Below are 57,671 nucleotides of genomic sequence, written 5' to 3' on the forward strand. Positions count from 1 at the left end.
GTAATAAGACTCTTTTTGATAAAAACAAATTTGTTATTTTCTGAACTTCTTCTTAAACCATTGCAGGAATGATTCGTAAGCACTGATCTCTTCCTGATGCTGAGGCTCAGCGAAGGTAAGCTGGTCGCCGTAGGAATCACCATGCTGGTCGGGGAAGATAATCATCAGGTTGGTACCTGAGAAGTATTTCGTTATTTCCTCCGGCAGACGCTCCAGTGCTGTCTTGTAAGATACGGTTCCCTTACGGGCGGTTACTACCACGAACAGGTGGTCTGGAGATATCTGCGAAGCCAGCTGCGGCAACTCGTTCCAGTGAATCATCTGGGTATAATCGGCACGCACTTCCGGATGCCGGTTCTTGATATATTCATTGATGAGCGCCAGACTCTCTTCTCTGCCATGAAACTGGATGCGGCAGTCGAGATTGCCGGCAAGTCGGGCAAGGCGTTCCAGCCAGCGGTAGAAACCCGGCTCAAACTCTGCTCTCGAAGGTACGGCTACCTGTATTCTTCTCAATGTATTCAACGGCTGTCTGATGCGTGCCATGATGATCTGTCGGCTCAATCCGTTGAAGAGACTCTGGTGGAATTCTCCCCAGAACTTCGGCGAAACCTCAGGATGCATGTGCATTCCGATGATAATCTCAGAACATTGGAACTCGTTGAAGGCATGCTTGATGCCGTTAGCGATGTTGGCTGCAATACGAACCTGGGTCTGCGTCATCACATCGGTGGCTGCAGCCAGCTGACTGCAATGTTCCAGAATCCGTCTTCCCTGTTCCTGGTTGTATCGCATGTCCTTGTCTTCATATACCACATTCAGGCAGATGAGTCCCCTGTTCAGTTTCTGGTTTCTCACCAGAAACGCCAGACTCATCAGGTTGTCGGCATATTCTGGATATTTCACCGGAACCAGAATCTTCTCATCGCTCACCTTCTTGTCGTCTTCCGCATCAGGCAGTTCCTTGTCTCTCAGGATAATCTTCTGCGAAGACCGGTCGGTAAGGATGGATGAGATGATGCAGGTAATCAGAATCATCATAACCACACCGTTGAGCATATCATCGTTGACGAGGTAAGTGCCCGGTGCTACGAGCAGATGCATACCCACCATCACCATGGCGATACTTCCGGCAGCATGAGCCGAAGTGAGTCCGAACATCATGTGACCCGAAGAAAGCGGCAATCGGAAACCCAGACAGGCGATATAGGCTGCGATGGCTTTGCCCAGGGTTCCGAAGAAGGCGATGCAGAACACGACCCATAGAATATGACTGCCCTGAAACAGCAGATTGATATTGATCAGCATGCCCACACCTATCAGGAAATAAGGAATGAAGAGGGCATTGCCGATAAACTCGAGGCGGTTCATCAGTGGCGAAACATGCGGAATATATCTGTTTAATATCAGACCGGCGAAGAAAGCACCGAAAACGCCCTCGATGCCCACTATCTGCGAAAGTGCCGCACTCATAAAGAGCATCGAAAGTACGAAGATAAACTGCATCACCGCATCGCTGTATCTTCGCAAAAACCATCTTGTAAGTCGGGGAATCAGCATGATCATCACGCCACAATAGGCGGCAAACTTGAGGGTGAAGAATACCCAGAACAGTACGCCGTCATGCTTGCTGAACGATGCTACCAGTCCGGCAAGCATAATCAGGGCTATGAGCAGCGAAATCATGCTCGACCCCACACTCAGCGTAACGCTCGGTTTCTGTTGCAGTCCGTATCTCGAAACGATAGGATAGGCAATCAGCGTATTGGATGCCATGATGCAGCTCAGCAGGAAGGAAGCCTTGGCAGAGTAGTGGAGCAGCCAGATACTCATACCATAGGTGAGGAAGAACGGAATAAAACAGGTGAGCAGGCCATAGATAAGCAGTCGCGACTTGTTCTTTTTCATGCCTTCCATATCCATCTCCAGTGCGGCGAGGAACATGATGTAATAGAGTCCCACCTTTCCGAAGAGCTCAAACGAAGAGTCGCGCTCCAGGATATTCAGTCCGTATTTGCCTATGAGCACACCTGCCAGCACCATTCCGATGATGTGCGGGATACGGAGTTTACCCATGATGATAGGGGCAAAGAGGATGATGAGGAGCACTACGAAGAATATCAACGTAGGGTCTGTGATAGGGAAGTATTGAGCGATATGGAACATAGGCTTTCTTCTTTTTTGTTATAATTAAAGAGGGATTTCTGCATCAGCATTCATCCCTCCCTTTCTGTTTTTGACTGCAAAAGTACGAATAAATCTTGAAAGCACAAAGTTTTTCTGCCCTTATCCTACTATCATGGTGATATTTTTGCATGCTCACTATTGTTTCAATCTTTTCATATCCCTATCCACCATGGCACAGACACAGGAATCTGACCATACGTTTTCTGCCGTTTCAATCATGTCGATGATGGTATAGATTGGCAGGATGATGCCCATGATGCCGATAGGAGCATTGATGCCGGACATCAGAGATAGGGTAAGAAAATAACATCCCATCGGTACTCCTGCATTACCCACTGCTGAGATAACTGAAATGAAGAGCCAGAGAATCATCGTAGTCCAAGGTAAAGGCATTCCTCCATTCTGCATCAGGAATAAGGATGTTACGAGGATAAACGCAGCGCAACCATTCATGTTGATGGTAGTACAGATAGGCAATACGAAGCGGGAAACCTGATTGGAAACTCCCAGTCTGTCTTCTGCTGTCTGCATCGTCACCGGCAACGTAGCAGCAGAACTCTTTGTAAACAGAGCCATTAATACTGCCGGCATCATCTTGCCCAGTGTACGCACAGGGTTCAAGCCTCTTGCCAAGAGGAAGAGCGGAAGGATGATAAAGAATTGAATGACATTACCTCCCAGGATAACAGCTACGTACTTTCCTAGAGAAGCCATCACGATACCCGCAGAGAACTGGGCTGAGAGTTGTGCTGCAAAGGCAACGATACCCAGAGGCAGAGCCCAGATTAATCCATGAATCAGCATGAAAAGCAGATCCTGTAATCCAAACAATCCCTTCATCACGACTTCTTTCTTATCGCTTGATGGCATTTTGGTTAAAGCAATACCTGCTGCTGCCGCCAAAATCAGGATAGAGAGTACATTTCCTTCGGCAAACGGCTTGATGATGTTGTTGGGTATTACTCCAAGAATATGGTCATAATAGCTGGTTTCTCCCAGCTTTTGGGGAACATCTGCCATACCGCTCTGCACCAAGGCTGTAGGTAAATTGCCTGGAGAAACGATGTTGTAGAGCACCAGTCCCACTGCTGCAGCTGCTATCGTCGTGAGCAGGGTGTAGGTGATGGCGTGGCGGAATATCTTACCGGTATCTGCCTGGTTGCCCAAGGATGCCAGGGTAGTGATAACTGCCAAGGCTATGGTTGGTACTGCCAGAAGCTGGAATAAGCGGGTATAGACCGTGGCTATGAAGTTCATCAGACCATCCAGCCAGCTGATGCCGAATATCCCCAAGACGGCGCCTACTATCAAAGCGCCAATCCATAGTACCAGCTGCCGGGTTTGCTTATTCTTCACTCCTTTTTGCTTACTGCAGCCAGCATTGCTATTCGGCTGTCTATTTCCAATATTATTCATTGTTTCTACCATGATTTTAAACTATTATTTTCAAAAGGCAAAGGTATTATTTTTTTTCCTTGTCAGCAATCCCACAAATATGGTATTTTGCAATCTCGTTATTTTTTTCGGGCTATTCCTTTGCTTGTATCATTATTTTTTGTAACTTTGCCGAAAGATTTTAAAATGGCAGCAATATGAAATATCCTATAGGAATACAAGACTTCGAAAAAATCATAGAGGGTGGATATGTATATCTTGATAAAACTAGCCTCGTTTATGATTTGGTGCAAAATGGCAATATATACTTTCTGAGTCGTCCACGACGATTTGGAAAGTCATTGCTCGTATCTACCTTGAAATGCTATTTCGAGGGAAAGAAGGAACTGTTCAAGGGGCTTGCCATCGACAAGCTGGAGAAGGAGTGGAAGCAATATCCTGTGTTTCATCTCGATTTCAATGGTAATAATTTCACTAATCCTGGAGAACTTGAGGTCATATTAGAAAACTTTGTTGCATCGCAAGAGATGATATATGGTAAAAGTCCTTTCAGGGATTCCTTAGGAGGTCGTTTTGAATATGTATTGAAAGCTGCTCATGAGAGAACAGGACTTCGTGCCGTGGTTTTAATTGATGAGTATGATAAGCCAATATTGGATGTGCTTGATACACAAATCAAAACATCAATAAAGGGTGAAGAACGGTTGTTGGAAGATTGGAATCGTGAGGTCTTGAAAGGTTTCTATAGTGTCTTCAAGGCTGCTGATGCTAATCTACAGTTTGTCTTGCTCACGGGTGTCACCAAGTTCTCGCAGGTAAGCGTGTTCAGTGGTTTCAATCAGCCTAACGACATCAGTATGGATGAGCATTACGAGGCACTTTGTGGAATTACGGAAGAGGAATTGTATTCTACCTTTGATGAACAAATCAAGGCGATGGCCGTGAGATACAAGACGACGGAGGAAGGAATGAAATACAAACTGAAAAGGAAGTTTGATGGTTATCACTTCAGTCCTAATATGCTTGATATCTATAATCCTTTCAGTATCTTGAATGCTTTGAGCAAGAAGATTCTGGCAGATTATTGGTTCCGCACCGGTTCGCCAACCTATCTTGTTCGCCTATTGTCTCATTTTGATGAGAACATCAATGAGATGGTGAACAGGTTTTATCCTACGAGTAGTTTTATCGACTACAAGGCAGATGTGGAAGCACCGTTGCCGATGATTTATCAGAGCGGTTATCTTACCATTAAGGACTGGAATATGGATACCGATTCCTATCTCCTGGATTTCCCGAATGATGAAGTGAGGAGCGGTTTCCTGACGCTGGTAGCTTCCAGTTATCTGAAGCCATCGAAGTCAACGGATGCCTGGGTTATTCAGGTAATAGATGTGATGTCGAAGGGAGATTGCCATCAGTTGGAGAATCTGATGACTTCCTTCTTTGCCAGCATTCCTTATAACCAGCGTCGTAAGGACGATGAGCGCGAGAAGGAGCGTTATTTCCAATATACCTTTTATCTCGTATTGAGAATGATCAGCTGTTTCACGGTGTTCATAGAAAAGCAGCAAAGCGAAGGTAGGGTAGATTGTGTGGTTGAGACCCAGAACTATATCTACATCTTCGAATTCAAGCGTGATGGTTCGGCTGAAGAAGCCCTGAAGCAGATAGAGAATATGGGATACGCCAGGGAATATGCAGCAGATGGCAGAAAGATTTATCAGATAGGCTGCAACTTCTCATCGAAGACGGGAACCATTGATGGGTGGAAAATGAAGTGGGTAATCTGTAAGAATATCCTGAAGATGTAGTGATGTGGCGTTGTTAAGAATGAAACTTTTTTACATTAGCTTGCCTGAAATTCTCATATTTTCAGATGCTTCTGGGTTCTTTGAAAATATCGTAAATATGAAGAAGAATAGAAACTTGTTGATAATCAGATGTTTGTGATTTCTTGACAAGATGATGCCGTTGAGGAAAATCTGTAGTTGTACGACTATAACCCCTATAGTTGTACAACCATAACTCTACAGTTGTACAACCATAGCATGTATAGTCGTACAACTGTAACTTTATAGTCATACAACTATAGGTCTTGTTCTTAATATAGAGCAGAAAACAGAGAATTCCGGCCTCTCAATCCTCTTGTTTTTATCGCTAGATTCCAAACTTGTAGGTATATGAATTTTGGTTATAAATATTGACGGGAGGTATTTTTGCAATTGTAATTTGAACTAAAAAAAGGAGGAATAAGGCCTTATGGAAAATGGGGAAGATGTTCCCGAATGGCTGAAGAATGGGGATTATGAGTTTGAGTATAATATTATAAGATAAGATCAATTGTGTGTCTGATTTAGCAAAGAGGGTGTGTCATAAGTAAATGATTCACCCTTTTTTGTTTGTTGGAATGTTGCTGATATGTTGTTGGAAAACATAATATAAGTTGTTAGAAAAGATAGTATATGTTTTTGAGTTAGTTAGTATCTCCGGTCGCACAACAGCTGTTGTGCGCTTGCATAGCAGCTGATATGCGCTTGCACAACAGGTGATGTGCATGCGTAGGCCAACTGTTATGCGCCAACTATAATTTAGACTTATGACGCCTCCTCTTTGTCATTTGGTACATACAGAATGGCATTTCATACAAGGTAGGTTTTGATATTTGTAGGATAGGTAAGTTAGAGGTTTATGGGCATTGGAACCGTCATGAAATAGGAATGTGGAAGTGCTATCTTTTCGGTAGTGGTACCATCCGATGCCTTTTTCTTATCCTTTTCAGAAAAATCAAGTTCTTCCGATAAAAAAGTGGCTAAAAGTTTGGCAGTATCAAGAATATTGCTTACTTTTGCGGTCAGAGTTGGAGTAGACGGAAAAGAACGGCTACAATGAAGACTCAAATGGATGAGCGTATTGAATGTAAGTCTTGAAATAGAAATGTGGAAATTTCAAAATTCAACTATGACGAACTGCAATACGGCTCACGCTATGGGATTATTATATCCTTTTCTCTATAGGGGGAAGGTGCCGATATACCTTTTGGCGTGGGCTATTGTATGTTGCTAGTTGAAAGGTCTTTCCACAACCTCTATTTCGGCGACAGAACAATAGTCCCACGCCATTTCATTTAAATTTAGTAACTAATGCAACTTCTGGGAACAAGTTGAGGATAGAGGTATGCTTATGGTGTTGGAAAAAGCTATTATGCCAAGATACAATCCAAACCATTTGGATGATCGTTATTGAATAATCTGATATTGTTGAATTAGTAAAATATTTGTTTATGGTACATTTTACGTTTAAGAACGGACTAGCAGGCAAAAGCCTATCAGTCCACAACTCTTTTAAGAGCTTTATTATTATGGTGGTTATGCTCGTTCTGACCACTAGTAGTGCATTTGCTGAAGAAATAGATGGTCTAAATTACAAATTAGATTCAGAGACAAAGACAGCAATACTCATACCTAAAACGAATGGAAAATATGCTGGAGATATTGTTGTTCCTGGAAAAATAAAAGGCACAGATGGAGCGGAATATTCTGTTGTAACTTTAGGAGCAGAATGTTTTAGTGCCTGTTATAACTTGAGTTCCATCACAATTCCTTCAACTGTAACGGTAATTGGTGTTCGTTGCTTCAAGGAATGTGGTAGCTTAACTTCTATAGTCATTCCTTCATCTGTATCGTCTTTGGGAGAAGGTTGTTTTAAGAATTGCAGTAGCTTGACATCTATCAATATTCCTTCATCTGTTACATCATTGGGGTATGAATGTTTCTATGGTTGCAGTAGTTTAGTTTCAATAATTATTCCCTCATCAGTAACTTCTTTGGATTGGAGTTGTTTTTGGGATTGCAAAAGCTTAACTTCAATAACCATTCCGCCATCTGTAACATCGTTGAGTAAAGCTTGTTTCTATGGGTGCAGTAGTTTAACTTCAATAACCATTCCTGCATCCGTAACATCTATTGGTTCTTTATGTTTTGCGTATTGCAGTAGTTTGACTTCCATTACTATTCCCGCATCAGTAAAATGGATAGGAGAATATCGTACCTTCACAAACTGTGTAAAACTTAATACAATTTTTTTTAAAGGTGTACCACCAACATGTGATTACTCTAGCATGGGGTTGTCAAACTATATAGAAATAAAAGTCCCAGCGGAATATCTTCAGGATTCTAAGAAAACTTTCGGCTCTGATTTTATTAATCCTCAAATCCGCAACCTATAGGGTTTAGTGGGATTTTGCTTGCAAAGCGACAAAATTCATTTTATTGTACATATTTCTTGCACAACAGAAATGTCGCAGACACAAAATCCCCTTACCCCATAAAGCGACTTGAGGTAATACGCTGGTTTAACCAGAAAAGCATGGTCTTTAACCAAAGTCTGTCTTGAACAGGTTGGCATAAGCATTGTTGTCTGAGTAAATGTTCAATACATGCCTACGTGATGTCTTAATCCATTTCGCAGGAACAGAGATGAACTTGAAAACAAAGGTCTTGATTCTGCTGGTGGCACGCAATCCAAATTCATGGGTTTTCAATCTCTGCATAATAGCTTTGTAGAAGTTTCTGATGAGAGCTGTCATAAGCAGGAATACAGTATTCTGTGCCATGAACGATTTTGGCAATCGATTCCAGCCAAAGCCATTGTTCATGTCATCGAAGATGCGTTCCTTGCCACCACGAAGATTGTAGAATTCCACGATGTCTCTTGCACTCGACTTGTAATCGTTAGTCAGTATACATCTGTAGGTATATTCGCCTTCCCAAATGTCAAGGTCTCCATCTATTCGCCTTTGTCTCTGTATGACAAGACGATACGGTTTTCCTTTCCATTTCTCAACAAGGATAGAATTCAACTCAAACTCAATACCGTTGATTTCAACAGTTTTCCATCCAGTTAAGGCAAACATGGAATCGTAGAAAGAAGAGCATCTGTTGGCACGAATATAAAAATACCTGCAATGAGCCTCTACCATATCTACGATTTCCTCCGAACATGAGCCGCAATCCATGCGGGCACGAGAAATATATATTTCCGAAGCCTCCAATCGCTTGAAGATTCTTTCCAAAGTTTCTTTTTGGTTGAAGCGCACGTTTGTGTTGCCGTCTCTATTTTCAATACCAACAATCATGTCGTTAATGACAGCTACACCTGGACTATAGCCCAAGAACTTCTTGTAGGTTGGTTTTGCATCATACTTCTCTGTTTCAATGAACTGATGGTCAAAGTCAAAATCATACTCTTGACCGGATTTCAATTGACCAGTAGCAAGCAGGGCATTGACCAGTAAGCAGTTCATCTTGTCTGCAGTATTGAAATCATAGGATTTGCCAGAAGCAGACTTATAGGTGATGCTCTTAAAGGTCAGTTCTTCGATAGCACGTAATATGGTGTCTGCGCTGCAAGTGCGAAGAGTTGGATGAAGAGATAAATGTTTCATCAGGTGAGTTGTAACATCCTCAATACATGAGCCACCACAAAGATATACGCACATCAGAGAGCGTAGAATCTCGCTATATTGATAACCAAACATAGTGCATCTCAATCCCAAGGTGGAATCTATGGTTTGAGCTAAAAGAGCATCAAATTGCTCCATAATCGAAAAAATTCCCCCAAAAGGAGTGAGTTTCTCAGATTTTATTTGTACTTTTGCCATGTCATTCAGAATTTTGTTTGTTTTTATTTTGCAACACTAAGATAAGTGAAATTTCTGACATGGCAAAATCCTGAGCAACTTTTTGTTGCTCAGGTGCTTATAAAAAATATTAAATTATAGTGTTGCGGAAATTAGATTAATATATCTGCCTGGAATCCAAACGAATCTGGTGATGACGATAAACCTGTTACCCCATGTGCCACTCCAGCAATCTTTTATGGTGCAGGTAAATTAAAGTTCTCTAGCGAAACTGCAGGAGCAAAGTATCACTATACTATCAGTGATAAGGATATGGCTACAGATGCACTTTGCGAAGACGGTAATGTATCTCTTTCAGCAGCTTATGACATATCTGTATATGCAACAGCTGATGGCTATTCTGCATCCGAAAAGGCTAAGGCAACCCTATATTGGGTCAATGCCAACCTGGAGAATACAACCAACATCTATCAGGCTAGAACCCGTGGCGTTGTGGCTTCCGCTCATGATGGCATCGTCTGCATTTCGGGTCTTGATAATGGCGAGGTGGTTAAGTTTTATGCAGCTGATGGCAAGCTTATCGGCTCATCTTCTGCCGTAGACGGTACCGCATCCTGCGCTGTATCAGAAACCATGGTTATTGCAAAATTCGGTGATAATGCAATCAAGGTTGCAGTAAAATAAACTATTGTAGATAAAAAATAAAGAGTTTGATGCACTGAAAATGTGCGTCAAACTCTTTTTTTTGAATTCGCACAGCCTGCGTTCTTGGTTTATATATCAAAGATGGGTTTCTAAAATCACATTTTATTACTATCTATTTTTTTAGCATTATAAAATAACGCAAGATTCTTCGCCACCAAGATGCTTTTTTGCCTGTTTGGGCAGAAAATGATAATTCTTGTATTTCTTCCCTTTGCAAGTCTGACTCATTCTGAGATCTTACTTCCGCTCTAACACGTTTTTCTGATTCTGTCAGTTGTTGTTTTGGGAATGTTTCACCACTATTTGGGACAGACTTTTGCATAATGTCTAAACCTAAATATGTCGACCTCTCATTTGCTGCTATCATTTGACGGGCCTCTTCAAGTGACCAGTGTCTTTCGGAGACAATTTGTTCATTTAAAGAATTTTCTTCAGGCAAATACGTAGAATCTATTGATGACAAAACGTCTTCGACTATTTTTAAACAACCTTTAGGATAAAGTGTAATCTGTCTCTCAGAAAAACGAATAACAATCCACCCATGATCAATAAAATATTTGTTCCTTTTTTGGTCATTATCACATTCAATATAATGAATTGGTTCGTTATTAACAGAATAAGGTTCGTCAATCTCTATATCAATATGAACATGAGGATGTCCCTGATGAACAATAGCAATATCGGGTTCATAACATAAGTCAATGTCATTTACCAAACCAATATCAGATTTGACCTCATAAGGATCTTTTATGAATCGAGAAAGCATTTTTTCAAATGAATCTTCCTGAATCCCACGATTGTAAACTCTTTTTTGTATTCTATAAGGCATGATAGGTGTTTCCATAATAGGTAGGCATATAAAAGGATACATACTATAGGAAGAGTACTTATCATACCTAACATTAAAATCAACATATTCAATAGATGAGGTTGACTCAGAAACCGATTTTGAAAAATCACTATTTCTGAATCTATGGCGATATTCTTCTAAATCTATATCCTCAACATATATATCATTTATTTCTGATTCTATAGCCTCTGGTGTTGGTTTATATTTCTTCTCTTCTATCTGCATTCTTTGATATATTGGATCATATCCTTTAATATAAACCCAATTACCATATTCGTCAACTTTCGATACTAAACAAAAAGCCCATACTTGAGAATCTTTATAATGATAACCATATTTATCTGTCCTAATCTGACGATTCTCACCTATTATTTGATAACTAGGTTGAAAAGAAAGATTACCTAAAATATTATGTCCCCATAAAATACCCAGTGGTAAACCTTCACTATTATACTCTGGAATATTTGCAGAACGACCTTGGTATGGTAGTAACTCTGAAGCCCACCAAACGGAGTCACATAGTTCATAATCTATAGTGTCAGGTTCATATACACAATGCTCATTATAAAGGTTTACACGAAAATGTTTTCTGTCTGGTTGAACTCGAACATTATATAGTTTATATACACTTTCACTTTGTAACTTCTTATTTTTATTACTCTTATCAGACATACTTTTATCAAATTCCGAGCGAGAAACACAAGGAAATGATGTTGCAGAAAACGGCAAATAATAGCGTTTACGTATTCTATCGGCAATATCTGCTAAACATCTTCTATCATCACGAGCGCAAAATACAGATATTTCAGTATAGACTATGGGGGGTAAATCATTAAGAGCAATAGGACCATTTAACGTTATTCCATCAGGAACTTGTCCAGTATAAAGGTCTTTATATTCTACAGAATTGTATTTTACAGTTCTGATACTGCTGTAGAAATTATTGAATTTTCTCACGTATTCACCATTAAGACTAAATTTAGACACGCTACCATAGATAAAACGTAAATTCTCAGGCAACAGTACACAATTATCTATTTGAAACTTTAGGTCATTGTCATGAATGTAGTCTTTAAACTTCGTGACATAAGAATCATCTAAAATTTCAGCTAATATTGGTACTTCTAAAATATGCTCTGTATTCTTAACTACAGCTAATATGTAATCAGATATAATGCCATCAAATAAGCCTTTACAAAGCCTTAATTTAAATATTTCAAACTTCTCCATAAATGTATATCTATTTTTATTTATCTCTTGACTTTGAACTGTTCCAACCATAAGAATAATCAGAGCTTCTGTTTGTCACCCTGCCATTAACTGACCATTGCGAATAATCTGTTCGTAAGCCAATCGTTATCAAGTTAGCGGACAACCATATTCTTTTTTGTCGGTAAAGGTACAAAAAATATTGATACATTGACTCTTTTTTCTTAAATATCGACAACAAAAGTACAATTTTTCTGTGTTTCCTATCAGTACAGCAACAAAAAAGCCAGAAGATAAACCTGATGACCAAATGAATAGACATTAGGAGGTATATTATACGAGGATTGCAAGAACTCTTTTAAGTAGATTATGACTCATCATTAAGAGACAAAATGCCAAAATACATACTTCTTGTATGTTCGTTATCTTCCTCAGGAAGTAGTGTCTTGAATCCGTTTCATATCGCTTAAATGCAAACTTTTACAGTTTTAAGAAATGCAGAACATCCCTCTTCTACTTTTTTTCTGTTAGCCTTTCTTTCCTCTCTGGTCATGTTTTCTACACGTTGCATTTCTTCTTCAAATTTACGTGCTGCTTTGCCATAGAGAATTGGCGTTTCTTTGATTGGTCTTGCCATATTTAAATCCTCCTATGATTAATGATTATAAGTCTGTTACAAAGGTACGAGTTTTTTATCAAATCACCAAAGTTTTGTGCAGGTTTCTTCCTTCTTTGAATCTTTCATGCAAAATAACGATAGGTAAACCAAGGATATATGAAAATAAAATTGTATCTTTGCACCAAGTTATATTAAAATAGGCAGCAATATGAAATATCCTATAGGAATACAAGACTTTGAGAAAATCATAAAGGATGGCTATGTTTATCTGGACAAGACAGGCTTGATCTATGATTTGGTTCATAATGGAACAATTTACTTTCTGAGTCGTCCTCGACGATTTGGAAAGTCGTTGCTCGTATCTACCTTGAAATGCTATTTCGAGGGCAAGAAGGAACTTTTTAAAGGGCTTGCCATCGACAAACTGGAGAAGGAGTGGAAGCAATATCCGGTGTTTCATCTCTCTTTTGGTGGACAAAATTATATTGAGCCTTATACCCTGGAGCATGTTTTGGAGGAATTTGTTGCCCGTGCTGAACTTGTTTATGGAAAGGATGAACTTGCCAAGACTTTAAGTAGTCGCTTTCGAGCCGTACTCAAGAAAGCTCACGCAAAAACTGGAGTAAGAGCAGTTGTACTCATCGATGAGTATGACAAGCCTTTGCTTGATGTGATGGATATGGATATTTCTGTGCAGAATGAATATGGAAAGATGACTTTGGAGGATTATAATCGTAATCTTCTTAAAGGCGTTTATTCTGTGTTCAAGGAAGCGGATGATGACCTGCAGTTTGTCTTGCTAACGGGTGTCACAAAGTTCTCGCAGGTAAGCGTGTTCAGTGGTTTCAATCAGCCTAACGACATCAGTATGGATGAGCATTACGAGGCACTTTGTGGAATTACGGAAGAGGAATTGTATTCTACCTTTGATGAACAAATCAAGGCGATGGCCGTGAGATACAAGACGACGGAGGAAGGAATGAAATACAAACTGAAAAGGAAGTTTGACGGTTATCACTTCAGTCCTAATATGCTTGATATCTATAATCCTTTCAGTATCTTGAATGCTTTGAGTAAGAAGATCCTGGCAGATTATTGGTTCCGCACCGGTTCGCCAACCTATCTTGTTCGCCTATTGTCTCATTTTGATGAGAACATCAACGAGATGGTGAACAGGTTTTATCCTACGAGTAGTTTCATCGACTACAAGGCAGATGTAGAAGCACCGTTGCCAATGATTTATCAGAGCGGTTATCTTACCATTAAGGACTGGAATATGGATACCGATTCCTATCTCCTGGATTTCCCGAATGATGAAGTGAGGAGCGGTTTCCTGACGCTGGTAGCTTCCAGTTATCTGAAGCCATCGAAGTCAACGGATGCCTGGGTTATTCAGGTAATAGATGTGATGTCGAAGGGAGATTGCCATCAGTTGGAGAATCTGATGACTTCCTTCTTTGCCAGCATTCCTTATAACCAGCGTCGTAAGGACGATGAGCGCGAGAAGGAGCGTTATTTCCAATATACCTTTTATCTCGTATTGAGAATGATCAGCTGTTTCACGGTGTTCATCGAAAAGCAGCAAAGCGAAGGTAGGGTAGATTGCGTGGTTGAGACCCAGAACTATATCTACATCTTCGAATTCAAGCGTGATGGTTCGGCTGAAGAAGCCCTGAAGCAGATAGAGGATATGGGCTATGCCAGGGAATATGCAGCAGATGGCAGAAAGATTTATCAGATAGGCTGCAACTTCTCGTCGAAGACGGGAACCATTGATGGGTGGAAAGTAAAGTAGGTAATAAGGAAACCAAGCGCAAGATGGTTGAAAAGCTAGAAACCTTGGTAAGAAATAGTTGTCTTGAACGTACAGGTAAAGAACCTATTGGAATAATAGAAGTATGGTAATCGAAACATTGATGGATGTGTCTCCGTGCCTTGAATGATTCGTCTCCTTAAGTGAAAGAATATGTCTCTTTGGATGAAAGAATACGTCTCTTTGGGTGAAAGAATACGTCTCCTCGGGTGAACAGAACCATCTTCGGGAGTACAAGGATACAACTTCTTGAAAGTTGTCACTAGGCTCGGCAGGTCTGCTGAGCCTAGTCAGCAGGTCTGCTCACTGCAGTCAGCAGGTCTTACGAGCCTAGTGGGATGACCTGTGAAAAGTTGCAATCCAAGGCGAGATTTCCTGATATTTTTTATGAGAATGCTTGCATTCTTCTTTTGAACCGCCAAACGCAATAGCAACTATTTTTCTCCAATTTTCTGCATATTCTTGCAGAAAAGTAAGCAAAAATGATAAATTTGCAGCAAAAAGCAATAATTTTTGGGAATTTATGCTTGATATTGTAGAAAAAGTCTTAACTTTGCAGCGGATTTGAGAAAATAAGCAGTTTCCGGCTATCAGAAAATGAGAAATCATGAAGCTATCAGAAAATGAGGAATCATGAAGATGATAAGGAGGCTGGCTTTCTCTTCCACAGTTTACACTTATAACAACTTTATAAATTAAAAGATTCGATTATGAAAGTAGCAATTGTTGGTGCAAGTGGCGCAGTAGGACAGGAATTCCTGCGTATCCTTGCTGAGAGAAATTTCCCTATGGATGATTTGGTGTTGTTTGGTTCTGAGCGTTCTGCCGGACGAAAATACAACTTCAAGGGAAAGGACTATGAGGTCAAACTTTTGCAGCATAACGATGACTTTAAAGATGTCGATATTGCTTTTACATCTGCTGGTGGCGGCACTTCAGAGGAGTTTGCCGAGACTATCACCAAGTATGGTGCCGTGATGATTGATAACTCTAGCGCATTCCGTATGTGCGACGACGTGCCTCTGGTTGTGCCTGAGGTAAATGCTGAGGATGCCCTGAACCGCCCTCGCAACATCATCGCCAACCCTAACTGTACCACCATCATGATGGTAGTAGTGTTGAAGCCTATCGATGACTTAAGCCATATCAAGAAGATTCATATCTCTTCTTACCAGAGTGCTTCAGGTGCTGGTGCTGCTGCCATGGCTGAACTTGAGCAGCAGTATAAGGATATCATCGAGACAGGTAAGACTGAGCATATCAATAAGTTCCCTCATCAGTTGGCATACAATGTCATTCCACAGATTGACAAGATGACTCCTAACGATTACACCAAGGAGGAGATGAAGATGTATAACGAGACCCGCAAGATTATGCACTCTGATGTTCGCACCAGTGCTACCTGCGTTCGCGTTTCTTCACTCCGTTCTCACTCAGAGAGTGTTTGGTTCGAGACAGAGAAGCCATTGGCAGTAGAGGACATCCGCAAGGCTTTGGAGGCTGCTCCAGGCGTAACCGTAAAGGATGATGCCCAGAACTACGTTTATCCAATGCCATTGGAGAGTGCCGGTAAGGACGATGTATATGTAGGTCGTATCCGCAAGGATCTGGCTGATGACAATGGTAACACATTGTGGTTGACTGGCGACCAGATTCGTAAGGGTGCTGCCCTGAACGCTGTTCAGATTGCTGAGTACTTGATTAAGGTGGGCAACGTAAAGTAAGCCATACCTTATTTATATAAAAGAATATGAGGAAGTTAAGGGATAATGAATTTTATCTCTTAACTTCTTTTCGTCTTTATACGATTCTGAATAGAAAAGTAAGAATATGATTGAAAGATTCAAACTCTTGCTCCAGGAGATGAACCGGGGCATTTATGAGAAGGAGACGGAGATATCGCTCTCACTCCTGGCAGCTCTGGCAGGTGAGAGTATCATCCTGCTGGGACCTCCGGGTGTGGCAAAGAGTATGGTGGCCAGACAGTTGAAGACGGCATTCAGGGATGCTCAGAGCTTTGAGTATCTGATGTCGCGATTCTCTACACCCGATGAAATCTTCGGTCCGGTGAGCATTCAGAAACTGAAGACTTCGGATACTTACGAGCGTGCGGTGGAGGGTTATCTGCCTACAGCCGATGTGGTTTTCCTGGATGAAATCTGGAAGGCGGGACCTGCTATCCAGAACACGCTCCTTACGGTGATTAACGAGAAAATCTTTAGAAACGGCAATCGGGAGATGCATCTTCCTCTGAAACTTCTCGTGGCGGCAAGTAATGAGTTGCCAGCTAAGGGAGAAGGACTGGAGGCGCTCTGGGACCGATTTGTTATCAGGATAGAGAGCCGACCGATTAAACTGGAGAAGAATTTCCGGGCGATGCTGCTGGATTCTAATGAGTCTCACACGGATCTCACTGATTCCACGGATGAGGCTAATGCTATGTCCAAGAAGTCTTCTGTAAAGCAAATGCCAATGGGAGTAGAAACATCAGAAAGAGATTTGTTTATTTCTGAGAATACAAAGAAAAAATCTGTGAGATCTGTGAAATCCGTGTGCGATATAAGAATATCCCCTGAGGAGTATGCAGGATGGACGGAGCGTATCGATAAGATTGGCGTGAAAATCGAGGTGCTCGATGCAATTTCCGCTATCCGTAAATCTCTGAGAGCCGTGAATGTGGATGATGCTGCCGAGCGCAGAAACATCTATGTAAGTGACCGAAGATGGAAGAATATCGTCCGCCTGCTTCGCACTTCTGCCTTTATGCAGGATAGGGAAGAGGTGGATATCTGCGATTTGCTTCCTATCTACCATTGTCTGTGGCAGGAGCCGGAAGAGCGGGATGCTATCCGAAACATCGTGATCCGTGCCCTCTTTTCTCCTTTTGCAGACAAACTCGTGGAGATGAAGAATGCACTTGCTGAGGACATCAAATATCATCGTGTCCGCAGGAATCCGGAGGATGGCAGGGATTACGAGGGGGAGATAGAAACTCTTTCGGATGGCTTGACCTCGTTGGAAAAGCAGTTGGGCGAGAATCTCTTCGCATCAGCTGATGATAAGGCGGAAATATCGGCTTATCTCCGTGATTTCTATAAGGAGTTGGCATTTACCCGTCAGGATACGATGAAACTCTATGAGGTTTAATAGCCCCTATTACTTATACATTATTATATATAAAAGAATCTAAACATGATGAATGAACAGAAAATATTGACTCCAGAGTTGGAGGCGCGTGTTCACCAGGCTGTGGATAACTTTATGCAGGGCTATGGCTGTTGCCAGTCGGTAGTGGCTGCCTTTGCCGATTTATATGGTCTTGATGATGAGATGGCGAAGCGCATTGGTGCCGGCTTCGGTGGTGGAGTAGGCAGAATGAGAATGATGTGCGGTGCCGTTTCGGGCATCGTGGTGCTCGTTGGCTTGGATTGCGGACAGACCGAGGGGGATGACCGCGAGGGTAAATCTGCATGCTATAAGGTGGTGCAGGATTTGCTTGCTAAATCGAAGGAGCAGAACGGCAGCATCATCTGTGCCGAGATTCTGGGCTTGAAGGGCCACGAGAAAGCGCAGTCCAGCTATGTGGCTTCAGCAAGAACGGCAGAATATTACAAGACCCGTCCTTGCGCTGCCAAAGTGGAGAGCGCTGCAAGAATTTTCGCAGAATATCTGATGGAGAAAAAATAAGGATTTACTCCCATGAAATACCAGAATAACAAGGACTTGGCGGAGGCGCAGTATTACTTGAAGATGCTGGATGACTTCTGTAAGTCGGGACAGGTGAAGATTCCTGATCCGACAGGCACCGCCATGCCTTGGAATTTGAAGGAAGACCCGCTGAAGGATTATCTTATTCATCTCTTTACTCTGAAAGTAACCATAGCAGAAACTGGCGAGGAGGTGCAGAAATTCGTGCGCCAGGTGGTGAACAGCAAAATCAAGAGCAAGGTTTTCTATGATAGCGTGGGAAAATTCATCGTGGAATGCGTCCATCACATGCGCTTCCAGCGCCAGCGTGCCTGGACCGAGAGTCATCGGGCAGATGATGTGCTCGATTGGGCTCCCTTCAAGCGAATGGATGAACAGGTGTGGCTCCCTTTGCTCGACCAGCTGGAACAGGAACATGCTGAAGATGGGTTCGATAAACCTTTCTTCCTTAAACTGATGACTGGAGACGGGGCTTCGAAACCCGAAAACTGGGAAAGGCTGGTAAGAGACTGGAAGGTCTGCATCGACCATCAGGTATTGAACAAGTTGAAGGACTTTATCTCGCTCCGTCAGAACAACTTCGAAACAGGACTGGTGCGCATGATGGACCAGATAACCCGCAACATGAAGACGAAGGGCGTTTCGGAGCAGCGCGCCGTACAAGCCTGGGAACTGATGACGAACGGATGGACTGAAACGGAGTTTGAACGCCGTCTGAACCAGGTGAAGATTCAGGATAAATATCCCGAAATCAAGGAAATTGTGGCGAAGATGGGACGAGTAGCCGATGCCAACGGCAAAGATAGGCTCACCATTGCATCGGGCGTAGAGATGAAGATGGAGCATTCTACGGGTAGCGATATCGAGGGCATTACTGTGGGCGATGATCTCAACTCCCTTCTCCCGCTCGAACTGGCACAGTACAGTGATGAAGATATGGAGGGTCTCTTTATATATAAGTATCGCACGCGAAGACTCCAGACCTTCCGTTATAAGAGCGAAATGTCGAAACCATCCCGCAAACTCGGCTTTACCCACGCCTCCCGCAAGGGTCCGATGATTGTCTGTCTGGACACCTCAGCCAGTATGTATGGCACGCCCGAAAGGATATCCTCTACACTCATCTCTCTGCTGGAAGAGACGGCAGAAGATTTGGAGCGTGACTGCTTCCTGATAGATTTCTCCGTCAGTACCCGTGCCATCGACCTGATGGCGAAGCGGAAGGCAGAGCGGTTGAAGAGAATCGGAATCACTATGATGGAATCAGCCGAAGCAGATGCAGTTCCGTCCGTTGGAGACGGGCAGGCGCATACCGGGCGAGGCATCCGTCGCCAGCCAACCACAACACACCTTCCGTTTATCGGCGGCGGAACTTCGGCAAAGAAGATGATGAACCAGATGTTCGAACTTCTCGACAACGACGGTCTTCATTACGTGAATGCCGATGTGCTTTGGATTACCGACTTCCTGATTCCCGATCCGCCACAGCAGCTGCTGTCCCGATTCAGGGAATACAAGGAGACGGGTACCCGATTCTATGGCATCCGCATCGTGCGTGATGATGACAAGGAGCCGAACACCTGGAAGGAGTACTTCAATCAGATTTATACCATCCGGTACCGACCGCTGCGAAGATATTAAAGAAGATTTTAAAGAAGATATTAAAGCAGAGAAAAGCAGAAAAAGGGTATCAGATGATAAAAGAGATACGTATAAAATGTATCAATTACTTTATCATATGTTACATTTGGCGCAGAATTTCGGTTTTGCGCCATTTTTTTGAATTAAAAATTCCTTAAAACGCTTGTTGATACAAAATATATTTGTACCTTTGTGCTCGGAACAATGAATAATTGTCAGCCAAACAAACTCAATAATGAATCAATAAGAAGTAATAAATATAAGCAATTTATAAAAAACTTAAGTAATAAACTAATTATGGTAAGCAACAACATTCCACAAGTAAAGCTCGGTATTATTGCCGTTAGCCGTGACTGTTTTCCAATCGCGCTTTCTACTCAGCGCCGTGAGAACATCGTAAAAGAGTACAAGGGTGAAATCTTCAACTGCCAGACTACAGTTGAAAACGAGAAAGATATGCTCAAGGCTTTGGGCGAAGTGAAAGAGCAGGGCTGCAACGCTTTGGTTGTATTCCTCGGTAACTTCGGTCCTGAGACTCCTGAGACTTTGATTGCAAAGAACTTCGATGGTCCTTGCATGTTTGTTGCAGCTGCTGAGGGTGACGGCGACATGATCAATGGTCGTGGCGACGCTTACTGCGGTATGCTCAACTGCTCTTACAATCTTGGCATGCGCCACCTGAAGGGTTACATCCCTGAGTATCCTGTAGGTACAGCAGAGGACGTAGCTAAGATGATTCAGGACTTCGTTCCTGTAGCTCGCGTTATCCTCGGTTTGAAGGGTTTGAAGATTATCACCTTCGGTCCACGTCCACAGGACTTCTTCGCTTGCAACGCTCCTATCAAGGGCTTGTACGAACTCGGTGTTGAGATTGAGGAGAACTCAGAGCTCGACCTTCTCGTAGCTTACAAGGAGCACGAGAACGACCCACGTATCGACGAGGTTTGTGCTGATATGGCCAAGGAGATGGGCGAAGGCTGCTACTATCCTGACCTCAGCCGCAGAATGGCACAGTTTGAGTTGACATTGCTCGACTGGGCAGAGGCTCACAAGGGTTCTCGCCAGTATGTAGCATTCGCTGACAAGTGCTGGCCTGCATTCCCAAGCCAGTTCGGTTTCGAGCCTTGCTATGTAAACAGCCGTCTCGTTAGCCGCGGCATTCCTGTAGCTTGCGAGGTAGATATCTATGGTGCACTCTCTGAGTACATCGGTATGTGTGCTTCTGACGATACCGTTACATTGCTCGATATCAACAACTCAGTTCCTAAGTACATCTACGATGAGGATATTCAGGGCAAGTACGACTATAAGTTGACTGATACCTTCATGGGCTTCCACTGCGGTAACACTCCTCAGTGCAAGATGTGCTCAAGCCGTAAGATCAAGTATCAGCTCATCCAGAACCGCTTGTTGGAGAATGGTGGTATCCCAGACTTCACCCGTGGTACTTTGGAGGGTGATATCGCAGCTTCTGACATCACATTCTACCGTCTGCAGTGCGATTCTGAGGGTAACCTCCGCAGCTACATCGCAGAGGGTGAGGTTCTCGATGTTCCTACCCGTTCATTCGGTGGTATCGGTATCTTCGCCATCAAAGAGATGGGCCGCTTCTATCGTCACGTATTGATTCAGAAGGGTTATCCACACCACGGAGCCGTAGCATTCTCTCACGTAGGTAAGACCTTGTTCGAGGTATTCAAGTATCTCGGCATCAAGGATATCGCTTACAACCAGCCAGCTAGCCTGCCTTACCCAACAGAGAATCCTTGGAAGTAAATTGAGTGAAGAGGGAAGAGTGAAGAAACAAAGTTCGGCGGCCGAAGGGAAAGCCAATTCATTTGCTCTTCTTTCTAAACTGAGTTCATAAAAGATAAGGGCGATTGCTTATCCCTTGCGTGGGGAATAACAATCGCCCTTTTTATGTTTTCCTGGAAGGAGATTACCTGATGATAATCTCCTTTACGAATGGTTTGCTTATTTCGTATTTTCCAACGCTTCCTGTTTCTGCGGAATCACCACCGAAGCCCCGATGCTGACGAGCAGTACGAGGATGATGAATACCAGCGAACTGACTGCATCAATCTCGAAGAAATCGTGGATGAGCATCTTCACACCGATGAACACCAGCAGCACACTCACACCCACCTTCAGATAGCGGAACTTGTCTGCTATCGCTGCCAGCAGGAAGAAGAGGGCACGCAAGCCCAGGATGGCGAAGATATTCGAGAAGAACACCACGAACGGGTCGAGCGATACTGAGAATACGGCTGGGATGCTGTCGAAGGCGAAAATCAGGTCGCAGAACTCGATGAATACCACCGTCATCACCAGCGGACCCAGATGCAGGCGCTTCTGCATGAACTTCACTACCGGATGCTCCAGGGCATTGATCTCTTCCTTCTTGTTTCTGTTGAGGAACATCTTGGCACCGCTGTAAACCAGGAATCCTCCGAATACGAGTAATATCCAGGCGAACCGGCTGATGAGCGCAGCACCCGCGAAGATGAAGACGAAGCGCAGCACGATGGCTCCCAGAATACCCCAGTTCAGTACGTGCTGGTAATCTTTCTTGTCCACTCCGAACGAGGTGAAAATCATCATCATCACGAAGAGATTATCTACGGAGAGCGTCTTCTCTATCAGATAACCCGAGATGTAGGAGATGGTCATATAGTGCCGGTATTGCTGCAGACTCCCCTCATAGTCGTTCGGGTCCAGTTTGAGATGCGAAGCATAGCGCGAGGCTATCTGCTTCAGGTCGTCGAAGTTCTCGATGCCGTGCACCATGTCGCCATGAAAATAGATGAATACGGCGAAGGCGAGCGCGAGAATAATCCATACAGCCGTCCATGAACCGGCTTCCTTGATAGACACCACATGTGCCTTTCGGTCGATGACCAGCATGTCTAATACGAGTATGGCGGCGATGAAAATCACGAATCCCACCAAAAACATCGATTCAGTAAAAACATGTTCCATTTTTCTTTATCCTTAATCTATTTAGTATATACCATTGAATCTTAAAATCATTTCATCTGTTAGAAACGTGGGCGCAAAATTAGGAAAAATATCTGGAATAGCGAAGGTTCCGGTGCAAAACTTAATTGATTTTAACTTGAAAGGCAGGAATGTAACAGGTTTGTAATAATGGCGCTGTGAGAACCGGCAAAAAAGGCGTTTTAAAGGTAAAAGGGTAAAAAGGTAAAAAAGTAAAAAGGTAAAAAGAGCCTAGCGGAATGTTAAGCTAGGGGGCTCTTTTTACCCTTTTACCTTTTAAAGGCTCTTTTACCTTTTCTTAGTCAGCACATAGTGCTTAGCCATGGCGGCTTCAGGCTCATTGCCCAGCGAATCGGTCATGATGAGGCTGTTGGCATCCTTTACCTTGTAGTAAGAGGTCTCGCCGCTCGATGGACGGGTGATTTCTACCACGTTGTTAGCCAATACCTTGAAGATACCGCTCGCTTCGTCGTGACCATCCTTGCGCTCCAGATAGTCGGCTGAGTACTGGTAGGTGCTGTCGGCGTTGAGCGTCAAAACGGTCTTGATGCCCGGACAGTCGGCAGCAGGGAGAGTACCCTCATAGGTGCCGGCAATGGAATCGAGAATGACATCGTTGGAATTGAGCGAATCATTTTCAGCATAACTGAGGCTATCCTGGTTAGCCCCCTGGCTATTTGTCTTCTTGCCATTGCAGGAGACAACTGATAATGCAGCGATGACGGCTGCTGTCAAAACTAATTTCTTTTTCATACTATACTGCTTTTTAATTGTTACTTATTTACGGAATGAATCTCTTCTCTTAGAGAGCACTTTCCCCGAGAAGGATTTCTCTTCGCAAAAATAGTGTTTTATTCTGTTATCCGCAAGTTTTACACTGAAAATTATAGAATATTATACTATTTTCTTAATTGATGATGACTGGCACAATCTCTTCTTCGCTAGGCCAATGAGGCAGATAGAAGAGCGGGCGAGGGGTGCCGCCCAAGCCCGTCCAGTCTATCTGTTTCACAAAGTCGAAATCGGGAGGGCCGAAGTCGAAACTTCTGCCGTAGAGTACGATGGCGCCTCTGCCTTCATCTATCTTCCACAAACCGCCCCCGTAGGTGCATTGCTCGCCGGGTGACAGCATGTCACGGTGCAGGTAGACACGCCCGAACTTCAGTACTCCGTCTCTGTTGATAATGAATTTCTGAAACATCTCTATTTCTGGTTTATTCAATGAAATCTGTATTCCGATTGATTCAATGTAATGAGAGAATTATTTCTTCTCCCAAAACAGTTTGTCTATGAAATCATAGCGCTTCTCCATCTGGGCATCAGTTTTTACGACAGTATTCACGTCTATCTGAAGCACAGGGGCTACTGCCTTGCCGTTGGTGGATGGCCACTCAGGCAGACCCAGACCATTCGGATTGCCGGTCTTTACGAAATTGACGTAATACTGGTTGAAGATGTCGCTGATCATATAATCCTCCGGCTGCCAGTTGAACACGCGGTTGGTTGGCAATGTACCCATTGCATACTCGATGTCGGCAGAATGAACGGCTCCCTTGTCTTGTGGCGCAGGAGCCGCATCTTCCTTGGCATCTACCACGCCGCCAGCCAATGCAGCCACCTTACCCTTGATGGCCATAGCAGGACGAGGATGGCAATAGCGGTAGCGGTAAACAGGCTGTCCGCCGGTCAGCTTGTGCATGTTGCCCCACTTCCATGTAGAATAATCGAGGAAGATATCCGAAGCTAGGTTCACGCCCGGCTGCTCCAATACATCCTTATCACTGTTGATGCCGTAGAGGCGGAAGAGTTCTTCGATGTTCTCTTCTCCAAATGTAGCCTTGGCACCCGCCTTCAGATTCTCGACGGTAGGCTGCTTGTCCATCAATACCGCCCATGGAGTCATCTCCTGGTTGTTACCGCCAATGAGCAGAGGTACCTTGGTCTGCTCGCCTTTGGCAAAGACCTCTTCAGGCTGTTCTTTCATGAAATATCCGTCGATGTTATAGACCGGAACCGCTCTTACGCCTGCCAGTTTCATCAATTTCTCGGCAGGAAGGGCACGAAGGTCGTCGAGATTCTTCATTCCTACGTTCTTTTTCACCTTCTTTCCGGTTTCCTTACCCATCTTCTCGGCTATTTTCTGGGCAAGCTGCACTCCTTTCTCCTCGGCTTCCTTCTGTGTAGCCACCTTCTTGAATCCCATCACCGAACCACTGGAACCCATTGCCTGGGCAAAGAGTCCCTGACAGAGAGGGGAAGCCATCAGGGCGCTGACCGACATGGAACCTGCCGATTCGCCTACGATGGTGATGCGGTTAGGGTCGCCGCCGAAAGCCTCGATGTTATCCTTTACCCACTGGATGGCAGCCACCTGGTCCATGAATCCATAGTTGCCGGAACCCTTGTAGGATGTTTCCTTAGAGAGCTGTGGGTGGGCGAAGAATCCGAAGATGCCCTCACGATAGTTGGCTGTGATGGAGATGATGCCCTTGCGTGCCATCGCATCGCCCGCATATCGAGGTTCGCTTCCGCTACCCGCCATCAGTCCTCCGCCGTTGAAATAAATGAGTACCGGCAGATGCTCCTTCATGGTCTTTGCCGGTGTCCATATATTAAGGTAGAGGCAATCCTCGCTGTTGGTCTTCGTACCGAAGTTCATATCGCCGAAGAGAGGTTCCTGCATCGGGTTCGGTCCGAACTCCTTGGCCTCGCGAACGCCCTGCCATTTCTGTACAGGCTGCGGAGCCTTCCAGCGGAGATTTCCTACAGGAGGAGCAGCGAACGGAATACCCTTGAATACTGTGATGCCTGAGAGGTCTTTTCCTTCGAGGATACCTTTGGCAGTCGTTACCTGAGTCTGCGCCATCATTCCCATACCAGGGAGCAGAAAGGCGATGGATAAGAGTAGTTTTTTCATATCTCTAATTTCCGCAACACTATAATTTAATATTTTTTATAAGCACCTGAGCAACAAAAAGTTGCTCAGGATTTTGCCATGTCAGAAATTTCACTTATCTTAGTGTTGCAAAATAAAAACAAACAAAATTCTGAATGACATGGCAAAAGTACAAATAAAATCTGAGAAACTCACTCCTTTTGGGGGAATTTTTTCGATTATGGAGCAATTTGATGCTCTTTTAGCTCAAACCATAGATTCCACCTTGGGATTGAGATGCACTATGTTTGGTTATCAATATAGCGAGATTCTACGCTCTCTGATGTGCGTATATCTTTGTGGTGGCTCATGTATTGAGGATGTTACAACTCACCTGATGAAACATTTATCTCTTCATCCAACTCTTCGCACTTGCAGCGCAGACACCATATTACGTGCTATCGAAGAACTGACCTTTAAGAGCATCACCTATAAGTCTGCTTCTGGCAAATCCTATGATTTCAATACTGCAGACAAGATGAACTGCTTACTGGTCAATGCCCTGCTTGCTACTGGTCAATTGAAATCCGGTCAAGAGTATGATTTTGACTTTGACCATCAGTTCATTGAAACAGAGAAGTATGATGCAAAACCAACCTACAAGAAGTTCTTGGGCTATAGTCCAGGTGTAGCTGTCATTAACGACATGATTGTTGGTATTGAAAATAGAGACGGCAACACAAACGTGCGCTTCAACCAAAAAGAAACTTTGGAAAGAATCTTCAAGCGATTGGAGGCTTCGGAAATATATATTTCTCGTGCCCGCATGGATTGCGGCTCATGTTCGGAGGAAATCGTAGATATGGTAGAGGCTCATTGCAGGTATTTTTATATTCGTGCCAACAGATGCTCTTCTTTCTACGATTCCATGTTTGCCTTAACTGGATGGAAAACTGTTGAAATCAACGGTATTGAGTTTGAGTTGAATTCTATCCTTGTTGAGAAATGGAAAGGAAAACCGTATCGTCTTGTCATACAGAGACAAAGGCGAATAGATGGAGACCTTGACATTTGGGAAGGCGAATATACCTACAGATGTATACTGACTAACGATTACAAGTCGAGTGCAAGAGACATCGTGGAATTCTACAATCTTCGTGGTGGCAAGGAACGCATCTTCGATGACATGAACAATGACTTTGGCTGGAATCGATTGCCAAAATCGTTCATGGCACAGAATACTGTATTCCTGCTTATGACAGCTCTCATCAGAAACTTCTACAAAGCTATTATGCAGAGATTGAAAACCCATGAATTTGGATTGCGTGCCACCAGCAGAATCAAGACCTTTGTTTTCAAGTTCATCTCTGTTCCTGCGAAATGGATTAAGACATCACGTAGGCATGTATTGAACATTTACTCAGACAACAATGCTTATGCCAACCTGTTCAAGACAGACTTTGGTTAAAGACCATGCTTTTCTGGTTAAACCAGCGTATTACCTCAAGTCGCTTTATGGGGTAAGGGGATTTTGTGTCTGCGACATTTCTGTTGTGCAAGAAATATGTACGATAAAATGAATTTTGTCGCTTTGCAAGCAAAATCCCACTAAACCCTATAGGTTGCGGATTTGAGGTATAATAAAAATATCGTTACCTTGTCTTATTCAGTCCCATTTTTAAAATCTTTTTGTAAAAAGGCGTTGCTTTCACTCTTCTTTCATTTCTTTGTAACGCGATGGCAACATCCTTTAAATACCTTTGCAGCGGTAAAAAGTATTACAGTATTTTTGAAGAAAGAAATGAATAAGGTATTTAGTTTTATTGCGTTGGCATTTCTGGGATGCGGCTCTGCTGCTGCCCAACAGGTGAATGTTTCTAACGTTCAGCGCCCCAAACTGGTAGTGGGCATCGTGGTTGACCAAATGCGATGGGATTATCTCTATCGCTATCAGAAGCGCTATGGTGAAGGTGGATTCAAGCGACTGCTCAACGAGGGCTTCTCTTGTGAAAACACCCGTATTCCGTATGTTCCATCGGTTACCGCCATCGGTCATACTTGTCTCTATACAGGCAGTGTGCCTTCTATCCACGGAATCGCCGGAAACAATTTTGTGAAGAATGGCAAGAAGGTGTATTGCACGGATGATGAAACCGTGAAGCCGGTGGGCTCCAACAGCAAGGCGGGCTTGATGTCGCCTAGAAACCTCTGGGTTACGACTCTCGGAGATGAGATGAAGATTGCATCCAACGGCAGAGCCAAGGTAGTGGGAGTGGCATTGAAAGACCGTGCTTCCATTCTTCCTGCAGGTCATAATCCGAACGGTGCCTACTGGTTTGATGATGAGAGCGGAAAGTTTATCACCAGTTCTTATTATATAAACCAGTTGCCGAAGTGGGTGGACGCGTTCAACAACCAGCATCTGCCAGAGCGTTATCTCTCGGAAAAATGGAACACACTCTATCCTGAGAATACTTACGTTGAAAGTACGGAAGATGAGAACGAGTATGAGGATGGCATCCGCAAGGGCATGAAGGCTACGCTGCCGCTCAATCTTCCAGCCCTTTATAAGAAATATGGTTACAGCATTATCCGCAAAACTCCTTTCGGCAATTCGCTGACGATTGATTTGGCAAAGGCGGCGATAGACGGCGAGCAGTTGGGTGCAGATGATGAAACCGACTTGCTGGCAGTAAGCTGCTCAAGCACGGATTATATCGGTCATCAGGTGGGAACTCATGCGGTAGAGACCGAGGATACTTATCTGCGTCTGGACAAGGCGATAGCCGATTTCCTTTCTTATCTCGATGAGAAGGTGGGCAAAGGAAATTATCTGGTTTTCTTGAGTGCCGACCATGGAGCGATGAACAACGCCCGTTTCCTGCAAGACTGCCGCATTCCTGCGGGTAATTGGGATGGTGATGCGGTGGCTGAGAAACTGAATCAGACCCTGGCTCAGGAGTATCCTAACGTGGGCAATCTGGTGAAGACCGTGATGAACTATCAGGTGTTTTTCAACCGTAACATCATCAAGAAAAACAAGTTGGATTTCGCCAAGATTAAGCAGAGCGTGGTGGACGTGTTGAAGGAAGACTGTTGCGTGCAGTATGCCTGCGATATGGAGAAGACGATGACCGAGAGCATTCCTGAGGATGTGAAGATGCGCATCGTGAATGGTTACAACCGTGAGCGAAGCGGTGATGTGGCTATCGTATTGAAGCCGAATTTCTATGCCCACGGCATGAAGGGAACCGATCATGGTGAGTGGAATCCATACGACACCCACATTCCTTTGATTTTCATGGGTTGTGGAATCCAGCACGGTGCAACCACCAGGCAGACATTCATGACCGATATTGTGCCAACCATCGCCGCCCTGCTTCATGTGCAGGCGCCAAATGGTTGCGTAGGTCAGCCGATATTCTAGATTTTGATTTTATGTTTCTGAGCCCTATTCCGAGATTCCGATTTTGGAATAGGGCTCTAATCGTATTCTAACATCATTATTCTAATCGTATTCTAATATGCTCTTATCGGAAAAATGATAACCTTCTTCGGAAGTATGCAATCTCGGGAGTTGATGCAGATGAACTATACGGCAGCCGCGGAGACTCTGGTGCGCTCTTGGAATGATATAGCTGTAGAAGTTTTGATTTAATAGACAGACAACAAAATAGATTGGCCATTTAATCGTTATATTACTATATATAAAAAGTATAGTTTTATTTTGAGAGTAATATGAAAAAATGGCATTTATGGTTGGCGGCTTCCATCGGACTAGTGGTCATCGTTGGAATGATGATTCGGGAGTTTGATGTGGAAGTTCTGAGAAGGATAGATTTGTCTCCCAGGTTCTTTCTGGGGGTAGTAATGGGCGTGTTGCTCTTTGCGGTCCAGAATCTGATGCTCACCCTCCGTTTCCGTCATCTCTGCCAGCGTAAGTTATCCGTTGCCGAGGCGTTTCGCATCAATGTGCTCTGCGAGTTTACTTCTGCCGTCACTCCTTCGGCGGTGGGGGGAAGTGGTTTGGCTTTTGTCTATCTCAATCGCGAGGGAGTTTCTATGGGCAGAAGTATCTTCACCATGTTTGCAGCCCTGCTGGCTGATGAGGCTTTTCTTGCCATCAGTTGCGTGTTGCTCTATTTCTGTGTTCCGTCGCATCTCTTGTTCAGCTTGGTTGATGGAGTGGGGATTTCTGTAGATGCTACGAACGAATGGATTAAGGGCGGAGTGCAGGTTATCTTCATCGTCAGCACCCTTATCGTTGCTGTCTGGACGGCCATCCTCTACCTCTTATTGTTGCATCGTCCTCAGATTCTGGGCTGGGTATTGAAGGGATGCTGCAAGATTCCTTTCCTTCGCAGATTCCTGCCCAAGGTAGAGAAGTTTTCCGAGGAGATGACGATGGCTTCGGAGGAGGCAAAGCTGGAGGGCGGAAGATTCTGGTTGCAGCTGATGGGTTATACTTCCCTGGCGTGGCTGTCGAGATTCGCCATCGTGGTAGCTATTCTCATTGCCTTTCATTGTCAGGGCAACATGCTGGTGGCTTGGTGCCGCCAATGGGTGATGTGGATGATTTCCATTCTGAGTCCTACGCCTGGCGGAAGTGGCGTGGCAGAGTTGATGTTCCGCCTTTATTATGCTGATTTCCTGCCCGATGCCTCAGAAGCCATCCTTGCCGCCATGCTCTGGCGCGCCATCTTCTATTACCCTTTCCTGGTGATGGGCACCCTGGTCTTGCCGAAATGGATAGCAAGGAAATAAGATTGAAACAATCTCGATACTTCAAAATTTTCGTCCATAGACGAAAAAAATGATGGAAATAAGGATATTTTCGTCTATAGACGAAAATCTTGTTAAAAACAGAGATATTTTCGTCTATACACGAAAAAAATGCTATCTTTGCACAAAAATTCGAGTATGAACGAAAATATAGAATCAGTAAAGAAGTATAATCTTTGGTTCGGTAACACCATCGATTGTGGTTTTCCTCGTCCGCTTTATACCGAAAGTGTCGCTTCATATCTTGGCAGCAAGGTGGTGAAGGTACTTACGGGACAACGACGTGTGGGAAAAAGTTATATATTGCGTCAAACTGCCATGCATCTTGTGCAACAGGGGGTCAGTAGCAATAATATTGTCTTTATCAACCGTGAACTAACGGCATTCGATTTTATAGAGAACTATAAGGATTTGGACAATTTTATCCGTCTGTACCGGGAGGAATTAAAGCCTGAAGGACGAATCTACATCTTTATAGATGAAGTGCAGGATATTGATGGTTGGGAACGTGTAGTCAACTCGCTGTCTCAGGATTATACTGAAGATTACGAGATATTTATCACAGGTTCTAATTCAAAGATGTTCTCAGGAGAATTATCTACTCTTCTATCTGGTAGATATGTGGAATTTCACATATTCCCGTTGTCTTACGGGGAATATGCTAGCATTCATCAACTCCCTGTCGGCAGAGAGAGTTATTTGACGTATATGGCTGATGGAGGTTATCCTGAACTCGTGCATTTCCAGTCTTCCGATGTAAAGCGTAACTATATTTCGGGATTGAAGGATACGGTATTACTGAAAGACATCATACGCAGATATACGATTCGCGATGTAAGACTGCTCGAAGATTTGTTTGCCTATCTGGTTAATAATTCTTCCAATCTTCTTTCTGTTACCAATATTACCAACTTCATAAAAAGCAAAGGACGCAAGACTTCGTATGATACAGTATCTCTATATTTGGGATATATAGAAGAAGTTTATCTTGCACATCGTGCTTTGCGCTACAATATCAAAGGGAAGGAGATCCTTTCTGGCAGTTGTAAATACTATATGAACGATTTGTCGTTTAAAAATTATCTCTATGCCGGATTCGGCTATGGAGCTGGGTATCTGTTGGAGAATCTTGTTTATCTAGAGTTGTTGCGTCATGGATATGGTATATATGTGGGTAGCATTAAGGATAAAGAGGTTGATTTCGTTGCCATCAAGAACGATCGTACCATATATGTACAAGCCACTTATATGCTTGTAGATGAGCAGACCATAGAGCGTGAATATGCTCCGCTGGAATGTATAGCAGATAACTATGAAAAAGTTGTAGTGTCGCTTGATGATCTCCAGTTGCCTTCTCGCAAGGGTATTACGCATGTAAGGGCATGGGAATTGTCTCAGATGCTATAGTTTCATTCCGAATAGTGGGTAGCTGTTATTTTACCATATAAAAAAGGTGTACATTGTTTGTTTTTTTTGAAGTCAAACGATGTACACTTTTTGATAATTATCTCTTTCCTTTAGAAACTGACATATAGTCGGGCACTAAGAGTCGTGAAATCTCCATTGTCGTTTTTGATGTACTGGAACGATGGCTGAAGGGAAATGGATTCCGTCAGCTGTCTTTTCCATGTTACTTCCAACGAATATTCCGAACCTTGCTGGAAGCGGGCGTACTGGCCCGACAATCCGCACTCGTTCTTTTCGTCCTGATAGGCGCCGCCCAGTTCGGCGTATCGGTAGCAGGCATTCTGATGACTGGTGTTCTCGGAATACTGCACCATGCACGAAATGTTCTTGTCGCCAGCCTTCCATACACTCTGCTCTCCGTAAATCCACCAGGCACAGGTGACTTTGCCCTTGGATTCATCGGAAGAAACCATTTCGCCATCTTCGTTGATCGGATATTGACGGGTATGGACGGCAGCACCCGCAAAATATTTTCCACCTTTATGTTCATACTCCAACTGCGACATGTTGAAGATTCCATCCTTCTTTGGGCGAACCAGGAAAGGATTGTCGTGAGCTTTCCAGCCATTATACCCTGCACCGTTATACAGACTGTTTCTGAAAGTCCATCCACCCTTGGTTACATCAAAGTAAAGGGTCAGCCCCGAATACGGATAGTTGGCTATCGGATAGCTGGATGCAACAGTAGGGAAGATTCCCTCAGAGCTGTTCAGGAAAAGTGCCGTAACATCAGAGGTAAAGAAATCCTCATTCACGTTTCTCACACCCACAAACAGATGGCACGAATTCCACTCGTGCATGTAGCCCAGCACGGCAAGCATGGCGAAGTTGTTGTCTGCATCTATGTTCGAAAAACCCTGCCAGTCGTCAATAATGCCATCGTTGGTCTTTGCTACATGCAGCGTTGCCGCCTCGAACGAATCCTTTCCTTTTCCTATCGGAACACTCAGTTCCAATCTCAGCTGATTGATCAGATTGGTATTCTTGTTCATGTTCCATTGCCATTCAGAAATATATTGTCCGTTAAAGCTCTGTGCATGAGCAAGGCAAATATTGATGTAGCCTAAAATAATAAAAATAATTCTCTTCATTTCTTAATGTTTTGTATAATTTCTTGTTCACTTGCCCGCCGTCTGCGAGCATCTTTCTAATTCACGCTGCAAAGATACTTGATATTTTAAAATCCTGCAATACTTAATAATTAGTATTTTTAATTAGTCTAAATAGATAAGTGATCTTTGCTATCCCTATTTCTAGGTATTGTGGTTCTCTTATATGATGGAAGGTTCTGTTCAGTCCTTATTTTTAGGTATTAAACGGCTACCAACAATAATATTTTTTAAAAACTTTGTCTTATCAGATATTATTCGTACCTTTGCATTGTTTAAAAAAGTTAGAAAATGAAGAAGATATTAAATCCATATTTGAACAAGGAGGGTTACAACTGCGTTTGCTGTGCCCCCAACAATCCTGTAGGATTGCATCTTGAGTTTTGGGAAGAGGGTGAGGATGTACTTACCATCTGGAATCCCGGCGAGAATTACCAGGGCTGGATCAATACCCTGCATGGCGGAATCATCAGTATGCTGATGGATGAAGTGGCAGGCTGGGTCATCAACCGCAAACTGCAGACCACGGGTGTGACGATGCAGCTCAACGTGAAGTACAAGAAGCCTGTGATGACCACCGATTCGCAGATTACGGTGCGTGGTCACATCGCCAGCCAGCGCCGCAACATCGTCACCATCCACCTGACTCTGGAGAACTCTAAAGGCGAGGTTTGTGATGAGGGCGAAGCCATCTACTTCACCTTCGGTCCTGACAAAGCCAAGGAGATGGGGTTCGACTGCTGCAAGGTAGAGGGGGAGGTTATGGGGTAAAATCCATTTTCTATCATTTTACGCCAATCTCAGTCTCAGCGAATTAAGCACTACGCTCACACTTGAGAAGGCCATCAGGGCACTTGCCCACATTGGGGTTATCTGGAAATCAATGCCAAAGATATGAAGGGCGCCGGCTGCCAGCGGGATGCAGATGATGTTGTAGATGAACGCCCAGAAGAGATTCTGCCAAATCATGTGAACCGTCTTCTGACTCAGTTTTACGGCTTCCGGAAGCGCCAAGAGGTTGTCGCTCATCAGCGTAATCTGCGCCACATCCATCGCCACATCCGTTCCCTTTCCTATCGCCATGCTCACGTTGGCAAGGGCCAGGGCCTGGGTGTCGTTGATTCCGTCGCCCACCATCGCTACCTGCTTGCCTTCGTCCTGAAGTTTCTTTACCAAAGCCTGCTTGTCGCCAGGCAGCACCTTGCTCTGGTAATGCTTGATGCCGGCTTTCTCTGCCCAGTAGTGAGCCGCTTCCTCCTTGTCGCCACTCATCATATAAACCTCTATTCCCCTTTCCTGCAACTGCTTCATCGCTTCCTGGGCATGAGGCTTGAGGGTCTCTCTCGTCTCCAGATCCAAATCCTCCTGCTTGGTGAAATCGATGTTCTGGTTAGGAATGGTGAGGGTGCCGGTCTTGTCGATGACGAGGGCGTTGATCTTGTGGAGATTCTCCAGCGCCGAAGCATCCTTGATGAGAATCTGCTTCTGCGCCGCCTTGCCGATGCCCACCATCAGGGCGGTAGGAGTAGCTAAGCCCATGGCGCAAGGACAGGCGATGACCAATACGGCTACGGCTGAGAGGATGGCCTGCGGAAGAGCAGCGTTGCCGCCTATCAGCCACCATATTATAAAGGTGATAAGGGCGATGGCTGCCACGGCTGGAACGAAAATCAGAGCCGCCTTATCCACGATGCGCTGCACGGGTGCCTTACTGCCCTGCGCCTCCTGAACCATGCGGATGATGTGTGCCAGGGCGGTGTTCTCGCCAATCTGCTTGGCTCTCATGCGGAGCTTTCCCTGACTCGGAATGGTGCCAGCCAGCACGTTGTCGCCTGCCTTTTTCATCGCCGGAGTCGGTTCGCCGCTAATCATCGCTTCATCTACATAGGCAGCATCGGCAGTCATGAAACTCTCTGCCTGGGTAACCACGCCATCCACCGGAATCTTCTCGCCGGCTCTTACCTCTATCATGTCGCCTATCTGAATGGTGGAAATCGGAACTTCCTCCATCTTGTAGCCGTTGGTGCCTTCTATCTTCTCGTAAGTCACCAGTCGGGCGGTTTTCGGCTGCATTCCCATCAGTTGTCGGATGCTGCTCGCCGTACTGTCCTTTGCCTTTTCTTCCAGGCATCTGCCGGTCAGCACGAAGGTGATAATCATCACGGAAGCATCAAAATAAGTGTGCCATTCTATGCCTCTCGCTCCCCATACCATTTCTCCGAAGAAGGTGTTGAAGGTGCTGAAGAGGAAGGCGATGAGGGTGCTGAGTGCTACGAGCGAATCCATGTTTGCCGTATGATGCAGGAGCTGCTTCCAGGCGGAAACATAAAACTGTTTGCCGCAGTAGAGCAGGTTGGCGAATGCCAGGAGCAGACAAATCTGGTTGGCGAAGGAACTCGAGTGATGAGCCGAAGCAACGCCATCTGAAATCATATTCTGTTCCATACCCAGGGAAATCCAGCCCATGGAGAAACACATGGTCAGTATGGCGAAGAGCCAGGAAGCGAAGGTTCGGCAGCGCAGGAGGGTGAACTCACGGCGGTTGATTTCCTCCACGCTTCTGTCGTTTTCGATAACGAGGTCGTAGCCGGCATTGCTGATTTCCCGTTTCATATCTTCCAGAGAGATAATGTCGGGGTCATAATCTACCTGGGCAGTTCGGCTTGTCAGGGAAACCGAGGCGGAGTTAATGCCCTCGAGCGACTGCAGCTTCTTTTCAACATTGGCAGAGCATACGCTGCAAGCCATGCCTATTACAGGAATTGTTTTCTTCATCTGTTTCTTATATTAATATTCTGAAATCTATAAGCAGAAGCTTTCATGTCTGCTTTTCTGCCTGCAAAATTACATATTAATTATGGAAGAAAAAAGATTTATGGTGAAAAACTCTTGGCAGCTCCATGAAAATCATGATAATAAGGTAGATGAAAAATGCGATGGTTCAGGTAAGGGCACAAAAAAAGGCAGGTTCCAAATTGCTTTGAAATCTGCCTCCATCATTTATGGGAGATGATTATTTGACTTCGATGTTCTTTGTGGTCTTAGCCTCCTCCTTAGGAGTAAGCTTTGGAATCTCGACCTCGAGTATACCATCAGCTACCTTTGCTGAAATCTTCTCACGATCAGCATCCTCAGGCAGCGTATAACACTGCTGGTAGTTGCCGTAAGAGAATTCGCGGCGCAGATAGTGCTCGTGCTTGTCTTCATCCTTGTGTTCCATCTTGTTCTCGATGGCAATGTTCAGATTACCATCGTTATCGATGTTTACACGAACCCACTCTTTCTTCAAGCCAGGAGCAGCAACCTCCATGGTATAATTCTTATCTGTCTCCTTGATGTTAATGGCAGGAGCAGTAGCATTCATACGTGGCATTACTTCGGTATTGAATAAAGTATCATCAAAGAAGTTACTCAACCAATCTGAATCATTATTTCTACGTGCTAACAACATAATTAAAACCTCCAAATTTTATTTTGCTCGTCCTCTCGGTTCCTTACGGCTCCGTCGGGATTTCTGTTTGTTAATATTCTTGTTATTTTTTTTTGCTTTCGCCTCGAAACTCCGTTGTTCTTCCGAACCCCTTTATTTTTTAGCTTCAGCTTTCACTCTCTGTTTTTGCAACTTATGTGCCAGCGGACTGAAAGTGGTAATGTTGGCACGAAAGGATAAATATTTTAAACTTTTCTGCCAGATGATGCGGTTATCTCAACAAAAAAGTGTAACTTTGTCACCAACTTAAAAATCAAAGCATAAATCGAATAAATAATATAAGATCAATGAAGAAACAACTATTTTCTATGGCGATGCTGATGGCGATGTCGCTTTCTGCCAGCGCACAGCAGCTTCTTCCTTATCAGAATGCCAACCTTTCTGCTGAGGCTAGAGCCAACGATTTGCTTTCCCGTCTTACCCTGGAGGAGAAGACGAAGTTGATGATGGATACTTCTCCGGCTATCGCACGATTGGGCATTCCGCAGTTTCAATGGTGGAACGAGGCGCTGCACGGAGTGGGGCGAAACGGATTCGTTACCGTTTTCCCTATCACGATGCACATGGCGGCTTCGTGGGACGATACCTTATTATATAAGGTGTTTACTGCCGTGAGCGATGAGGCAAGAGCCAAGGCGCAGGAGGCGAAGAAAGGCGGCAACATCAAGCGCTACCAGAGTCTGAGCTTCTGGACTCCGAACATCAATATCTTCCGCGACCCACGATGGGGACGTGGACAGGAAACTTATGGAGAAGATCCTTATCTGACCACAAGAATGGGACTTGCCGTGGTGAATGGATTGCAGGGACAGACCTTCGATGGTAAACCGATGTCGGCTCCGGGAGTTCTGGCTACGCCTTCCTCACAGGCTCCCCAATACGTCAAGCTCCTAGCCTGTGCCAAGCATTTTGCCGTACATAGCGGTCCGGAGTGGAACAGACACAGTTTCAATGTAGAGGATTTGCCTGAGCGGGATTTGTGGGAGACTTATCTGCCTGCCTTCAAATCGCTGGTGCAGGATGGAAATGTGGCAGAGGTGATGTGCGCCTATCAGCGGATTGACGGAGCGCCATGCTGCAGCAATGCCAGGTATGAACGACAGATTCTTCGTGATGAATGGGGATTCAAGGGATTGATTACTTCCGATTGCGGAGCCATCAACGACTTTTATGTGCCTGGCCGACATGGTACTGCGAAGACTCCGGCTGAGGCTACGGCGCAGGCAATCGGTGCCGGAACCGACGTGGAATGCGGAAGCGTTTACCGTTCGCTTCCTGAGGCGGTGAAGACGGGAATGGTCAGCGAGGAAAAGGTGAACGAGAGCTTGAAGCGCCTGCTGATAGCCCGTTTCCGCCTGGGTGATTTCGATCAGGACGAGAACGTGCCTTGGACTCAGATTCCATCTTCCGTCATTGCCAGCAAGGCCCATAAGGATTTGGCAGAGAAGATGGCAGAAGAGGGAATCGTTCTTCTTCAGAACCGGAACAATCTCCTGCCGCTGAAATCAGCAGGAATGAAGATAGTCGTGATGGGGCCGAATGCCAACGATTCCATCATGCAGTGGGGCAACTATTCGGGTTATCCTACTTCTACCACCACCATCCTGCAGGGCATCAGAAAATATGTAAAGGACGCCAAGTATATTCCTGCCTGCACGTTGACCAGAAATGAGGTGACGGAAAGTAAGTTCAATCTCCTGACTTCTACCGATGGCAGTAAAGGCATGAAGGCTACTTATTGGAACAATTCTGAGATGAAGGGCGAGCCGGTGGCTACAGCCATGATGACTTCGCCTATCAACCAGAGCAATGGCGGAAATACCGTCTTTGCACCGGGAGTGAACCTTACCAATTTCTCTGCCCGATACGAGGGCGTATTTACTCCGGAAAAGGATGAAACCTTGAATATCAAAATGGGGTGCGATGATGGTTACCGGCTCATCATTGATGGCGATACGGTGTCGGATGTATGGAAGGGACGTGCCCGTGTACAGATGCTCAACAAGCCAATCTCCGTAAAGGCTGGAAAGCCGGTGAAAATTCAGGTGGATTATTTCCAGAAGACCGATATGGCGGTGATGCAGTTTGACATAGTGAAGAACTATACGCCAACCGAGTCTCAGCTTCTGGCTGAGGTTGGCGATGCTGACGTGGTGGTATTCGTAGGCGGAATCTCTCCTAGTCTTGAGGGTGAGGAGATGAAGGTCTCCGAACCGGGATTCAAGGGTGGCGACAGAACCGACATCGAATTGCCTCAGGCTCAACGCAAGGTGATGGAGATGTTGCATCGGGCTGGCAAGCGAGTGGTGTTCGTCAACTGTTCGGGCAGTGCCATTGCCATGGTTCCTGAAACCGAAAATGCGGAGTCTATCCTTCAGGCTTGGTATCCGGGCGAACGGGGTGGCGAAGCCGTGGCAAAGGTTCTTTTCGGCGAGGTGAATCCATCGGGAAAGCTTCCGGTAACCTTCTATAAGAGTATTTCCGATCTTCCTGATTTCCTTGATTATACGATGAAGAATCGTACCTACCGTTATTTCAAGGGTGAGGCTCTCTTCCCATTCGGTCATGGATTGAGCTATACATCGTATGAATATGGAAAGCCGACATTGAAGAAAGTGAAGAGTGAAGAACGAAAAGTAAAGAATTCATCGGCTTATTCCTTGAGTTTCTCTTTATCTAATAAAGGCAATAGGGAAGGAACGGAAGTGGCGCAGGTTTACATCCGTAGAATGAATGATGCTGAGGGACCGATCAAGACCCTGAAAGCCTTCAAGCGCATTACTTTGAAAGCAGGCGAGAAGCAGCAGGTAACCATCAGTCTGCCTCGTCAGAGTTTCGAGGGTTGGGATTCCCAGACCAATACCATGCGTGTGGTTCCCGGCAAATATCAGATCTTCGTAGGTGGTTCGAGTGCTGAGGCTGCGAAGAATGTGGTAGAAGTGAAAGTGAAATAAAATGCTGATATAAAAAGAGAAAGCTCGCTAAGATTTTGAACGTCTTGGCGAGCTTTTCTTCTGTCTTAACTCTGAAGCCTGCGGTTTTTTTGAAGTTTTTTCATGGAAATAGACTTTGAATCACTCTTTTTTATTATATTTGCAATCGAAAATCGATTTGAACCTTGACTAAACGATGAAATAGTTATGGAACAGAAGTTAAAAACCATATTTTATGCGATGGGTGCGATGATTCTTGCACCCCAAACCCTCTGTGCTCAGTCTGTGAACATCGAAGGCTTAGATTCCTTGCGCTTATCAGGTTCGGTGAGTGTAGTGGAGCCTGAACTTCTGAAGAAGGGTGTACTCAATAATGCCTTGGATGCCTTGAGCGGACAGACGGCAGGTGTTAACGTCACTACCAATGGTCTTGACCGTATTGCTATGTTGAACTCCGTCCGGGTTCGCGGTACAACTTCTATCATGGGCGGCAATGATCCTCTGGTGATTATTGATGGTGTTACTTCTGATGTGGCGACGCTTGCTACAATCTATCCCGCCGATATAGAGAGCTTTACAGTACTGAAGAATGCCAGCGAAACGGCACTCTATGGTTCCCGTGGTGCTTCGGGCGTTATCCAGGTAAAAACCAAGAAGGGTACGGGTAAGGGATTTCAGATTTCTTACGAGGGAAACTATGGTATAGAGGCGATGTACAAAAGTATGGAGATGCTCAATGCCGCCGAATACATAGCTGCTGCACAGAAGTATGGGCTGGAGTATAACAATAAGGGATATGATACCAATTTCCGCAAGGCAATTACCCGAACCGGAAATATCCAGAACCATTATCTGGCCTTCAGCGGTGGCACTCCGCAGAGCAACTACCGCGCTTCTTTTGGCTATATCGACCATAACACGATTATTCGGAGCAAGGGCTATCGTAATCTGGTGGCTAAGATTGATGTCACCCAGAAGGCGTTTGGCGATAAACTGACGGGAGATTTCGGCGTGTTCGGTTCGTCTTTCAAGAACAATGATATCTTCGACAGTCAGATGCTTTTCTATTCTGCCGATGCCATGAATCCTACTTATCCTTATGATAAGCTGAACGGCAGTTGGGTGAAGAATGGGGCTGCATCTCAGGTGAATCCTCCCGGTGCCTTGCTCAAGGAGCGTAATGATACGAAGAACATGAATTTCAATGCTCATCTGAAGTTGAACTATGATATGACAAATTCTTTGAGTGTTTCTGCCTTCGCAGCATACAGTTATGCTTCCAACGAGAACAACCAGTTCTGTCCTACCTGGGTTTGGGCGCAGGGCAATCTCTATCGTGGGGAGTTCAAGAGCGAGGACTGGCTTGCCAATGTATCGTTTAACTATCAGCATTCGTGGGGAATCCACAATCTGAAGGCAATGGTGGGTGCAGAATATCAGAAGGATATCCGAACGGGATTCTGGACTTCTGCGAAGGGAATCACCAACAACGACATGTATTACCATAACATAGGTGCTGCTGCATCACGGCCTTTTGGTGGGACAGACAGCAACTACGAAGATCCGACCCTGGCTTCTGTGATGGGCAATGTCGACTACACCTTATATAATAAGTATAGTCTTTTGGTTTCCATGCGTGGCGATGGTTCTTCGATGGTGGGCAATGACCATACCTGGGGTTTCTTCCCATCCGTCTCTCTTTCCTGGGATATGAAGCAGGAGAAATGGCTCCGTTCTCTCCAGAAAATTACCATGCTGAAACTGCGTACGGGCTATGGACGCTCTGGTAATCTTGGCGGAATATCTTCTTATACCACTTTGAATACGGTACGGCAGAATGGTATTGTTTCGGTGAACAGTTCTCCTACGGTTACGATGGGAATGATTAGCAATAACAATCCTGATCTGAAGTGGGAAACCCGCGCTACCTGGAATATCGGAGCTGATTTGGGATTGTGGAACAACCGGCTGGTTCTGACGGCAGAATATTACTATTCCAAGACCACCGACATGCTCTATGCCTATGATGTGCCGGTTCCGCCTTTTGCCTATGATAAACTGTTGGCAAACCTGGGTTCTATGAGCAACCAGGGTTTGGAGGTCGGCGTTTCCTTCACTCCTATCCAGAAGAAGGACATGGAACTGAATATCAATATGAATCTCTCCTGGCAGAAGAACAAACTCCTCTCGCTGAGTGGTGAATATGACGGAATGCAGATGTCGGCAGCCGATATTACTGCGATGGGTGCCTTGTCGGGTGCCGGTCAGCATGGTGGTTACAACAATGTGGTCTATCAGATAGTTGGTCAGCCTTTGGGGGTATTCTATCTTCCTCATTGCAAGGGAATTATAGAAGATGGAAATGGGCATTACCACTATGATATCGAAGATTTGGACAAGAACGGAACCGTAGATTTGAGTGATGGCGGTGACAGATATATTGCCGGTCAGGCTACTCCTAAGGTAACGTTGGGTTCCAATATCAGTTTCCGTTATCGCGACTGGTATCTTTCATTGCAGATGAACGGAGCCTTCGGACATAAGATATTCAATGGTACGGGCTTAGCCTACACCAATATGTCGAGTTTCCCGGATTATAATGTGCTGAAGGGAGCTCCTGAGAAGAATATCGTTGACCAGAATGTTTCTGATTATTGGCTGGAGAAGGGCGATTATCTCAACTTTGAGAATCTCACGCTGGGCTATGATATCCCTATCCGAAAGGGCGTGGTGCAGTCGCTCAGAGTTTCGGCGAGTGTCAACAATCTTGCCACCATCAGCAGTTACAGCGGCTTGACTCCGATGATTAACAGCTACGTGGTGAACAGTACGATGGGTATTGATGATAAGCGGACTTATCCTGTTTACAGAACCTTCTCATTGGGTTTAAGTGTTCAATTCTAAAATTAGAAAGTTATGAAACGATATAGATTTTTATTTCTGCTGCTGGCGGCATTGTTTATGACATCCTGCCTGGACGAACATCCTAAGGATCAGTTGGACGAGGATGCCATCTATGGCTCTGCATCTGATATTTATATCAATGCCGTGGCTTCTCTCTATAATTATATAGGTGGAGCTAACGAGAGTGAGGGCATCCAGGGCACCTGCCGTGGCATTTACGATTATAATACGCTGACCACCGATGAGGCGATGATTCCGATTCGAGGCGGCGACTGGTATGATGGTGGCCTCTGGAATGCCATGTACCAGCATCGGTGGAGTGCCGATGACCAGTCTCTTTATGATACGTGGAAGTACCTTTATAAGGTTATCGTGCTGGCTAATAAGTCTTTGGATATTATCAGCAACAAGTCGGCCCTGCTTTCTGCCGCACAGCAGGAGGAATATCGGGCTGAGATAAGAGCCATCCGGGCTATGTTCTATTACTATGCTATGGACATGTTCGGTCGGGTTCCATTGGTCCTTTCCAGTGCAGAACAGCTCCATTCCAGCCTGTTCCAAGGTCAGACAGATCGCAGTTCTATCTTCCAGTTTGTCTTTCAGGAGTTGCAGCAGGTATTGCCTTCACTTCCCGACCAGCACAGCAATAAGGAAGGCAATTATTATGGTCGCATCACCCAGCCGGTAGTCAACTTTCTGTTGGCGAAATTGGCTTTGAATGCAGAAATCTATATGTATGATGACTGGACCCAGGGTTATGCGAGCCGTCCGAAGGGACGTGACATTCATTTCTCTGTGCCGGCTTCTGATGCCTCTTTGCGTAATGGCGATAAGGTGGACTGCAGGAAGTTGAATGCCTGGGAAACCTGCATTTATTATTGTGATAAACTGGCAGAAGAAGGCTATGTCCTGGAGTCGGATGATTCATTCAATTTCTCTACGCATAATGAGACATCGAAGGAGAATATCTTCACGATTCCGATGGATAAGAATATCTATACCAACCAGTTCCATTATCTCTTCCGCTCTTACCATTATACGCATGGCGGTGTCTTGGGATGGGGAAGTGAGAATGGTACCTGTGCCACGATTTCTACGATGAAAGCCAATCATTATGGCGAGACTGATGAAGATGCCCGTTGCAAGATGAACTTTGTGGCGGGAGTGGTAAAGGTAGATGGTCATGAACTGCTGATGGATAATGGAAAGCCGTTGGAGTATCAGCCTTTTGAAGTGGCTCAAAACCTGACCAACAGTAAGTTTGTCAAGACGGCTGGAGCGAGAATGGCGAAGTATGAGGTGGATAGAACCTCTTATATGGACGGCAAGTTGCAGAGTAACGACATAGTTCTTTTCCGCTATGCAGATGCTTTATTGATGAAGGCAGAGGCAAAGGTCCGAAACGGAGAGAATGGTGATGGGGAGTTGAATAGGATTCGTGCCCGTGTGGGAATGCCTTACCGTAAGGCTACGCTCGATAACATTCTGGAAGAGCGGTTGCTGGAGTTGGTATGGGAAGGATGGCGTCGTCAGGATCTCATCCGTTTCGGCAAATTCACCGGTGCCTACGATCTCCGTACGCCTCTTCAGGGTGAATCCTCCGGCTACACCACCGTCTTCCCGATTCCTCAGAAATGCATCGATTTAAATTCTGAATTGGTACAGAATAAGGGATATGTCAATATTTTGAAGTAAAGAAACTTGAATAGTGTATATGAAACGAGAAAAGCTCGCCAGGACTTTGATGGTCTTGGCAAGCTTTTCTCGTTTTTATTTCCCGAATCTGGAAGTATCTACTTCTTCATGCTGCTTGGTCTTGTAGCCGCCGAAACGATAGGTGAGGGAGAGGCCGATGATTCTGCCAAAGTACATGTCCGTCCCCCTGTGCTTTTCCTCACGGCTCGTTCGGCGGTGAATGATGTGGTAGAGGGATTTGAATTGGGTGGCAATGATTATCTGAAGAAGCCGTTCTTCCTATCCATCAACAAGCGCATCGAATGCTTCTTTGAAGTATTTGTCGAACCACTCGGCTGGGTGATCTGTTATCTGATGCTTGCCTGATTTCTCGATGTGAATGGCAACAATGTCGCCAAAATCGGAAGTGCCATCAATGAAAAGAATGTTTTCAAAAAGTGGTAGAGAGGCTCTTACTCGTTTGATGCCTTCCGTGAAGTTATATTCTATCACGTCTTGGTTTACATTATGACCGCCCATTGTGTATCTTTGGATAACACGAGATAGAGAATCTTCTTTCGAGGATAAGCCGAAAAAGATGAGGCTGATTTTATAACCTGCATCTTTAAAATCCTGAACAAGATTGACTGGCAAATCTGTAGAGAAGTTCGTTTCGAAAGCAAAATTCTTGTTTTGTGAAATGGCTTCTTCTTTTTCTTTCATCAATGAAGAGATAACTGTTCCATCTATCCATCGCTCTATCCAATCAGGATGTTCGTTTCGAAGAGACATTGCTAGAAGGTCTCCGTCAAAAGCTTTTACTGTAGAATAAAATATTCCAAGCCTACTTTTGCTAGCTCCATTTGGACCGGCTATAATTGTAAATTCAGGTCTTCTTTTCATAATCTTAATAGAAAAAGAGGTGTTATGAAGTAATTAATGGAGTAAGTAACTCATTTTCCCCTTTCCTGGAGCTGCAACTTGTTTTATGATAGTATATTCGCGTGTCGCAAAATCAAGAGTTGCTTCTACATCGCTTCCATCAGGATTAGCAAGATAGGTTTTTCCGTTTTCAAAATACGGCACGGAAATGCCTTTCGCCCACGCTTCCAGGTAGATTCGTTCCACCTCATCGTGTACGGCATTATTGATTTCCCGAATCGTCTTGCCATTCGAGAGTCGCCAACCTTCTATTTCTTCATATTTGCACATAAGCCTTTAACCTTTAGAAAACCTTTGAAAAATCTACTGCAAAAATACGAGGAATCTTTTTAATAGCCAAATGTTTTAACCTCTTTTTTCTATCAGCTCTTATCTGAAGCATCTGTTTTTGAAAGTTTTTCCAAAAAAGGTTTGTGGTTTCAGGAATAATGGCTAATTTTGCGGGCTGAAAGGGGAATCGCTTGATAGGCGATGATTCTTGGAATGATATAATATAAATAGGATATGGATAGAAAAAATGATGGCCTCAGACTGATGGATGGGGCTGGATATAAGAAGATAATAATAGCTTGTGACTCTTATAAGGGCTGCCTTTCGAGCAGAGAGGTGAATGAGGCGATTGCTTCGGGAGTGAAGGAATGGAATGCGGAAGATGCTTCTCCCGAAATCATTACCCTGGAAATGAGTGATGGGGGAGAGGGTATGCTCGATGCTTTTCTTTCGGCGATGAAGGGAGAGCGAGTGAAGATTCATGCCCATGATGCGCTGATGCGATGGATTGAGGCGGAATACGGAATCGTGAATGATACAGCGATTATCGAGATTGCGCAGACCGCCGGATTGGCTCTGATTGAGCCTGAACAGCGCAACCCGATGAAGGCTACTTCCTGGGGCGTGGGCGAGATGATTATGAGTGCCTGGAGCCGGGGCGTGCGACGTTTCATCGTGGGCTTGGGCGGCAGCGCCACATCCGATTGCGGCATTGGAATGCTCAAGGCGATGGGCGATGACTGGAAGAAAATCCGACAGGAATGCAGCTTTGTGCTAGCTTCGGATGTTACCAACCCGCTTTGCGGCGAAAATGGGGCGGCTCATGTCTTTGCCCCTCAGAAGGGAGCTGATGCTAAGATGGTGCAGATGTTGGATGATAGAGCAAGGAAGTTAGCCGAGGTAAGTGCCAAGCATTTCGGATATGATAGGAGTGAGGCTCCTGGGGCTGGTGCAGCCGGCGGACTGGGCTATGCTTTCCTGCAATATTTCAATGCTGAGGCTCGTCCAGGGGCTGAACTGCTCTTGGATGAAATTGGTTTTGATGCGCTCATTCTAGATGCAGATCTCGTGATTACGGGCGAAGGTCATAGCGACCGTCAGACCTTGATGGGGAAGTTGCCGCAAAGAATTCTTGAGCATGTTACCAATCAGAAAATATGGCTAGTATCGGGCGGAGTTAGCGATAGAAAGGCTATGCTGGATGCAGGATTTGATAGAGTTGTTCAGGTTACTCCTGAAGAAATGCCATTGGATGAGGCGATGAAGCCAGAAGTGGCTCGTAATAACATAATAAAGGCAATTCGTGAGCAATTTGCTTTGTAGTTTCAGTTATAATCTGTACCTTTGTGACCGTTTTCAAATAAGGTAAGAATAATGAAGTATATAATTTTTGATTTTGATGGAACCATCGGCGATTCGCAGAGTCTCATTGTGAAGACTCTGCAGGATACGATGCGTGCAAGAAAGCTGGAAGTGAAATCGGAGGAGGCTTGTGCCAAGACCATCGGTCTTCGATTGGATGAGGCCTTCGTTTCGCTCTTCGGAATGAGTGCTGAGGAGGGAATGAAATGCGCAGCAACCTATCGCGAGATTTTCCTGGAGAACAAGAAGACGATTAAAGTGCAGCCCTTCCCTCATGTGATAGAAACCCTGAGAGAGTTGCATCGCTGTGGGTTTGTATTGGGTATGGCCAGCAGTCGAAACCATTGCTCGCTGGATGGATACGTGCATCAGATGCAGCTGGAGGATATATTCTCTTCCATTGTTGCAGGCGATGATGTGGAGCATGCGAAGCCGGCACCCGATATGGTCTTCAAGGCATTGAAGGAGATGAAGGGAACGGCAGATGAAACTCTCGTGGTGGGCGATATGAACTTCGATGTGGATATGGCGCATCATGCCGGCTGCAAGGCCTGTGCTGTGACTTATGGCAACGGAACCCGCCAACAGCTCGCCTCTGCCGAATGGATCATCGATGATTTCGCAGAACTCCTGGAAATCGTAAAAGAATAAACTGAACTCTGAATAAAAAGATATTTTTATCCTTGCTGGAATAAAAAAGCGGATAAAGTTATCTTTTTATTCATTTTTTTATAGTACCTTTGCACCCGCAATTGGTTCGCTGCCACCTTCTGCCGCCTCAGGCAGGATGAGTGCGTAGTGATTAAAAGGGAATCGGGTGAGAAGCCCGGACAGTCCCGCTGCTGTAAGCGTCTTATTGCGGCAAGCACCATGGTCACTGACATTTTTTCGGGAAGACCGCTTGCCATGAGTTTTGCATCTTAAAAGAAGATGCTGGGAGGACGCAAGTCAGAAGACCTGCCGTTGCCATCGGAAACAATATGATGAAAGAGTGTCTTTAGGATAAGAGATTCCGATGATTCTATCCAACCCCGTGGGATGGGTTCGTGATGGAGACACAGATAATAATATAAAAGATAGAATGAATGAAGGCATTGAGGATATTTTGTCTCGGTGGCTTGCTACTGTTGTATGCACAAGTGGGTATGGGGCAAGATTCCATTCGTACCGAGCATTTGCAGGAAGTAAAAGTGAATGCTCGGCAGCACCGGATACTTACGAGCACATCGCCTCTCCAACTTTTGGACAAGGGGGATATGTTAAGGCTCGGCGTTACGGATATGGCCGACGCCTTGCACCGAATGCCAGGCATCAATCTGCGCGACTATGGTGGAGCTGGAGGAATGAAGACGGTAGCTGTGCGTGGATTCGGAGCGGGACACACGGGCGTGAGTTACGATGGTGTGCTGCTCAGCGAATGTCAGGGCGGCGAAATTGATGTGTCCCGTTATTCGCTCGACCAAGTGCAGACTTTGCGACTCACCATTGGCGACAACGACGACATCTTCATCTCGGCCCGGCAAGCCTCGGTGGCAGCTTTGCTTGCCATCGAGACCATGAGCGAGATTCCCATCGACAAGCAGCCTCACCTCTCTACTCAGTTGCAGGTGGGGTCCTTCGGATATGTCTCGCCTTATCTGCGCTATGTGCAGAGATTGTCAGATAGGTTCACTCTCCAGACGATGGGTGAGTACACCTATGCCGAAAACGACTATCCTTTCATTTTGCACAATGGTAAATATACTACCCATGAGCGAAGAACCAACAGTCGTATGAACTCGGGGCATGGCGAACTGAATATGCACTGGATGATGGGCAGACGAGCCGATGGTATGAGCCGGAACCAATTGTGGGCAAAGATTTACTATTATGACAACGACCGACAGTTGCCTGGCATCGTGAGATATTATACCAATGTAACAGCCGAACAGTTGCACGACCGCAACGCCTTTGCTCAGGCGAGGTGGCAAGCCAGAAGTCTTGATGACCATTGGATGCTGAAGGTGCAAGCCAAGATGAACTGGGCGAGCTCTGCCTATCAGGACACGCTCGTGGCAAATCGACGCAATGATGCTACCTACTGGCAGAGGGAATATTATACTTCGGCAGCACTGATGTGGATGCCGGATGATAGCTGGGCGCTGGATTACTCTGCCGACTGGATGATGAACTCGCTCAACAGCACCCTCGCCACCGACCTGCGACCTCATCGACATGGCATCCTGCAGTCGCTCTCTGCCCGATATGCGAAGGGAAGATGGGTAGCTCTTGCCAGGATGCTGGTTTCGGTTTACCTCAACAGCGTGGGGCGCAAGATAGAGACTCTGCAAGGCAGCGCCAATCCTACCAAAGCAGGACAGGCTGCCAAGGATGCACGCCGGCTTTCGCCATCGCTTTCGCTTTCTTATCGGCTCCTGGGGAATGGTACTGCCAGCGATGAGCTTTATCTCAGGGCTTCGTACAAGGACATCTTCCGGGTTCCTACTTTCAACGAGAACTATTTCTTCCATTATGGAAGTTCAGATCTGAAGCCTGAGAAAACCCGACAGTTGAATGTCGGGCTTACGTGGAAAAAAACTTCTTCAGGAGGTGGGGGGAACGGCGAATCCTTACGTTACAAGGAATGGAATGTTCAAGCAACGCTGGACGGCTACTGCAATCGGGTGACCGACAAGATAGTGGGCGTTCCTTACAATATGTTCGTTTGGCGTACTGTGAACTTGGCACGGGTTGATGTCGTTGGCGCGGATGCCTCTTTGCGTGGCACCTGGCAGATGGCTCCGGGGCAGCAACTCTCGCTGCAAGGGTCGTATAGCTACCAGCACGTGGTGAACCATACCGACCGCTCGTCCAAATATTATGGCAATCAAGTAGCCTATATCCCTTTGCACTCGGGCAGTATTGCCTTGGGGTGGGAGAATCCCTGGGTGAATGTCTCGCTCCATGGGCAGGGAATGAGCAAGCGATGGGCCAACAATGAACACTATGATGGCACCGAAGTGGGTGGTTACTGGGACATGGGGTTGACGCTCTATCGTCAGCTGGACGGACTGACTCTTTTGGGGAAATCCCTGAGAGGTGTGAAGGTCAGGATGGATGTGAAGAACCTGCTGTCTGAGCAGTATGAACTCGTAGGGCATTATCCGATGCCTCGCCGCAGCTGGATGTTAAGCATCGGGTATAACTTCTAGATAGTAACAAATTAGATTCAAATATAAACAGAAAAAGAAAATGAAAAAGTATTTATTAGGTTTGGCGGTGCTCTTGATGGGTACTGCAGTGATGACATCATGTAGCGACGACAACGATGGTCCTGAGACTTATCTCCAGGAGTACAGCACGGGCGCTTATGTCGTGAATTCAGGTAACATGTATAACAAAATTGAGAGCTCTCTCACAGCTATCGACTATGCTTCAAGCACAGCCACACAGAAAGTATTCAAGGCGGCTAATGGTCGTCCGCTCGGTGATACTGCCAACGACGGCATCGTATATGGCAACAAGATTTATCTTGCCGTAGATCAGAGCAACACCATCGAGGTAATCGACAAGAAAACCAAGCAGAGCATCAAGCAAATCAAGACCACAGACCTGCTGGGCAATGCCGAGGGCGTCCATCCTCGCCATATCATCGCCGACGGAGGCAAGGTTTATTTCACTACATACGGTGGCTATGTAGCAGCCGTGGACACCACAGATTTTGCTCTTCAGAAGAAGTGGAAGGTGGGCAGCTATCCTGAGGGCTTGGTCATCGGTAATGGCAATCTCTACGTTGCCAACAGCAACTATGGTGCTGGTGGTGGCAACATCTCTTGCATCAATCTTTCCAACGACAATGTAGAGACAAAGAATATTGAGGGGGTGAACAATCCTACCAGCATCTATTATGCATCTAATGTTTTGTATGTTCTCGACAACCAGTATTATGATGCTTCTTATAATGCTTATGGCGAGAATGCCCTACGTGCAGTGAGTTTCGCCGAGGGCAAGTCTCAGAAGGTGGCAGATGGCAACTATGCTGTATGCGTAACCCCTAGTGCTACAACACGTATGGATGTGGTTCGTCCTTATTTCTATGTGCTCAATGCACCTTTTGGCAGCACTCCTAGCGTGAGTGTGCTCGTAGCAGGAAGTACACAACCACAGGCGATGACGCTCTCAGAGATGCCTGTGAGCCCATGCGGCATCTTCGCCGACCCATTGAACGGTCATATCTTCGTGCTCTCTAATAGATTGGGCGATAATGGCTATGCCAACTATAGTGATAACGGCTATGTAGTGGAGTATGACAGCGCTGGTCAGAAGCTGCATGAGTATGAGACTGGTGTAGGTCCTTGCGCTATGTTCTTTGACTCTGCCTACAAGACTGCATACACAGAATAAAATGTCGCGAGACAGATGATTATATGATTCATCCAATCCATGGGGAAGTGTCGTTTCGGCGCTTCCCTTTTTTTTTGTCGGGTATGCTGTTTTATATATATTTTTTTGCGCCAAAGAATTGCCATATTGCCATATAGATAGGTTATCTCTTTGATTACGAATGTGTTATGTGTATGGCAATTCTCTGTTCTTCGGTTCTATCTGCCATATATTGCCATAAAAACAGCGAAATATAGGTGTTTTAGAGGGATTTTGGGGTGAAAACTAAGAGAGCATTGAGCAAAAATCCTTTTTTTCGGTTCAATGCTTGGCTTTTTCATTTGTTTTTTTGCAATTTAACTGACGACATAGAAGAAATTACGTCCCGACGTAGCATCTGATACGTCCCGACGTAATAATCGTTATGTCCCGACGTACAGCCAGATACGTCGCGACGCAGTTTCCTGAACGTCCTGGTTGCATCTGGTAAAGCTTTTGAAAACGGCTGCATAGAAACAAAAAAGAGGGTGTGTCATAAGTCTATGGTGCACCCTTTTCGTTTTTCTTCTTTTTCCAGATACAGAACTGAAAAAATTGTTTTTATTTACAACAAAGCCCAAACTTTCACAAGCTCGGGCTTTGCCTTTCCGCAAAAGATTTGTATCTTTGCAGAAAACTTCTTTAAGTATGGCAAAGATACAAATAAAATCTGAAACTCGGCACGAATTGAGCTTTTTTCCTAACTCTTTCGATGATTATGTGCCAAAAGACAGCAAAGTTCGTATGGTGGATCGTATTGTTCGCAGTATGGACATCAACCCTCTCATGGATACCTATGATGGGATTGGTGCTCCTCCTTACAGTCCGAAGATGCTTCTAAGTTTAGTTGTTTTTGCCTATATCAATGGCGTTTATTCCTGTCGTGGCATAGCGGACGCACTTAAATACGATGTTCGCTATATGTGGATTTGTGGAGGTAAGCAATTATCTTTCGCAACAATCAACCGCTTTAGATCCAATCATATGATTAAATGCATCGACTTTTATTTTGATGCAGTCGTCTCCATATTGGTTGAAAAGGGCGTGATTAGTCTGGAGGAACAATATGTTGATGGCACTAAGATAGAGTCGAAAGCAAACAAGTACACGTTTGTATGGAAGAAGACTGTGGAAAAGAACAGGGCTAAGCTCTTGGAAAAGACCTCTGCTGCATTGGCTCAGATAAAAGAACAAATTCGCCTGAATGGCGGGAGTGACATTAAGGAAGAAGACAGCGAGCCAGCCACTTCCGCCAAGGATGTAGAGAGAAGTGCACGTTTGTGTGAGAGGCAAGCTAAGAACCTTCCTAAGGCAAAGCTTACAGGAAGAGAGAAGCAAAAGCTAAATACTCAGATAGATCACTTGTTCAAAGCCTCGGACAAACTGTGCGAGTATGAAAAATCACTGGATATACTGGGCGAGAGAAACAGTTACTCCAAGACTGATCCCGATGCGACCTTCATGCGCCTCAAGGAAGATGCCATGAACAATGGGCAGACAAAGCCTGCCTATAACCTTCAAATTGCGACAGAGAATCAATATTGGACGAATTTCGCCCTTTATCCCAATCCAACAGACACCCTGACCTTCAAGCCTTTTTTGGATAAGTACAAGAAAAGATATGGAAAGCAATCCAAGAGCGTCACCGCAGACTCAGGGTATGGCTCGGAGGAGAACTACGAGTACCTAGAGATGGAAGAAATGATGGGTTATGTAAAGTACAACTGGTTTCACAAGGAACAGCATAAGCCTTTCAAGGAGGATGCCTTCAACCAAGCGAACTTCTACTACAACAGGGATGATGACTATTATGTCTGCCCCATGGGACAACACATGGAACCTTGTGGACAACGGCAAACGAAAAGTGACTCCGGCTATGTGTCTGTCATTACATTATATAGAGCACAACGATGTGATGGATGTCCGCTTGGAAGTCTCTGCAAGAAATCCAAAGGCAACAGAACCATATATGTCAACCATAAACTGAATGCATATAAAAAGGAAGCCTTCCTGCTACTAACGTCTGAAGAGGGCTTGAAACACAGAAGCCAGCGACCGATAGAGCCGGAAGCTGTATTTGGGCAGATGAAGGCGGATATGCATTATAAGCGATTCAGGCATTTTGGAATGGACAAGGTTTATATGGATCTAGGATTGTTCGGAATGGGATTCAATTTGAAGAAATATTTGGGTATAAAACGATAAAACTCAATTTTGGTTGTTTTATCGTCAGGGATAACTATGCCCTTTTGTGAACTTCTTGCCTGTTTATAATAGAGAAGATCGGAAAAAGTAAAATTTGCAGACGATATAATATGATTCCCTTTTTGGAATAGGCTACGATACTTCTAGGATTATGCAATAAATAACATAAAAGAGGGTGCGCCATAGACTTATGACACACCCTCTTTTCTTTTGTTTTTTATAGTTTCAGAACCGAGTCCTTCTTTTCTTTTTCGAATCTTTATTCCTCCATCAACTTGCGGTAGCGACCCTTCTTGATTTCTGTATCGCCAAGACGGCGCGCCTTGTTGATTTCATACTCAGAATAGCTGCCCTCAAAGAAGAAGACCTCACCATTGCCCTCGAAGGCAAGAATGTGGGTACAGATTCGGTCGAGGAACCAGCGGTCGTGGCTGATTACCACCGCACAACCGGCAAATGCTTCCAAACCTTCCTCCAATGCACGCAGCGTGTTCACGTCGATATCGTTGGTAGGCTCATCGAGGAGCAATACATTACCCTCCTGCTTCAATGCCAAGGCCAACTGCAGACGGTTACGCTCACCACCCGAGAGAACACTGCAGAGCTTGCTCTGGTCGGTGCCTGAGAAGTTGAAGCGGCTGATGTAAGCACGTGCATTCACATCTCTGCCACCCAGACGCAAGGTCTCGTTGCCCTGGGAAATCACCTCGTAAACAGTCTTTTGTGGGTCGATGTCCTTGTGCTGCTGGTCAACATAAGCCAGCTTCACGGTTTCACCCACCTCGAATGTTCCGCCGTCTGCCTGATCCAATCCCATGATGAGGCGGAAGAGGGTAGTCTTGCCGGCTCCGTTAGGACCAATCACACCTACGATGCCGTTAGGAGGAAGCATGAAGTTGAGGTCGTTGAAGAGAACCTTCTCGCCGAACGCCTTCTTAACGTGCTGAGCCTCGATCACCTTGTTGCCCAGACGAGGACCATTAGGGATGAAGATTTCCTGTTTCTCCTCGCGCTCCTTCTGCTCCTGGTTGAGCATCTGCTCGTAAGAGTTCAGACGAGCCTTACCCTTAGCCTGACGGGCCTTAGGTGCCATGCGAACCCATTCCAACTCGCGCTCCAAAGTCTTGCGGCGCTTAGAGGCAGTCTTCTCCTCCTGAATCATTCGCTTGGTCTTCTGGTCGAGCCATGAAGAGTAGTTGCCCTTCCATGGAAAACCCTCGCCACGGTCCAGTTCCAGAATCCACTCGCTCACGTCGTCGAGGAAGTAGCGGTCGTGGGTTACGGCGATGACGGTACCCTCATACTGCTGCAGGTGCTGCTCCAGCCAGTCGATGCTCTCAGCATCCAGGTGGTTGGTAGGCTCATCGAGCAGGAGTACATCCGGCTTCTGCAAGAGCAGACGGCAGAGAGCCACGCGGCGGCGCTCACCACCCGAGAGATTGGTAACAGGCCAATCGCCAGGAGGACAGTGCAGGGCAGCCATCGCACGCTCCAGCTTGGAGTCGATGTTCCAGGCATCGGTAGCATCAATGATATCCTGCACCTCAGCCTGGCGCTGCATCAGCTTGTCCATCTTATCAGGGTCTCCGTAATATTCTTCGAGACCGAACTTATTGTTGATGTCCTCGTATTCTGCGAGTGCATCATAGATTTTCTGCACACCCTCCATCACGTTTTCCTTCACGGTCTTGTTCTCGTCGAGCGGAGGATCCTGAGGCAAGTAGCCCACAGAGTAGCCTGGGCTCCAAACCACCTCACCCTGGGTAGGTTGCTCAAGTCCTGCGATGATTTTCATCAACGTAGATTTACCGGCACCGTTTAAACCGATGATACCGATTTTTGCTCCGTAGAAGAACGATAGGTAGATGTTCTTCAGAATCTGTTTCTGGTTTTGTGGGATAATCTTAGATACGCCCACCATTGAGAAGATAATCTTCTTGTCGTCAACTGTTGCCATGTATATAAATAAATGTGTATTTGTGAATAAATTGCCGAAATAGGCACTAACAGTTGCAAAGATACATTATTTTTTTGAAATTCTCGCCTTTCTTTCAAAGAAAAGTTGTATATTTGCATTGATAACATCAAATAGAGGCATTTTGTAATGCTTCTTTCATCTTTTAAAAAGAAAGGATATTTATGGATACAACCTATATAGACCTGACTGTTCGCCTGTCTCTGGCTCTCATTTTAGGAGGAGCGATAGGTATCGAAAGAGAATACCGTGCCAAGGAGGCGGGGTTCCGCACTCACTTCTTGGTAGCCCTGGGTAGTGCGCTTTTCTGTGTAGTTTCCCAGTATGGATTTGGCTTTGATCTGAAGGATTCCTCGCGCGTTGCTGCCCAAGTGGTTTCGGGTATCGGATTCCTGGGTGCCGGTACCATCATCTTCCAGAAGAATGTGGTCAGGGGCTTGACAACGGCTGCTGGTTTGTGGGTGACGGCAGCTATAGGATTGGCTTGCGGAACGGGTATGTATGTGGCTGCAGCTATTACTACGATGATGGTGTTGATGGGACTGGAGGTGCTGAATTATCTGATACCGCAGTTGGGAACCTCTACCATCGAACTGAATTTCTCTGCTCCATCAAGGGACAGCGTGAAGGAATTCATCAGTAAAATCAAACAGAAAGGCATGGAAGTTCATTCTTACGAACTGAAAGAACGGAGATTTTCTAAGGAAGAATTTGTGGAAGCGAGCATTGAAATAAAAGCCAAACGGGGTTTCCATACGCTGGAGATTCTGGATTATATGAATGATTTCTCGGACGTCACGATTTCGACGATTAAATAGAAAGAAAAGATAAAAAGGAGTTAAGACCATCATCTTAACTCCTTTTTATCTTTATATGCTTAGAAAATCCTAGCCAGATAGTCGTAATGTTCGCCTTCTGCCACGAGTTCGCCATGCATACCGCAGGTTTCGGCGATGGATTTGAGCAATGGGAAATCTACGTAGAGCCAGTCGAAACAGTCTCCCTTAATGTCTTTGTAAATCATCTGATAATCCACTTCACCATAGTAGGCACCATTCAGATTGATGTCGAAACTTCCGTCTTCATTCTCGTAGATATATTTGAGGTCGGAGGAATCGATAAGAATCTGTCCGCCCTTGTTGAGCAAAGCCTTGAGACGGTTGAAGAGGGTAGGGAGATGTTCTATCTTTCCGGCGATACCCGTTCCGTTCATCAGGAGAAGGATGGTATCGAACCCTGTTTCCAGATGTTCATCGAAAAGATTGATGCATTCCGCATCCTTTACTCCTCTCAGTTCCATCGCTTCGCAGCTCAGAGGAGAAATATCAATGGCTTTTACCTCCAAGCCCTTCTCCTGCAAGGCGAGCGTATGGCAGCCGCTGCCGGCTCCGATATCCAGTACACGCCCTTTTGTGAGTTGCAAGGCCTTCTGCTCCAGCATCGGCATCTCCTCAACTTTTCTGAAGAGATGTTTCACCGGCATTTCGTCCTCTTCGAACATAGAAGAGAGCACACGTAATCTTCCTGCTCTTCCCGATTTCTGATAATCAAGGATAGCGGCACCCATCGGGTCTTTGTCTTTTGATAATATCTTTGTATTCATTTGTTTTGCAATTTATGTATCGAGTAACCATTTCCATACAGGTATTACTTCTTTTTGAATCATAACTCAATATTGTTTAATTGATTTTACAAAAATACAACTATTTTGTTAAACCGACTAAACAATATGCATAATTTAACATGAAAGTCTCTTATATCATAGATGATGATCATTTTTTAAAGATACCAGATAATTATCTGCTGCTTCTTAATATTTCTCCTACCTTTTGCTTTTCGCTTTCAAAATTGAATTGCTGATAGATGATAATGGCATTCTGCAAATCTATGATATGAGGAGCCATCAGTCTGAGGGCTTTCATCTTGCTGTCACCAAAAGTGAATATATTCATCATGCTGACGGCTTGGGCACAAGAATAGTAACAGCCGAGACTTGCCACTTCTATCAGATCGAACTTGTTGTCATCAAAGCTTGCCTTCTTCACCTTATTATATAGTTTGGAGAAGGAAGCATCATCGAGACAATAGCCGTAATCCATTCTGCCATCAGGATCACATCTTCCATCGTAGAGGGGTGGAGTTGGGTGTGGTTGCTGTACATTCGACGTCTGGCTGTTGGGTTCTATGATTCTTGTATCGTACTGCACTACCTTTCCGTTTCTATCGAAGAAGATCGTGATGTACTTGGAATCTCCAAACAGATTATTATATTTGGCATATTCCCATTTGTCCCCATACATGTCGAAACTGGTGAGCTTAGGTTCTCCCAAGATGGCAATCACTTCTTGTTTGGTCATTCCGCGCTCTACGTTTCTTTTTCCTTTAGCCGAAGCCGAGAGGCATACGGCAAACATCAATATGGTTGTGGCGATGAGCGCCATCCAATCATTCCTTTTCATAAGCTAAACTGTTTTTATAAGTTATTATATTGTTTTATGGTTGCAAAAGTACAGCTTT

At 45.0% G+C, this 57,671-nt stretch carries 42 protein-coding genes, 1 pseudogene and 1 riboswitch (1 of these 44 running past the window's edge); of the genes and pseudogenes, 26 read left to right on the top strand and 17 right to left on the bottom strand.

Features of this window, described 5'->3' with window-relative positions; genetic code table 11:
- Window positions 1–33 precede the first annotated feature (33 nt).
- Entirely contained in the window at window positions 34–2,166 is a 2,133-nt protein-coding gene (locus ONT08_RS13360) for a cation:proton antiporter (RefSeq protein ID WP_117586843.1), read from the bottom strand.
- Window positions 2,167–2,322: 156 nt separating this feature from the next.
- Complete coding sequence (locus ONT08_RS13365; RefSeq protein WP_264960173.1) at window positions 2,323–3,543, bottom strand: dicarboxylate/amino acid:cation symporter; 1,221 nt, start codon at window positions 3,541–3,543, stop codon at window positions 2,323–2,325.
- Window positions 3,544–3,779: 236 nt separating this feature from the next.
- Between ONT08_RS13365 and ONT08_RS13370 the strand changes: the two genes are divergently transcribed.
- Window positions 3,780–5,396 carry an ATP-binding protein gene (locus ONT08_RS13370; RefSeq protein WP_264960174.1) on the top strand — a complete coding sequence of 539 codons (1,617 nt, stop codon included), beginning with the start codon at window positions 3,780–3,782 and terminating at the stop codon, window positions 5,394–5,396.
- Window positions 5,397–6,865: 1,469 nt separating this feature from the next.
- The gene (locus ONT08_RS13375) at window positions 6,866–7,810 is read left to right on the top strand and encodes a leucine-rich repeat domain-containing protein (RefSeq protein WP_264960175.1); all 945 of its coding nucleotides are present in this window, start codon (window positions 6,866–6,868) and stop codon (window positions 7,808–7,810) included.
- Between the two features lie 147 nt (window positions 7,811–7,957).
- On the opposite strand, the gene ONT08_RS13380 is transcribed toward ONT08_RS13375, so the two are convergent.
- The gene (locus tag ONT08_RS13380; RefSeq protein ID WP_264959240.1) at window positions 7,958–9,244 is read right to left on the bottom strand and encodes an IS1380 family transposase; all 1,287 of its coding nucleotides are present in this window, start codon (window positions 9,242–9,244) and stop codon (window positions 7,958–7,960) included.
- Between the two features lie 291 nt (window positions 9,245–9,535).
- Between ONT08_RS13380 and ONT08_RS13385 the strand changes: the two genes are divergently transcribed.
- The gene (locus ONT08_RS13385) at window positions 9,536–9,907 is read left to right on the top strand and encodes a hypothetical protein (protein ID WP_264960176.1); all 372 of its coding nucleotides are present in this window, start codon (window positions 9,536–9,538) and stop codon (window positions 9,905–9,907) included.
- Window positions 9,908–10,040: 133 nt separating this feature from the next.
- Here the strand turns inward: ONT08_RS13385 and ONT08_RS13390 are convergent, their stop codons facing one another.
- Window positions 10,041–12,008 (bottom strand): hypothetical protein, encoded by a 1,968-nt coding sequence (locus ONT08_RS13390; RefSeq protein ID WP_264960177.1) that lies wholly within the window; start codon window positions 12,006–12,008, stop codon window positions 10,041–10,043.
- A gap of 445 nt (window positions 12,009–12,453) precedes the next feature.
- Window positions 12,454–12,624: a hypothetical protein gene (locus tag ONT08_RS13395; protein ID WP_181985871.1), complete on the bottom strand. Its 171-nt coding sequence runs from the start codon at window positions 12,622–12,624 to the stop codon at window positions 12,454–12,456.
- Window positions 12,625–12,814: 190 nt separating this feature from the next.
- Between ONT08_RS13395 and ONT08_RS13400 the strand changes: the two genes are divergently transcribed.
- The 6 genes from ONT08_RS13400 to ONT08_RS13425 all read left to right on the top strand — a co-directional run bounded on the left by ONT08_RS13400 (window position 12,815) and on the right by ONT08_RS13425 (window position 21,544).
- Entirely contained in the window at window positions 12,815–14,401 is a 1,587-nt protein-coding gene (locus tag ONT08_RS13400; protein WP_264960178.1) for an ATP-binding protein, read from the top strand.
- Window positions 14,402–15,129: 728 nt separating this feature from the next.
- Window positions 15,130–16,143 (top strand): aspartate-semialdehyde dehydrogenase, encoded by a 1,014-nt coding sequence (locus tag ONT08_RS13405; protein ID WP_117662130.1) that lies wholly within the window; start codon window positions 15,130–15,132, stop codon window positions 16,141–16,143.
- A gap of 106 nt (window positions 16,144–16,249) precedes the next feature.
- Window positions 16,250–17,566: an AAA family ATPase gene (locus ONT08_RS13410; RefSeq protein ID WP_264960179.1), complete on the top strand. Its 1,317-nt coding sequence runs from the start codon at window positions 16,250–16,252 to the stop codon at window positions 17,564–17,566.
- A 45-nt stretch (window positions 17,567–17,611) separates the two neighbouring features.
- Complete coding sequence (locus ONT08_RS13415; RefSeq protein ID WP_118086148.1) at window positions 17,612–18,106, top strand: C-GCAxxG-C-C family protein; 495 nt, start codon at window positions 17,612–17,614, stop codon at window positions 18,104–18,106.
- 12 nt (window positions 18,107–18,118) lie between these two features.
- Window positions 18,119–19,768 (top strand): vWA domain-containing protein, encoded by a 1,650-nt coding sequence (locus tag ONT08_RS13420; protein ID WP_118201593.1) that lies wholly within the window; start codon window positions 18,119–18,121, stop codon window positions 19,766–19,768.
- A gap of 297 nt (window positions 19,769–20,065) precedes the next feature.
- Entirely contained in the window at window positions 20,066–21,544 is a 1,479-nt protein-coding gene (locus ONT08_RS13425; RefSeq protein ID WP_264960180.1) for an L-fucose/L-arabinose isomerase family protein, read from the top strand.
- A 198-nt stretch (window positions 21,545–21,742) separates the two neighbouring features.
- On the opposite strand, the gene ONT08_RS13430 is transcribed toward ONT08_RS13425, so the two are convergent.
- From ONT08_RS13430 to ONT08_RS13445, 4 genes are all read right to left on the bottom strand, one after another.
- Window positions 21,743–22,747: a TerC family protein gene (locus tag ONT08_RS13430; RefSeq protein ID WP_117587458.1), complete on the bottom strand. Its 1,005-nt coding sequence runs from the start codon at window positions 22,745–22,747 to the stop codon at window positions 21,743–21,745.
- Window positions 22,748–23,053: 306 nt separating this feature from the next.
- Window positions 23,054–23,518, bottom strand: a complete 465-nt coding sequence (locus ONT08_RS13435; RefSeq protein ID WP_264960181.1) for a copper resistance protein NlpE — start codon at window positions 23,516–23,518, stop codon at window positions 23,054–23,056.
- Window positions 23,519–23,672: 154 nt separating this feature from the next.
- On the bottom strand, window positions 23,673–23,966 hold the full coding sequence (locus ONT08_RS13440; protein WP_117587460.1) for a hypothetical protein: 294 nt from the start codon (window positions 23,964–23,966) through the stop codon (window positions 23,673–23,675).
- 60 nt (window positions 23,967–24,026) lie between these two features.
- Window positions 24,027–25,682 carry a carboxylesterase/lipase family protein gene (locus tag ONT08_RS13445; RefSeq protein ID WP_182429287.1) on the bottom strand — a complete coding sequence of 552 codons (1,656 nt, stop codon included), beginning with the start codon at window positions 25,680–25,682 and terminating at the stop codon, window positions 24,027–24,029.
- A 139-nt stretch (window positions 25,683–25,821) separates the two neighbouring features.
- On the opposite strand from ONT08_RS13445, the gene ONT08_RS13450 reads away from it, so the two are divergent.
- The 4 genes from ONT08_RS13450 (at window position 25,822) to ONT08_RS13465 (ending at window position 31,829) form a co-directional block, all read left to right on the top strand.
- A complete protein-coding gene (locus ONT08_RS13450) occupies window positions 25,822–27,108 on the top strand; it encodes an IS1380-like element IS942 family transposase (protein ID WP_264960182.1) in 1,287 nt (428 codons plus the stop codon).
- 333 nt (window positions 27,109–27,441) lie between these two features.
- Window positions 27,442–29,067 carry an alkaline phosphatase PafA gene (gene pafA, locus ONT08_RS13455; protein WP_118255002.1) on the top strand — a complete coding sequence of 542 codons (1,626 nt, stop codon included), beginning with the start codon at window positions 27,442–27,444 and terminating at the stop codon, window positions 29,065–29,067.
- Window positions 29,068–29,378: 311 nt separating this feature from the next.
- Window positions 29,379–30,404: a lysylphosphatidylglycerol synthase transmembrane domain-containing protein gene (locus ONT08_RS13460; protein WP_118201124.1), complete on the top strand. Its 1,026-nt coding sequence runs from the start codon at window positions 29,379–29,381 to the stop codon at window positions 30,402–30,404.
- A 156-nt stretch (window positions 30,405–30,560) separates the two neighbouring features.
- Window positions 30,561–31,829, top strand: coding sequence for an ATP-binding protein (locus ONT08_RS13465; RefSeq protein ID WP_264960183.1), 1,269 nt, complete (start codon window positions 30,561–30,563; stop codon window positions 31,827–31,829).
- Between the two features lie 110 nt (window positions 31,830–31,939).
- Here ONT08_RS13465 and ONT08_RS13470 read toward each other — a convergent pair whose 3' ends face one another.
- Entirely contained in the window at window positions 31,940–32,980 is a 1,041-nt protein-coding gene (locus ONT08_RS13470; protein ID WP_264960184.1) for a carbohydrate porin, read from the bottom strand.
- Between the two features lie 309 nt (window positions 32,981–33,289).
- On the opposite strand from ONT08_RS13470, the gene ONT08_RS13475 reads away from it, so the two are divergent.
- Complete coding sequence (locus tag ONT08_RS13475) at window positions 33,290–33,769, top strand: PaaI family thioesterase (RefSeq protein ID WP_118080601.1); 480 nt, start codon at window positions 33,290–33,292, stop codon at window positions 33,767–33,769.
- Between the two features lie 18 nt (window positions 33,770–33,787).
- Here the strand turns inward: ONT08_RS13475 and ONT08_RS13480 are convergent, their stop codons facing one another.
- Window positions 33,788–35,773: a heavy metal translocating P-type ATPase gene (locus ONT08_RS13480; protein WP_264960185.1), complete on the bottom strand. Its 1,986-nt coding sequence runs from the start codon at window positions 35,771–35,773 to the stop codon at window positions 33,788–33,790.
- 82 nt (window positions 35,774–35,855) lie between these two features.
- Between ONT08_RS13480 and ONT08_RS13485 the strand changes: the two genes are divergently transcribed.
- Complete coding sequence (locus ONT08_RS13485; RefSeq protein ID WP_254974870.1) at window positions 35,856–36,011, top strand: hypothetical protein; 156 nt, start codon at window positions 35,856–35,858, stop codon at window positions 36,009–36,011.
- On the opposite strand, the gene ONT08_RS13490 is transcribed toward ONT08_RS13485, so the two are convergent.
- Entirely contained in the window at window positions 36,012–36,449 is a 438-nt protein-coding gene (locus ONT08_RS13490) for an Hsp20/alpha crystallin family protein (RefSeq protein ID WP_119236233.1), read from the bottom strand.
- Between the two features lie 326 nt (window positions 36,450–36,775).
- Here ONT08_RS13490 and xyl3A point away from each other — a divergent pair, with 326 nt between their 5' ends.
- From xyl3A to ONT08_RS13510, 4 genes and pseudogenes are all read left to right on the top strand, one after another.
- Window positions 36,776–39,442 carry a xylan 1,4-beta-xylosidase gene (xyl3A, locus tag ONT08_RS13495; protein WP_254974869.1) on the top strand — a complete coding sequence of 889 codons (2,667 nt, stop codon included), beginning with the start codon at window positions 36,776–36,778 and terminating at the stop codon, window positions 39,440–39,442.
- A gap of 228 nt (window positions 39,443–39,670) precedes the next feature.
- Entirely contained in the window at window positions 39,671–42,325 is a 2,655-nt protein-coding gene (locus ONT08_RS13500) for a SusC/RagA family TonB-linked outer membrane protein (protein WP_264960303.1), read from the top strand.
- Window positions 42,326–42,337: 12 nt separating this feature from the next.
- Window positions 42,338–44,020 (top strand): RagB/SusD family nutrient uptake outer membrane protein, encoded by a 1,683-nt coding sequence (locus ONT08_RS13505; protein WP_264960186.1) that lies wholly within the window; start codon window positions 42,338–42,340, stop codon window positions 44,018–44,020.
- Between the two features lie 186 nt (window positions 44,021–44,206).
- A pseudogene (locus ONT08_RS13510) lies at window positions 44,207–44,296 on the top strand (DNA-binding response regulator); the annotation flags it as partial.
- Between the two features lie 3 nt (window positions 44,297–44,299).
- Here ONT08_RS13510 and ONT08_RS13515 read toward each other — a convergent pair.
- Both ONT08_RS13515 and ONT08_RS13520 read right to left on the bottom strand, forming a co-directional pair.
- Complete coding sequence (locus tag ONT08_RS13515; RefSeq protein WP_006846405.1) at window positions 44,300–44,902, bottom strand: hypothetical protein; 603 nt, start codon at window positions 44,900–44,902, stop codon at window positions 44,300–44,302.
- A 33-nt stretch (window positions 44,903–44,935) separates the two neighbouring features.
- Window positions 44,936–45,211 (bottom strand): hypothetical protein, encoded by a 276-nt coding sequence (locus ONT08_RS13520; protein WP_006846406.1) that lies wholly within the window; start codon window positions 45,209–45,211, stop codon window positions 44,936–44,938.
- A 234-nt stretch (window positions 45,212–45,445) separates the two neighbouring features.
- Here ONT08_RS13520 and ONT08_RS13525 point away from each other — a divergent pair, with 234 nt between their 5' ends.
- The 5 genes from ONT08_RS13525 (at window position 45,446) to ONT08_RS13545 (ending at window position 53,179) form a co-directional block, all read left to right on the top strand.
- A complete protein-coding gene (locus ONT08_RS13525) occupies window positions 45,446–46,534 on the top strand; it encodes a glycerate kinase family protein (RefSeq protein ID WP_264960187.1) in 1,089 nt (362 codons plus the stop codon).
- A 51-nt stretch (window positions 46,535–46,585) separates the two neighbouring features.
- A complete protein-coding gene (locus tag ONT08_RS13530) occupies window positions 46,586–47,224 on the top strand; it encodes an HAD family hydrolase (protein ID WP_264960188.1) in 639 nt (212 codons plus the stop codon).
- An 85-nt stretch (window positions 47,225–47,309) separates the two neighbouring features.
- Window positions 47,310–47,552: riboswitch (cobalamin riboswitch) on the top strand.
- Window positions 47,553–47,658: 106 nt separating this feature from the next.
- On the top strand, window positions 47,659–49,764 hold the full coding sequence (locus ONT08_RS13535) for a TonB-dependent receptor plug domain-containing protein (protein ID WP_264960189.1): 2,106 nt from the start codon (window positions 47,659–47,661) through the stop codon (window positions 49,762–49,764).
- 40 nt (window positions 49,765–49,804) lie between these two features.
- On the top strand, window positions 49,805–50,956 hold the full coding sequence (locus ONT08_RS13540; RefSeq protein WP_264960190.1) for a YncE family protein: 1,152 nt from the start codon (window positions 49,805–49,807) through the stop codon (window positions 50,954–50,956).
- A 666-nt stretch (window positions 50,957–51,622) separates the two neighbouring features.
- Window positions 51,623–53,179, top strand: a complete 1,557-nt coding sequence (locus ONT08_RS13545) for an IS1182 family transposase (RefSeq protein ID WP_118200255.1) — start codon at window positions 51,623–51,625, stop codon at window positions 53,177–53,179.
- 259 nt (window positions 53,180–53,438) lie between these two features.
- Here ONT08_RS13545 and ettA read toward each other — a convergent pair whose 3' ends face one another.
- Window positions 53,439–55,136 (bottom strand): energy-dependent translational throttle protein EttA, encoded by a 1,698-nt coding sequence (ettA, locus tag ONT08_RS13550; RefSeq protein ID WP_264960191.1) that lies wholly within the window; start codon window positions 55,134–55,136, stop codon window positions 53,439–53,441.
- A 182-nt stretch (window positions 55,137–55,318) separates the two neighbouring features.
- On the opposite strand from ettA, the gene ONT08_RS13555 reads away from it, so the two are divergent.
- On the top strand, window positions 55,319–55,972 hold the full coding sequence (locus tag ONT08_RS13555; protein WP_264960192.1) for an MgtC/SapB family protein: 654 nt from the start codon (window positions 55,319–55,321) through the stop codon (window positions 55,970–55,972).
- Window positions 55,973–56,031: 59 nt separating this feature from the next.
- Here ONT08_RS13555 and ONT08_RS13560 read toward each other — a convergent pair whose 3' ends face one another.
- Both ONT08_RS13560 and ONT08_RS13565 read right to left on the bottom strand, forming a co-directional pair.
- The gene (locus ONT08_RS13560; protein ID WP_118085516.1) at window positions 56,032–56,757 is read right to left on the bottom strand and encodes a class I SAM-dependent methyltransferase; all 726 of its coding nucleotides are present in this window, start codon (window positions 56,755–56,757) and stop codon (window positions 56,032–56,034) included.
- A gap of 193 nt (window positions 56,758–56,950) precedes the next feature.
- The gene (locus tag ONT08_RS13565) at window positions 56,951–57,613 is read right to left on the bottom strand and encodes a DUF4476 domain-containing protein (protein ID WP_118085515.1); all 663 of its coding nucleotides are present in this window, start codon (window positions 57,611–57,613) and stop codon (window positions 56,951–56,953) included.
- A gap of 36 nt (window positions 57,614–57,649) precedes the next feature.
- Between ONT08_RS13565 and ONT08_RS13570 the strand changes: the two genes are divergently transcribed.
- On the top strand, window positions 57,650–57,671 hold the start of the coding sequence (locus ONT08_RS13570) for a hypothetical protein (RefSeq protein WP_181985815.1). Its footprint extends 146 nt past the window's final position; 22 of the gene's 168 nt are visible here — the first part of the coding sequence; it begins with the start codon at window positions 57,650–57,652; its stop codon lies off the right edge, out of view.

This window comes from Segatella copri, assembly GCF_026015465.1.
Lineage (GTDB): Bacteria > Bacteroidota > Bacteroidia > Bacteroidales > Bacteroidaceae > Prevotella > Prevotella copri_E.

Bases quoted from the DNA above. Each gene is read 5' to 3' on its own strand.
- pafA (WP_118255002.1), top strand. From the start codon at position 27,442: ATGAATAAGGTATTTAGTTTTATTGCGTTGGCATTTCTGGGATGCGGC.
- ONT08_RS13445 (WP_182429287.1), bottom strand. From the start codon at position 25,682: ATGAAAAAACTACTCTTATCCATCGCCTTTCTGCTCCCTGGTATGGGA.
- ONT08_RS13545 (WP_118200255.1), top strand. From the start codon at position 51,623: ATGGCAAAGATACAAATAAAATCTGAAACTCGGCACGAATTGAGCTTT.
- ONT08_RS13385 (WP_264960176.1), top strand. From the start codon at position 9,536: ATGGCTACAGATGCACTTTGCGAAGACGGTAATGTATCTCTTTCAGCA.
- ONT08_RS13415 (WP_118086148.1), top strand. From the start codon at position 17,612: ATGATGAATGAACAGAAAATATTGACTCCAGAGTTGGAGGCGCGTGTT.
- ONT08_RS13555 (WP_264960192.1), top strand. From the start codon at position 55,319: ATGGATACAACCTATATAGACCTGACTGTTCGCCTGTCTCTGGCTCTC.
- ONT08_RS13525 (WP_264960187.1), top strand. From the start codon at position 45,446: ATGGATAGAAAAAATGATGGCCTCAGACTGATGGATGGGGCTGGATAT.
- ONT08_RS13530 (WP_264960188.1), top strand. From the start codon at position 46,586: ATGAAGTATATAATTTTTGATTTTGATGGAACCATCGGCGATTCGCAG.
- ONT08_RS13490 (WP_119236233.1), bottom strand. From the start codon at position 36,449: ATGTTGTTAGCACGTAGAAATAATGATTCAGATTGGTTGAGTAACTTC.
- ONT08_RS13360 (WP_117586843.1), bottom strand. From the start codon at position 2,166: ATGTTCCATATCGCTCAATACTTCCCTATCACAGACCCTACGTTGATA.
- ONT08_RS13470 (WP_264960184.1), bottom strand. From the start codon at position 32,980: ATGAAGAGAATTATTTTTATTATTTTAGGCTACATCAATATTTGCCTT.
- ONT08_RS13535 (WP_264960189.1), top strand. From the start codon at position 47,659: ATGAAGGCATTGAGGATATTTTGTCTCGGTGGCTTGCTACTGTTGTAT.
- ONT08_RS13395 (WP_181985871.1), bottom strand. From the start codon at position 12,624: ATGGCAAGACCAATCAAAGAAACGCCAATTCTCTATGGCAAAGCAGCA.
- ONT08_RS13485 (WP_254974870.1), top strand. From the start codon at position 35,856: ATGGAAGAAAAAAGATTTATGGTGAAAAACTCTTGGCAGCTCCATGAA.
- ONT08_RS13400 (WP_264960178.1), top strand. From the start codon at position 12,815: ATGAAATATCCTATAGGAATACAAGACTTTGAGAAAATCATAAAGGAT.
- ettA (WP_264960191.1), bottom strand. From the start codon at position 55,136: ATGGCAACAGTTGACGACAAGAAGATTATCTTCTCAATGGTGGGCGTA.
- ONT08_RS13465 (WP_264960183.1), top strand. From the start codon at position 30,561: ATGAACGAAAATATAGAATCAGTAAAGAAGTATAATCTTTGGTTCGGT.
- ONT08_RS13520 (WP_006846406.1), bottom strand. From the start codon at position 45,211: ATGTGCAAATATGAAGAAATAGAAGGTTGGCGACTCTCGAATGGCAAG.
- ONT08_RS13435 (WP_264960181.1), bottom strand. From the start codon at position 23,518: ATGAAAAAGAAATTAGTTTTGACAGCAGCCGTCATCGCTGCATTATCA.
- xyl3A (WP_254974869.1), top strand. From the start codon at position 36,776: ATGAAGAAACAACTATTTTCTATGGCGATGCTGATGGCGATGTCGCTT.
- ONT08_RS13425 (WP_264960180.1), top strand. From the start codon at position 20,066: ATGGTAAGCAACAACATTCCACAAGTAAAGCTCGGTATTATTGCCGTT.
- ONT08_RS13380 (WP_264959240.1), bottom strand. From the start codon at position 9,244: ATGGCAAAAGTACAAATAAAATCTGAGAAACTCACTCCTTTTGGGGGA.
- ONT08_RS13475 (WP_118080601.1), top strand. From the start codon at position 33,290: ATGAAGAAGATATTAAATCCATATTTGAACAAGGAGGGTTACAACTGC.
- ONT08_RS13370 (WP_264960174.1), top strand. From the start codon at position 3,780: ATGAAATATCCTATAGGAATACAAGACTTCGAAAAAATCATAGAGGGT.
- ONT08_RS13390 (WP_264960177.1), bottom strand. From the start codon at position 12,008: ATGGAGAAGTTTGAAATATTTAAATTAAGGCTTTGTAAAGGCTTATTT.
- ONT08_RS13410 (WP_264960179.1), top strand. From the start codon at position 16,250: ATGATTGAAAGATTCAAACTCTTGCTCCAGGAGATGAACCGGGGCATT.
- ONT08_RS13405 (WP_117662130.1), top strand. From the start codon at position 15,130: ATGAAAGTAGCAATTGTTGGTGCAAGTGGCGCAGTAGGACAGGAATTC.
- ONT08_RS13480 (WP_264960185.1), bottom strand. From the start codon at position 35,773: ATGAAGAAAACAATTCCTGTAATAGGCATGGCTTGCAGCGTATGCTCT.
- ONT08_RS13505 (WP_264960186.1), top strand. From the start codon at position 42,338: ATGAAACGATATAGATTTTTATTTCTGCTGCTGGCGGCATTGTTTATG.
- ONT08_RS13560 (WP_118085516.1), bottom strand. From the start codon at position 56,757: ATGAATACAAAGATATTATCAAAAGACAAAGACCCGATGGGTGCCGCT.
- ONT08_RS13440 (WP_117587460.1), bottom strand. From the start codon at position 23,966: ATGTTTCAGAAATTCATTATCAACAGAGACGGAGTACTGAAGTTCGGG.
- ONT08_RS13450 (WP_264960182.1), top strand. From the start codon at position 25,822: ATGGCAAAAGTACAAATAAAATCTGAGAAACTCACTCCTTTTGGGGGA.
- ONT08_RS13420 (WP_118201593.1), top strand. From the start codon at position 18,119: ATGAAATACCAGAATAACAAGGACTTGGCGGAGGCGCAGTATTACTTG.
- ONT08_RS13430 (WP_117587458.1), bottom strand. From the start codon at position 22,747: ATGGAACATGTTTTTACTGAATCGATGTTTTTGGTGGGATTCGTGATT.
- ONT08_RS13565 (WP_118085515.1), bottom strand. From the start codon at position 57,613: ATGAAAAGGAATGATTGGATGGCGCTCATCGCCACAACCATATTGATG.
- ONT08_RS13500 (WP_264960303.1), top strand. From the start codon at position 39,671: ATGATTCTTGCACCCCAAACCCTCTGTGCTCAGTCTGTGAACATCGAA.
- ONT08_RS13460 (WP_118201124.1), top strand. From the start codon at position 29,379: ATGAAAAAATGGCATTTATGGTTGGCGGCTTCCATCGGACTAGTGGTC.
- ONT08_RS13540 (WP_264960190.1), top strand. From the start codon at position 49,805: ATGAAAAAGTATTTATTAGGTTTGGCGGTGCTCTTGATGGGTACTGCA.
- ONT08_RS13375 (WP_264960175.1), top strand. From the start codon at position 6,866: ATGGTACATTTTACGTTTAAGAACGGACTAGCAGGCAAAAGCCTATCA.
- ONT08_RS13515 (WP_006846405.1), bottom strand. From the start codon at position 44,902: ATGAAAAGAAGACCTGAATTTACAATTATAGCCGGTCCAAATGGAGCT.